The 57,671-nt window shown below is 44.6% G+C and carries 54 protein-coding genes and 7 pseudogenes (1 of these 61 running past the window's edge); 8 read left to right on the top strand and 53 right to left on the bottom strand.

The genetic code is table 11. The features are described 5' to 3' along the window. The 16 genes and pseudogenes from NSB03_RS09160 to NSB03_RS09085 form a co-directional block, all read right to left on the bottom strand. Nucleotides 1-385, bottom strand: partial view of a conjugal transfer protein TraO gene (locus NSB03_RS09160; RefSeq protein ID WP_024986827.1) — the 5' portion only. It extends 200 nt beyond the left edge of the window; 385 of the gene's 585 nt are visible here — the first part of the coding sequence; the start codon lies at nucleotides 383-385; its stop codon lies beyond the left edge, outside the window. A gap of 1 nt (nucleotide 386) precedes the next feature. Further along, nucleotides 387-1,235, bottom strand: a pseudogene (traN, locus tag NSB03_RS09155) (conjugative transposon protein TraN); the annotation flags it as partial. A gap of 211 nt (nucleotides 1,236-1,446) precedes the next feature. Then, nucleotides 1,447-2,775: a conjugative transposon protein TraM gene (gene traM, locus NSB03_RS09150; protein ID WP_024986825.1), complete on the bottom strand. Its 1,329-nt coding sequence runs from the start codon at nucleotides 2,773-2,775 to the stop codon at nucleotides 1,447-1,449. Further along, nucleotides 2,723-3,049, bottom strand: a complete 327-nt coding sequence (locus NSB03_RS09145; RefSeq protein ID WP_024986824.1) for a TraL conjugative transposon family protein — start codon at nucleotides 3,047-3,049, stop codon at nucleotides 2,723-2,725. Before NSB03_RS09145 ends, traM begins: the two co-directional genes overlap by 53 nt. 16 nt (nucleotides 3,050-3,065) lie before the next feature. Next, the gene (gene traK / locus NSB03_RS09140; protein WP_024986823.1) at nucleotides 3,066-3,689 is read right to left on the bottom strand and encodes a conjugative transposon protein TraK; all 624 of its coding nucleotides are present in this window, start codon (nucleotides 3,687-3,689) and stop codon (nucleotides 3,066-3,068) included. Nucleotides 3,690-3,712: 23 nt separating this feature from the next. Then, nucleotides 3,713-4,720 carry a conjugative transposon protein TraJ gene (traJ, locus tag NSB03_RS09135; RefSeq protein ID WP_024986822.1) on the bottom strand — a complete coding sequence of 336 codons (1,008 nt, stop codon included), beginning with the start codon at nucleotides 4,718-4,720 and terminating at the stop codon, nucleotides 3,713-3,715. Between the two features lies 1 nt (nucleotide 4,721). Then, on the bottom strand, nucleotides 4,722-5,351 hold the full coding sequence (locus NSB03_RS09130) for a DUF4141 domain-containing protein (RefSeq protein ID WP_024986821.1): 630 nt from the start codon (nucleotides 5,349-5,351) through the stop codon (nucleotides 4,722-4,724). A gap of 80 nt (nucleotides 5,352-5,431) precedes the next feature. After that, on the bottom strand, nucleotides 5,432-5,704 hold the full coding sequence (locus NSB03_RS09125) for a DUF3876 domain-containing protein (RefSeq protein ID WP_024986820.1): 273 nt from the start codon (nucleotides 5,702-5,704) through the stop codon (nucleotides 5,432-5,434). Continuing rightward, nucleotides 5,694-6,200: pseudogene (locus tag NSB03_RS09120) on the bottom strand (TraG family conjugative transposon ATPase); the annotation flags it as partial. The pseudogene NSB03_RS09120 and the gene NSB03_RS09125, both read right to left, overlap by 11 nt. A gap of 113 nt (nucleotides 6,201-6,313) precedes the next feature. Continuing rightward, nucleotides 6,314-7,969, bottom strand: a complete 1,656-nt coding sequence (ltrA, locus tag NSB03_RS09115) for a group II intron reverse transcriptase/maturase (protein ID WP_257466344.1) — start codon at nucleotides 7,967-7,969, stop codon at nucleotides 6,314-6,316. Nucleotides 7,970-8,598: 629 nt separating this feature from the next. Then, a pseudogene (locus NSB03_RS09110) lies at nucleotides 8,599-10,620 on the bottom strand (TraG family conjugative transposon ATPase); the annotation flags it as partial. Continuing rightward, the gene (locus NSB03_RS09105; RefSeq protein WP_024986818.1) at nucleotides 10,605-10,940 is read right to left on the bottom strand and encodes a DUF4133 domain-containing protein; all 336 of its coding nucleotides are present in this window, start codon (nucleotides 10,938-10,940) and stop codon (nucleotides 10,605-10,607) included. The pseudogene NSB03_RS09110 and the gene NSB03_RS09105, both read right to left, overlap by 16 nt. A 31-nt stretch (nucleotides 10,941-10,971) precedes the next feature. Then, nucleotides 10,972-11,271: a DUF4134 domain-containing protein gene (locus NSB03_RS09100; protein ID WP_024986817.1), complete on the bottom strand. Its 300-nt coding sequence runs from the start codon at nucleotides 11,269-11,271 to the stop codon at nucleotides 10,972-10,974. Nucleotides 11,272-11,419: 148 nt separating this feature from the next. Then, nucleotides 11,420-12,142 carry a conjugal transfer protein gene (locus NSB03_RS09095; protein WP_257466343.1) on the bottom strand — a complete coding sequence of 241 codons (723 nt, stop codon included), beginning with the start codon at nucleotides 12,140-12,142 and terminating at the stop codon, nucleotides 11,420-11,422. A gap of 12 nt (nucleotides 12,143-12,154) precedes the next feature. After that, nucleotides 12,155-12,517 (bottom strand): DUF3408 domain-containing protein, encoded by a 363-nt coding sequence (locus tag NSB03_RS09090; protein WP_024986816.1) that lies wholly within the window; start codon nucleotides 12,515-12,517, stop codon nucleotides 12,155-12,157. 3 nt (nucleotides 12,518-12,520) lie between these two features. Continuing rightward, nucleotides 12,521-13,279 carry a ParA family protein gene (locus NSB03_RS09085; protein WP_024986815.1) on the bottom strand — a complete coding sequence of 253 codons (759 nt, stop codon included), beginning with the start codon at nucleotides 13,277-13,279 and terminating at the stop codon, nucleotides 12,521-12,523. Nucleotides 13,280-13,361: 82 nt separating this feature from the next. Between NSB03_RS09085 and NSB03_RS09080 the strand changes: the two genes are divergently transcribed. The 4 genes from NSB03_RS09080 (at nucleotide 13,362) to mobC (ending at nucleotide 17,749) form a co-directional block, all read left to right on the top strand. Continuing rightward, nucleotides 13,362-13,535 (top strand): hypothetical protein, encoded by a 174-nt coding sequence (locus NSB03_RS09080; protein WP_154398040.1) that lies wholly within the window; start codon nucleotides 13,362-13,364, stop codon nucleotides 13,533-13,535. A 507-nt stretch (nucleotides 13,536-14,042) separates the two neighbouring features. Continuing rightward, on the top strand, nucleotides 14,043-14,489 hold the full coding sequence (gene mobA / locus NSB03_RS09075) for a conjugal transfer protein MobA (protein ID WP_024986813.1): 447 nt from the start codon (nucleotides 14,043-14,045) through the stop codon (nucleotides 14,487-14,489). Next, nucleotides 14,464-15,690 carry a conjugal transfer protein MobB gene (gene mobB, locus NSB03_RS09070; RefSeq protein ID WP_024986812.1) on the top strand — a complete coding sequence of 409 codons (1,227 nt, stop codon included), beginning with the start codon at nucleotides 14,464-14,466 and terminating at the stop codon, nucleotides 15,688-15,690. The genes mobA and mobB overlap by 26 nt, the downstream gene beginning before the upstream one ends. 46 nt (nucleotides 15,691-15,736) lie before the next feature. Continuing rightward, nucleotides 15,737-17,749, top strand: coding sequence for a conjugal transfer protein MobC (mobC, locus tag NSB03_RS09065; protein ID WP_168166623.1), 2,013 nt, complete (start codon nucleotides 15,737-15,739; stop codon nucleotides 17,747-17,749). Between the two features lie 58 nt (nucleotides 17,750-17,807). Here the strand turns inward: mobC and NSB03_RS09060 are convergent, their stop codons facing one another. From NSB03_RS09060 to NSB03_RS08880, 37 genes and pseudogenes are all read right to left on the bottom strand, one after another. After that, the gene (locus NSB03_RS09060; RefSeq protein WP_036617874.1) at nucleotides 17,808-18,422 is read right to left on the bottom strand and encodes an RteC domain-containing protein; all 615 of its coding nucleotides are present in this window, start codon (nucleotides 18,420-18,422) and stop codon (nucleotides 17,808-17,810) included. A 106-nt stretch (nucleotides 18,423-18,528) separates the two neighbouring features. After that, complete coding sequence (locus NSB03_RS09055) at nucleotides 18,529-19,368, bottom strand: helix-turn-helix transcriptional regulator (protein WP_036651041.1); 840 nt, start codon at nucleotides 19,366-19,368, stop codon at nucleotides 18,529-18,531. A gap of 207 nt (nucleotides 19,369-19,575) precedes the next feature. Beyond that, a pseudogene (locus NSB03_RS09050) lies at nucleotides 19,576-21,536 on the bottom strand (rhomboid family intramembrane serine protease). Between the two features lie 377 nt (nucleotides 21,537-21,913). Beyond that, nucleotides 21,914-23,032 carry an Imm5 family immunity protein gene (locus NSB03_RS09045; protein WP_024986810.1) on the bottom strand — a complete coding sequence of 373 codons (1,119 nt, stop codon included), beginning with the start codon at nucleotides 23,030-23,032 and terminating at the stop codon, nucleotides 21,914-21,916. A gap of 21 nt (nucleotides 23,033-23,053) precedes the next feature. Beyond that, nucleotides 23,054-23,572, bottom strand: a complete 519-nt coding sequence (locus NSB03_RS09040; RefSeq protein WP_024986809.1) for a hypothetical protein — start codon at nucleotides 23,570-23,572, stop codon at nucleotides 23,054-23,056. 43 nt (nucleotides 23,573-23,615) lie between these two features. After that, nucleotides 23,616-24,074, bottom strand: coding sequence for a hypothetical protein (locus NSB03_RS09035; protein ID WP_024986808.1), 459 nt, complete (start codon nucleotides 24,072-24,074; stop codon nucleotides 23,616-23,618). A 289-nt stretch (nucleotides 24,075-24,363) separates the two neighbouring features. Beyond that, nucleotides 24,364-24,738: a hypothetical protein gene (locus NSB03_RS09030; RefSeq protein ID WP_024986806.1), complete on the bottom strand. Its 375-nt coding sequence runs from the start codon at nucleotides 24,736-24,738 to the stop codon at nucleotides 24,364-24,366. A gap of 24 nt (nucleotides 24,739-24,762) precedes the next feature. After that, on the bottom strand, nucleotides 24,763-25,224 hold the full coding sequence (locus tag NSB03_RS09025) for a hypothetical protein (RefSeq protein ID WP_024986805.1): 462 nt from the start codon (nucleotides 25,222-25,224) through the stop codon (nucleotides 24,763-24,765). Between the two features lie 489 nt (nucleotides 25,225-25,713). After that, complete coding sequence (locus tag NSB03_RS09020; RefSeq protein ID WP_036617867.1) at nucleotides 25,714-26,451, bottom strand: hypothetical protein; 738 nt, start codon at nucleotides 26,449-26,451, stop codon at nucleotides 25,714-25,716. Between the two features lie 24 nt (nucleotides 26,452-26,475). Then, nucleotides 26,476-26,922 carry a hypothetical protein gene (locus tag NSB03_RS09015; RefSeq protein WP_036617859.1) on the bottom strand — a complete coding sequence of 149 codons (447 nt, stop codon included), beginning with the start codon at nucleotides 26,920-26,922 and terminating at the stop codon, nucleotides 26,476-26,478. A 95-nt stretch (nucleotides 26,923-27,017) separates the two neighbouring features. Next, the gene (locus NSB03_RS09010; RefSeq protein WP_051635715.1) at nucleotides 27,018-27,602 is read right to left on the bottom strand and encodes a hypothetical protein; all 585 of its coding nucleotides are present in this window, start codon (nucleotides 27,600-27,602) and stop codon (nucleotides 27,018-27,020) included. Between the two features lie 75 nt (nucleotides 27,603-27,677). Further along, a complete protein-coding gene (locus NSB03_RS09005; protein WP_024986802.1) occupies nucleotides 27,678-28,403 on the bottom strand; it encodes a hypothetical protein in 726 nt (241 codons plus the stop codon). 36 nt (nucleotides 28,404-28,439) lie between these two features. Further along, entirely contained in the window at nucleotides 28,440-28,907 is a 468-nt protein-coding gene (locus NSB03_RS09000; protein WP_024986801.1) for a hypothetical protein, read from the bottom strand. Nucleotides 28,908-28,936: 29 nt separating this feature from the next. Then, nucleotides 28,937-29,734, bottom strand: a complete 798-nt coding sequence (locus tag NSB03_RS08995) for a hypothetical protein (RefSeq protein WP_024986800.1) — start codon at nucleotides 29,732-29,734, stop codon at nucleotides 28,937-28,939. Between the two features lie 68 nt (nucleotides 29,735-29,802). Then, complete coding sequence (locus NSB03_RS08990; RefSeq protein ID WP_024986799.1) at nucleotides 29,803-30,255, bottom strand: hypothetical protein; 453 nt, start codon at nucleotides 30,253-30,255, stop codon at nucleotides 29,803-29,805. A 72-nt stretch (nucleotides 30,256-30,327) separates the two neighbouring features. Next, on the bottom strand, nucleotides 30,328-30,975 hold the full coding sequence (locus NSB03_RS08985) for a hypothetical protein (protein ID WP_128824277.1): 648 nt from the start codon (nucleotides 30,973-30,975) through the stop codon (nucleotides 30,328-30,330). 32 nt (nucleotides 30,976-31,007) lie between these two features. Then, nucleotides 31,008-31,763: a PoNe immunity protein domain-containing protein gene (locus NSB03_RS08980; protein ID WP_024986797.1), complete on the bottom strand. Its 756-nt coding sequence runs from the start codon at nucleotides 31,761-31,763 to the stop codon at nucleotides 31,008-31,010. Between the two features lie 314 nt (nucleotides 31,764-32,077). Continuing rightward, on the bottom strand, nucleotides 32,078-32,551 hold the full coding sequence (locus tag NSB03_RS08975) for a hypothetical protein (RefSeq protein WP_257466342.1): 474 nt from the start codon (nucleotides 32,549-32,551) through the stop codon (nucleotides 32,078-32,080). An 18-nt stretch (nucleotides 32,552-32,569) separates the two neighbouring features. Further along, on the bottom strand, nucleotides 32,570-33,187 hold the full coding sequence (locus tag NSB03_RS08970; protein ID WP_024986796.1) for an ankyrin repeat domain-containing protein: 618 nt from the start codon (nucleotides 33,185-33,187) through the stop codon (nucleotides 32,570-32,572). Nucleotides 33,188-33,292: 105 nt separating this feature from the next. Continuing rightward, entirely contained in the window at nucleotides 33,293-33,880 is a 588-nt protein-coding gene (locus tag NSB03_RS08965) for a hypothetical protein (RefSeq protein WP_128824276.1), read from the bottom strand. A 26-nt stretch (nucleotides 33,881-33,906) separates the two neighbouring features. After that, on the bottom strand, nucleotides 33,907-34,947 hold the full coding sequence (locus tag NSB03_RS08960) for a DUF1266 domain-containing protein (protein ID WP_257466341.1): 1,041 nt from the start codon (nucleotides 34,945-34,947) through the stop codon (nucleotides 33,907-33,909). Nucleotides 34,948-34,985: 38 nt separating this feature from the next. Beyond that, a complete protein-coding gene (locus NSB03_RS08955; RefSeq protein ID WP_024986794.1) occupies nucleotides 34,986-35,960 on the bottom strand; it encodes an ankyrin repeat domain-containing protein in 975 nt (324 codons plus the stop codon). 7 nt (nucleotides 35,961-35,967) lie between these two features. Then, on the bottom strand, nucleotides 35,968-37,545 hold the full coding sequence (locus NSB03_RS08950) for an ankyrin repeat domain-containing protein (RefSeq protein WP_024986793.1): 1,578 nt from the start codon (nucleotides 37,543-37,545) through the stop codon (nucleotides 35,968-35,970). Next, complete coding sequence (locus tag NSB03_RS08945) at nucleotides 37,535-38,020, bottom strand: hypothetical protein (RefSeq protein WP_024986792.1); 486 nt, start codon at nucleotides 38,018-38,020, stop codon at nucleotides 37,535-37,537. The genes NSB03_RS08950 and NSB03_RS08945 overlap by 11 nt, the downstream gene beginning before the upstream one ends. A 12-nt stretch (nucleotides 38,021-38,032) precedes the next feature. Continuing rightward, a complete protein-coding gene (locus NSB03_RS08940; protein ID WP_036617838.1) occupies nucleotides 38,033-38,722 on the bottom strand; it encodes a hypothetical protein in 690 nt (229 codons plus the stop codon). 35 nt (nucleotides 38,723-38,757) lie between these two features. After that, nucleotides 38,758-39,033, bottom strand: a complete 276-nt coding sequence (locus tag NSB03_RS08935; protein ID WP_230319812.1) for a hypothetical protein — start codon at nucleotides 39,031-39,033, stop codon at nucleotides 38,758-38,760. A gap of 6 nt (nucleotides 39,034-39,039) precedes the next feature. Further along, on the bottom strand, nucleotides 39,040-43,170 hold the full coding sequence (locus NSB03_RS08930) for an Imm5 family immunity protein (RefSeq protein ID WP_257466340.1): 4,131 nt from the start codon (nucleotides 43,168-43,170) through the stop codon (nucleotides 39,040-39,042). 56 nt (nucleotides 43,171-43,226) lie between these two features. Next, a complete protein-coding gene (locus NSB03_RS08925) occupies nucleotides 43,227-43,649 on the bottom strand; it encodes a hypothetical protein (RefSeq protein ID WP_024986789.1) in 423 nt (140 codons plus the stop codon). Nucleotides 43,650-43,722: 73 nt separating this feature from the next. Next, the gene (locus tag NSB03_RS08920; RefSeq protein ID WP_024986788.1) at nucleotides 43,723-44,154 is read right to left on the bottom strand and encodes a hypothetical protein; all 432 of its coding nucleotides are present in this window, start codon (nucleotides 44,152-44,154) and stop codon (nucleotides 43,723-43,725) included. An 11-nt stretch (nucleotides 44,155-44,165) separates the two neighbouring features. After that, on the bottom strand, nucleotides 44,166-44,792 hold the full coding sequence (locus NSB03_RS08915; protein ID WP_024986787.1) for a hypothetical protein: 627 nt from the start codon (nucleotides 44,790-44,792) through the stop codon (nucleotides 44,166-44,168). Nucleotides 44,793-45,374: 582 nt separating this feature from the next. Beyond that, nucleotides 45,375-45,964, bottom strand: a pseudogene (locus tag NSB03_RS08910) (hypothetical protein). A gap of 87 nt (nucleotides 45,965-46,051) precedes the next feature. Further along, entirely contained in the window at nucleotides 46,052-46,444 is a 393-nt protein-coding gene (locus tag NSB03_RS08905) for a DUF4377 domain-containing protein (protein WP_024986785.1), read from the bottom strand. A 54-nt stretch (nucleotides 46,445-46,498) separates the two neighbouring features. Beyond that, complete coding sequence (locus NSB03_RS08900) at nucleotides 46,499-46,861, bottom strand: hypothetical protein (RefSeq protein ID WP_024986784.1); 363 nt, start codon at nucleotides 46,859-46,861, stop codon at nucleotides 46,499-46,501. A 72-nt stretch (nucleotides 46,862-46,933) separates the two neighbouring features. Beyond that, entirely contained in the window at nucleotides 46,934-47,236 is a 303-nt protein-coding gene (locus NSB03_RS08895; RefSeq protein ID WP_024986783.1) for a hypothetical protein, read from the bottom strand. 90 nt (nucleotides 47,237-47,326) lie between these two features. Beyond that, on the bottom strand, nucleotides 47,327-48,637 hold the full coding sequence (locus NSB03_RS08890; protein ID WP_228767254.1) for a BatD family protein: 1,311 nt from the start codon (nucleotides 48,635-48,637) through the stop codon (nucleotides 47,327-47,329). A gap of 48 nt (nucleotides 48,638-48,685) precedes the next feature. Further along, nucleotides 48,686-49,099 (bottom strand): annotated as a pseudogene (locus tag NSB03_RS08885) (recombinase); the annotation flags it as partial. A gap of 109 nt (nucleotides 49,100-49,208) precedes the next feature. Continuing rightward, on the bottom strand, nucleotides 49,209-49,820 hold the full coding sequence (locus NSB03_RS08880) for a TetR/AcrR family transcriptional regulator (protein WP_024986781.1): 612 nt from the start codon (nucleotides 49,818-49,820) through the stop codon (nucleotides 49,209-49,211). 218 nt (nucleotides 49,821-50,038) lie between these two features. Between NSB03_RS08880 and NSB03_RS08875 the strand changes: the two genes are divergently transcribed. From NSB03_RS08875 to NSB03_RS08860, 4 genes and pseudogenes are all read left to right on the top strand, one after another. Beyond that, nucleotides 50,039-51,403 (top strand): DUF3945 domain-containing protein, encoded by a 1,365-nt coding sequence (locus tag NSB03_RS08875; protein ID WP_024986780.1) that lies wholly within the window; start codon nucleotides 50,039-50,041, stop codon nucleotides 51,401-51,403. 30 nt (nucleotides 51,404-51,433) lie between these two features. Further along, on the top strand, nucleotides 51,434-53,533 hold the full coding sequence (locus tag NSB03_RS08870) for a type IA DNA topoisomerase (protein WP_036651035.1): 2,100 nt from the start codon (nucleotides 51,434-51,436) through the stop codon (nucleotides 53,531-53,533). A gap of 34 nt (nucleotides 53,534-53,567) precedes the next feature. Then, the gene (locus tag NSB03_RS08865) at nucleotides 53,568-54,035 is read left to right on the top strand and encodes a DUF1896 domain-containing protein (protein ID WP_024986779.1); all 468 of its coding nucleotides are present in this window, start codon (nucleotides 53,568-53,570) and stop codon (nucleotides 54,033-54,035) included. Then, a pseudogene (locus NSB03_RS08860) lies at nucleotides 54,025-57,462 on the top strand (helicase-like domain-containing protein); the annotation flags it as partial. The gene NSB03_RS08865 and the pseudogene NSB03_RS08860, both read left to right, overlap by 11 nt. Between the last annotated feature and the right edge of the window lie 209 nt (nucleotides 57,463-57,671).

Genomic DNA, 57,671 nt, shown 5'->3' with positions numbered 1-57,671 from the left:
TACCCCAATTCACGGTTTCATATCCCGCCAACGCCGAAGCACCGGCATAGCAGAGGAACACCTTGTTGGCATCCGAGAGGAAATTATAATAATAACCGCCTTCCGCAGTGAATTGGGAAATCGGGACACGTATGTCCTTGTATGGGTAATACTTTTGGAGATACTCACCCCCGAATACCCACTTATGGCAACCGTTCACATACCTGTCCATCCCCAGCCCGAAATGGTAACCCAGCTCGTTACGCTTGTCCACCGTATGAAAACCGTCCGTCATGCCGGCAGTAATACGCAACCCTCTTATTCCGGGCAGACAACGTTGGGCATGTGCCTTGTCCGTCAGGACAAAGCACAAAAACATACATATAATAATAGATAGCCTTTTCATCTTATTTCACCTTTAGCTCGTTAATAACTTTAGCACGGATCAACTCGGCATTGGTCAGGATAAACTGCTGATGTCTTCCCCCGTTCTGCTCGTTCATCTCGACAATCAACTGTTTGTCATCCGGCAAGGTAAATTTAGGTAAGGTAAATACTGTCCGTTCATTGCTTTTTCCATGAACTGTCGTCACATAGTTGAAAGCACGAAGCGGCACAATAACCTGCTCCTGAATGGCAGTACGTTTTGCCACCTTTTTATCCACCACCTTAAAGGTGATGAAGTCAATGGAGAATGGCACGTTGGAAGCGTTCTTCAGTTCCGTATGGAAATAAAGCAGACCGTTGTGTGTATAAATTCCCTTCAAAATATATTGGATACCGAAACGTTTACAGCCGATATACTTCACCAGACGCTTGTTATTGTCATAAACGGACTTCATGATCAGCCGTACCAATAGCGGTGACTCGTTGCCGAGTTCTGTAAGATAGATTTCCTGCGAGTTGTTCGGTCGGTTCACTGCCTCGCCATCGTGGATGAAGTCTTTCATCTCGATATTCAATTTGGTCGGTTCGTCCGCATACTTCACGTTGAACGTATAATAGCTGCCATCGTCCGTGATCACCGCCAGATTGGTTTCACGTGAGAAGTCCCTCAATGCCGCTTTCACCCGAAGCACGTTCTCCGAACCATCCGCTTTACCAGCAAGAATATCCGCTGATCCTAAATCCACATACTTGATAGCCGCCGGGAAGATAAGATGTACTGTTTTATTAAATGTTACCTCCAAAGCGTATGGAGGGATCATCCGATCAAATGTCACCGGTCGTGTCAACCCGTCAAACAAATCACCGGTGGACGGACTGCGTCTTGCATTCTCCTTATCCGATAGTGGCATGGTTTCCGTTTCTTCGGAATCCGCTATTTTTTCCGTGTTATTTTCTGTCTTTTCCACTTTCACGTTTTTTTGTGCATAAGCACCGGTCATACCAATGGCAAAAGCCATCATTAAAATTACTCTTTTCATGCTTGTTATTTTTGTTGATAATAAATTGGATTTGAATAGTTTATTGTCTTGACACGAGCAACAGCTCATAGTCCGCCTTCAAAGTCGCTTTGGCAGTTCTGAATTTTGTGGAAAGATATTGCGACGCACCCTGTATCACTCCTTTGCCTAAGTCCGCAGCGAACTGCGCACCGGCATTGGTGGAAATATTAATGCTGCTTCCCATTGTCGAACCCATGTTAGCCGCCATCTCCTTGACAGCGGTAAGCTCTTGCGATCCCCTGACCTCAATGCCCTTCATGCCTCTCGTGTCATAAGCGTCCAGCTCCACCGGCAGGATTGTTCCTTGAAAAGCAACCGAAGAAACAGTGATCTCCATACGCTCACCGCTGATTTTCGCCGTGCCGGTCAGTATCGTGTTAGCGGGTATATACAACTCTCCGGCCTGTACTGGCTCTAACAAGCGGAGTCCCACCTCCTGACCATCGTTGCCCGCAACCGTTACCGTCTTGTACACGCAGGCACGGATACCATTCTTCTCCGTGCGGTTTAGGGTTGTCCCTACCGTGTAGAACCCCATGTTTCTGGGCTTGCTGTATTGTTGGGTGAACTCTTCATCGGACAGGGGTGTGGCCAATAGGCTGACCACCTGTTCCGCTACCTGTGTAACTGGACAGACCGGAGTTTTACCCGTAGAGGAAGACACGGTGACTTGTTTGGCTTCGCCACCACCGCCCGGCATGTACCTTGCAGCCATCTCATAGGATTTCTCCATCAGCCGAAGTTGTTCCTCGCCGTTTTCCCTCGCCTTGCGCTCTTCCTCCGCTTGACGCTCCAGTTCCTGAATACGCCATTCCAGTTCCAGCGTTTTCTGATCATCTCCCTCAGGTCGTGTTTCATAGAAACTACCCAACTGCCGGTTGATGTCTTGATAGGCATTGGCGGAGGAACGGATAGACGAACCGTCATTGTTCGTGTTTTCTTTCGTAAGGAATACTTCATCCGTCATCGGCTCTTCCCGTTCCAATGACACCGCCAGATCCTGAAGCGTGTTCATTTTTTCCCTTTGCCTCTTTTCAAAGTCACTTTGTTCGTAGGCGGTCTTTTTATCCGACAACAACCCTTTGTCCTCCGGCATCGGAACGTCCACGTTAAATCCTTCCCTTAATGGCTCGTCACGGTCTGAAGGAGCGAATATCAGCCACATCGCTCCCAGAAACACGAGAAAGAACAGTGGATACACGAGCATCTTCTTCCGTCTGCGTATCTCTTCCGGAGTCAGAGGCTTGACTTCTTTTTTATCCTTTTCCGCTTTTTGCCCCTTCTTTTCCGCCTTTTCAGGCTTTGTAGCGTTCGTCGGTTGCCGGTCCTGATTTCTTAGGTTCTCCATAATCTACCTGATTTTTAATGTTTATACTATCCTTATTTATTCCCCTATGCAGTTCCATCTGCCTGAGATGCTCTATTTGCAATTGTTCTCCCTCACGCTTGCCGATATGGTATATTGAAGATACCGTCATGTATATCGACAAACAGCCGAAGCCGATGAGCATAACCACTACGCAGATGAGCCGTACATCGGGCGACATCCGTCCGCACAGATAGCGGAGTCCGTCGTCTATCCTGTCAGGCACGTACCTGATCCATTTCTTCAATCGGTTCATTCTTCGTTTTTTTTAGTTATCGTTCAATGGTTCTCAAATCCCTGTTCTCCAAAATATTGAATTGTTCCATCGTAAAGCCATGCGGATTATTGTCCGACCTGACCGAGTTCAACAGCCGGCAACGGGTGACAAGGCTTCGTTCCGTGATGTTACTTGACCTGACGAGCGACTGCCGTGCGTAAGTCGTCACCACGTATGGATAATGATTGAAGTCGCACGCCACACTGTCCACCCGGATGCTTTGGTTAATATTTGCGGAAATGATCCGGTTATAATACCCCTTTTCCTCCCAGTCCTTATAGTAACGGAACGCACTCTCATCGCACAGGAATAACGCGCGGCGGATATTCGATTCGATAGCCGCCTTGTCGGGTGACAAAGTGAAAAACAGTTCATGAAAACGCCGGATATGTTCTTTCGCCTCCACCGGCCGGTTCTGTGAAAGGTCTTGGGAAAGAGCCAATATCAAGGACTTCCCATTGTCCAGCACATAGATCTTCTCCCTTTGCCGTTCGGCAAACCGATAGGAACTCCAAAGCGCATAGCCGGTAACCAGCGCACAGAGCGAAACGAACACGATACCCATCGTACGGATTTGCCGGAAGCTCGTTTCTATATTTTTCAAACTTTTAAATTCCATATATTCCAAGATTTTGCTTTGATTTATTTTCCTCTTAGCTTACCGGCCACATGACCGACAGAAGCACCCGTGACCGCAGCTGCCGCACGTCCGCCCTTCATCGACCAAGAGTTCACCTGCTTGCCATAGTTTCCGGCGCCCGATGCCTGAATCACCCATGTCGATACAGTCGGAATAGTGAAATATCCCACAATGGCTATCAGCATGAAGATGATATAAGCGGAATTACTTACGTCGGGTACATAGGTAGGATCACTCAGTGCAGCGATGTCTTTCTCGATCATCAATACCTGAATCCTTGCCAACACGGAACTGAACAAGTCGGATATAGGCAACCATAGATAAATGCTGACATACTGGCAAATCCATTGGATCATCGTATTGTGGAAACCATCGTACACAGATATGGCGAACGACAGGGGTCCCAAAATACTCAACACAATCAGGAAGAAGGTTCTTAGCGTGTCCAGTATCAGCGATACTGACTGGAACAGCAGTTCCAGAAAACTTCGGAAGAAATTACTCATGCTCTGCTTGGCCTGATATTTGATGCGTTCCATCGCCATGCCCGCCATTGCTTTCAAATCCGAAGGCGACCATCCCAGATCCTCGATCTGACGTTCATATTCCTCATTATCGACCAGATACGCTGTTTCCGGATTCCTTTTCATCGCCTCGTATTCCAGCTTCTGCCGCTTCTCGGAATACTCCCGTATGCTCAGCGTCTGACCTTCCATGATACCGTGACATCCGGTAACCACCGGACTCATGATCCCGTTGATAGTCCCCAGAACGAATGCAGGAAAGAACATGATGCACGCTCCCAAACAAAAAGGTCTGAAAAGCGGGTAAATGTCAATCGGCTCGGCTCTCGAAAGAGCCTGCCACACCCGTGAGGCCACGTAAAACAACGCACCCAGCGCAGCCACTCCGGTTGCCACTCCCGTGATGTCCGAACAGAGTGGCATCATCTCGTCATAAAGGTTACGCAACACTTCGTGAAGGTTGCTGAAAGTTTCTTCGCCTGCCATGTCACCAGTATCTTTGATTGTCCGTTCCGTACAAGTCCAGCACCCTTTGGGTATCGTTCTTCTTTTTTGCACGCAGGTAAGAGATACCGATGTTCCGGTTTGTGTAATACCTGACCAGATTACGTTGGTTCCTCACGTCACGATACACACGGTCGATCACGTCCATGCGTTCTTTATCCGTCATGGAAAGACCGGTGGCAGTCACAACGGTCTTCATCTCGTTCAGCATACCGCTACTCTCTTCCAGCATCTTCGCATACCCGGAAGCGATTGCCGAAAGCTCGTCCGGCGTATAGTTCTCGTCCGTCAGCATTTTCTGGAAAGAATTTACATAGATGTCCGATATTTCACCGACCAGAAGAACGGTCTGCTGTACCTTGCGGGCATCCTTCACCAGATTGTTAACCGCTTTCAAAGCGTCATAATAACGCTTTCCCTGTTCGTAGATCTTGACAGTTTCCTGAAAATTCTTCACCATATTTTCTGCCGTCGTCGTGGTTTGCAACACGTTACGGGTTGTATTCACGATGCTTTGTGCAAGGTTCGAGGGATCGAATGTTACCCATTGTGCTTTTACCGTCATAGTCGAACAAAGCAGCCCGACCAGACAAACAGCCATTATTCGTTTCATGTCTTTTAAAATTTTAATGTTAAATAAATCAGATAGTTGTTGCTGCCATTTTACAGGAGAACCGAAGTTCTCCCTTTTCCTTATGAATCATCCGCGCGTATATATATCCCTTCGGTAGCCAGCACCAGACGGTCTTCCTCCCGGTCATAAGCGAGCTGTACCCTTCCCAGCAGGTCTGCCCAGATGATGCCGCCACTTCGGTGGATTGTACCGACCACCACCGCATCAAGGTGGTAGATCAGGGCAATCCTGTATGCGCCACCATCACGGAATACTGTGACGGGCGGTGATTTGCGGTTGCTCTTCCACTCCCCACATATCCAGTAGAGCGGAAACAAGTTCTCATACTCCATAGGCATTAGGTATTTCAGAGCTTTGGGCTCGTTTCTTTTCCGCAAGCCTCTTGATAGCCAGCTCGATGTTGCCGTCCAACTGTTCCGCCAGTTGTTCCACTTCCACCTTCTCGCTCTCTTCAGTCGTGTAGCACATATATTCCTCAAGCGATACCTCTGTAGCGTACACCGTTGACTGTACGCCTCCCAATCCGAACCATACCTCCTTGTATTTGCGTTGCGGATCATTGGACATGTTCACCGACAGGATTTGTGCCTTCTCCTTGTCCGTCAGACCGAGCAGGGACTGTATCTGCGAGAACTTGTTAAGATACTTCCTTTGGTCAAGCAAAATCTTGCAATCGCTATTGTTCACAATGGACTCCTTCACGATAGGCGAGGAAATGATGTCATCGACTTCTTGCGTCACGACAACCGCTTCTCCATAAAATTTGCGGACAGTCTTAAATAGATAGCGGATATAATCCGCCATCCCCTCCTTGGCGATAGCCTTGCCGGGTAGGTCAGGGGCATTACTGCCCCTTTCCCCCCTCAGAACCGTACGTGAAAGTTTCCAATCATACGGCTCAAGCAGTGTTAAATTTCTATTTAATAGAAACCAGCTCATAGTTACATCTTATTAGTTTGAATGACTTTTCTTCTACAACTGTCATGTAGCAGATTATTTACTTTCTTGCCGTTGACTATTTGTTGGGAAGTTCCCCAAGGATGTTCCTTGTCTATGGGTTTACCACATACGGGACATAAATGGTCCTGTCTTTCCCACATGTACAGCAATGATTTTCTGCCGTTGAGCGACTGTAGCATCTTGTAAGTCTTGCGCTTTTCAAAATACTCTGTCCATTCGGGGGCAAAGGGATTTGCTTCACCTTTTACCTTGACATATCGGGTAATCTTTGTGTCATACAGCCTTTTCAGAGCAATCCTGTCATCAGTCTTGCCTTTCTTGAAGTTTGCCACGAAGCACCAGTTACGGTTCTTTACCCGTGTAAAGTATCGGTCGGCAATCCAATATTTGCCTTTCTTGGGGTGTCGTCTCTTAGCCCATTGCCATAACTTTTCAAATATCAGGTAGTCAGCTTTTCTGAATGTGTCAGAAGCCACACAATTCTTGTAGTAGTTTACCCAGCCTGTTATCACAGGATTCAAGAGCCTTATAAGTGATTCCTGTTTGCTTCCTTTATTGGAATCGATGACTCCCCGGATTTTCTGCATGAATTTCTTCAGGCTCTTTTTGGACGGTTTGATAAGAAGCACTCCTTTGTATTTCCGGATATTGTACCCGAGAAAATCAAATCCGTCATCAATGTGTGTAATCTTTGTTTTCTCTTCCGACAGGGTTAATCCCCTTTCTTGGAGAAAGTCCACTACTAACGGTTTGATTTCTTCCAAAGCTTCCTTACTTCTACCCGTGATGATAAAATCATCCGCATAACGTACAAGATGTACTTTGGGATAGTAGGTCGTTTTCCTGTTTACAAATTTCTTGTGATACTTCTCTGCAAGCATAGTTTGCAGTCCGTCCAGTGTCATATTCGCAAGAGTTGGTGAAATGATACCGCCCTGTGGAGTACCCTCTTCCGTGGGGAATAGCTCCTTGTTGAAGACGAAACCGCATTTGAGCCATTTCCGTAGCATCACTTTATCCATAGGGATATTGTTCAGCAGCCATTCGTGGCTGATGTGGTCGAAACAACCTTGGATGTCACCCTCCATAATCCATTCGGGAGAAGCTTTCTTTGCAAGGACACAAAAACATTGTTCCCTTGCATCTCCGGTACTTCTCTCTTTACGGAAACCGTAGGAATTACTGTCCGCAGTTGTTTCCGATACAGGTTCCAACGCAAGCAGGTATAATGCCTGCATAGCCCTATCTTTCATTGTCGGGATACCTAAAGGACGTAGTTTCCCGTTACTCTTTTTGATATTGACCCTTTTTAACGGCTGGGGCTTGTAGCCTCTTCTTTTCAGTTCACCGATAGCCTTGAATCTGGCATTGGGAGTTGACCATTTCACCTTGTCAACGCCTGCGGTGTCACTGCCACTGTTTGATGTAACACGCTTTACGGCTAAAGCCTTAGCGTAAAACGAATGCGTCAGCACCCACTGCAAGGATTTCACCCTGCCGTGTTTGCCCGCCTTTTGAGCTTTTACAATACGTGCTTGTAGCTTATTAACCGCTATCTCACACTTGTTCCAGTCTATGATTTCCCAAGTGCTCCATTTACGGTCAGTAGATGCACACGATGTTTTAATTTCGTTCATTTGCTTTTCTCCTTTAATAAGTTCTATAAGTTTCTTGTAAAACATCCACCATGCGGAAGTCTGCCCACTTTCGTGTGAGGTGATGTTTCAACCTCTATCCGTCCCATTACAGAACGGCATTCGCTTTCTCCGCATTCCTCTGCCCGCACTCCATTCGGCTTCACTTACGGTCTGCTTACCTGCTGTTACACAGGAGAAGTACGGGTTTACCATGTTTCTTGTATATGACAAACGAATGGGTTAGAATCCGTCTATCCGCCGGCAGTCGTTATGTCCGTGTAACCTTAGCATGGAGAAGGTTAACCGACTGCATCCCTTTTGGGTTAGAGCCCAGTATCATTAGCGGCTCATTCGAAGTTACGACGTTTATCAACGGTTCACATTACATTATTCATACCATTCAGCCTAGCTCCCCTGTCGTTCGATACTAACGGCAGTTGTCATCCCCTCACGGTTCAGACTTCTCCTTTCGGAAGGGCTTCATTGTTGGTTCTGTTACCGCACGGGTTCATTGCTTAATACCGCACGTTCCCATAGGCTACTGTTGACGGAACAACAGGTTCAATCGTTCGATTTCCAACTCGTGGAATGAAAGTTGAACAATCATATACAAGACTTACATGTCACAGCCACGCTTCCTCTATGATGATCATCTTGCGCACTCCCTTCAAACGGCGCATCTTGTTGATAAACAACTCCATGATAATGATAGTCGTCACCGGGAAAAGAATGGGGTGATCTTTAATTTGATCGATTTCGAATACAATAAACCGCTTGCCGAGCAAGTCAAGCTGCTTATCGGAGTTAAGCAGAAAATCATATTCTCCGCCACGGTAATAAGGCTCCAATACATTCAGGAAACCCGCAAGGTCGAAATCCTTTTCCCGTACCTGCTTCTCTTCCAGAATCTTTCGGTAGTCCGTTTTTACGAACTCGTAAAAGGTGTTGAACGAGGGAATAATACTTTCATCCTCCTTGATACGCCTGATATACAGAGCCACCGCATTGGATAATGCCACTTCTTCCGAACGTGTCGCCGGTTCATTGTCCTTTTTCCAGAGTGTGAGGATCAATGTCTTGATACTCTCACGTTTCTCTATATCGAAAACTTTATCATCCGTGAAAAAAGGATTGAACGCTATCGGGTTTTCGTCCGTATAAGTAAAGTAGATACCATCCTTGCCCCCAGTCTTTTGGTGTATCAGCGAGCAAAGCCCTTGGTAACTGTTTCCCGTGTCGATCAATACCACGTGTGTGCCCTGTTCATAATACTGCCTTGCCAAATGATTCATAAAGAATGATTTGCCGCTTCCCGAACCACCTAATACGAATTTGTTTCGGTTGGTAGTTACGCCACGTTTCATCGGCAGGTCGGAAATGTCCACGTGCAGCGGTTTCCCGCTGATGCGGTCTGACATCTTCAGCCCGAAAGGTGAAACTGAGCTGCGGTAGTTCGTTTCTTCCACCCAGAAACAGAGAGCCTGTTCGATGAACGTGTAGAAACTCTCCTCCGCCGGGAAGTCCGCACCGTTTCCCGGCATCGCCGCCCAATACAGTGTGGCGGCGTCCACCGTGTTATGGCGTGGCTTGCATTCCATCATGGCGATCTGACTACCCACGTCATTGCGCATGTTCTTCACCTCCATCGGGTTATCCGTCCATGCGATAATGTTGCAGTGGGCACGTACCGAGGTAAGCCCGAACGAATGTGCGTCATTCAGGTACAGGTCAATCCACTCTTTATTAATCTGGTTGCTCCGTGAGTACTTCGAGAGCGACTGCATGTTGCGTGCGCTCTTCTCAAAACGTTGCAGGTTCTCGCCGCTGTCATCCAGAAAAACATACTGGTTGTATAGATGATTGCACGAGAGCAGCAGACCTACCGGACTGGCGAATGACAGCTTGCAGTCGCTTTTGTCCGTTGATAATCGCTCATACCGGCAGTCCGTACCCACTTTGTTGGGTAACGCATCCAGTTCCGAGAGCGTATGCACCGAAACGTGCTTGTCACCGACACGCAGGCCGTCATCTCCGAGTTCAATGTCTTCCAGCGTAGTGGTATCTGCCATTGACAGACAGAAATATTTCTCCACCAGTCCGGCCTTATCCTCCGTACCGGTAATCTCATCACCGCCAAGCCGTCTTAGACGCACCAGTCCCGTATCGTTTACGATCCGGGCGAATTGCCCCACCGTATCCAGAAAATAGGCGGTAGTATCTTTGTCCACCTCTTTGGGGATGATGAATCCTCTGCACAGCGAAGAGAAATTGCTCTGCATCCTCATGCGCTCTTTCGTTGTCTTGGTCAGGTACAGATAGCATTTATGGTTCAGGAAAGGTCGCTCATTGAAGTGCAGCTCGTAACTTCGGGAAAGGAAACTTAAATTCTCCTTGTCTGTCTGGCTGCGGTAATCCTCCCGGATAAACCAATCCTGCTTATGTACCACTGTATAATTGGGCAGTACCTTGATGGCCTTTGCCCATGCCGCATGGATAGCCTCATACTCTGCCGCCGTCACCGTGAAGAGTTCGGGTAGTTCCACCTCAAAGACGGCGGTGATGTCCGCATCTTTGGAAATGATACAGTCCGCTTCGACAGCGAGAAGCGGAAACTTGCTTTCCAATGTGGCAGCTTTTAGTGTGTTCCGCATACATTCTTCTTTTTAATCGTGAATAACTTTCGGGGACTGATTCGGTTGATCAGGTAGCGGGGGTGCTGTTTCTTGGCCAACAGCTTCATCAGCCCATGTTCTCCGAACTTGCCGTTCAAGTAAAATGTCAGCCAGACCAATACGGAAGCGGACGTTACACCGAAAGCTATGCAGAGCCATTGACCGATTCCGGCCATATAGAGAATGACAAACAGCACGAACAGGGCCAGCAGCCCGCCGGCAAAAATGAAAAGGTATTGCGCCTTGAGTCCCTTGAACTCCGCACTCTCGCCGATCCCCTTGTTCAGTTCATAATCCATATACATTATTATATATAGGTGAATCTATCCCTTAGAGGAAGAACGAACGCAGGATAGTGGCGGCGACAATCAAAAAGATGCACGCACCGAACCAAGAGGATGCCACCTTGCTCACATCCGGATCGCCGGAGCTAAACTTATTGTACACTTTAATCCCTCCGACCAAGCCAATCACGGCTCCGATGGCATAACACAATTTCGTACCCGGATCGAAATAGCTCGTGACCATCTTGGTCGCTTCTGTGATACCGGCTGAACCATTCCCTTGCGCATAGAGCGAGCCTGTAGCGATCAGTATAACCGCCACGAATACAAGTCTTTTCGTATTCATAAAATAATTGGATTTGAATGTGGAGCACGACGGTAAAAGAACCCGCCGTGTCCTGTTGTTAATTAAATTTGTTTGGGGGTTTCTCGTGGGAAATAAATAGGTGGGCTATCCGTAATCTCTTTCCTTCATGTACATTTTACTTTATTCGTTAGACAATATCACTGAGGGAAAAAGTATCCGGTATGGTTTCTGTCGCCGATTCGCTGTCCGGGCAGCTCCGTCTGCGGTATGCCGTAAGGTGTAACTCTATCAGCGAGCCGATCCGTTCCTCACGTTCTGCATCACCGGAGATCAGTTGGTCGAACATCGGGGTGTTACGAAGCTCTGCCAGCGTCTTTCCGGCCTGAAGCCTTTCCTCTTCACTGGCTGCTTCACCACTGACCGCTACACGCACCGCCAGTCCCATGTCCTCGAAGCGGATGCCCGTAGCTTGCGGTGTGCATCCCGGCAGGCGTTTGTCCTGCTCGTCATCGTCTATCGGAGGATCATCATCAGTCGGTTCTTCCCGGAACTCCAAAGGGACATCCATATCTTCCATCAATTCCAGTTCTTCCGGCATCGAATCCCCTTCGACAAACAATTTGTCCAGTTCCTCGGCGGAAACTATTTTCGGGTACTTTTCCTTCTCCGATGCAAAAGTATCGGCTTCATTTACAGGTTTTTCATTTTCATTTTTTCCGGGTATTTGTGGCGTGGAGTGGCTAAGAGAAAATGTACTTTTGCCTAAAATATCACTTACGTCCACCGCCATTCGGGTAAGAATCTGCTCGGCTTTTTCCGCTCTCTTCTTTCGGTTGTTCCGCTCGTAACAGAGGTAGGCGACTATCCACAGCAGATAGCCGCCGATAAGTAAGAATAAGGTTGCTGACATGGTTTCTGGGGGTTAAAACAGTTCGGTACTTCGTTTTTTATATTCCTTCGTGATCTCGTCTTGGTAGGTGGCAAAGTGCTGTTCCAGCACATTGTCCACATAGCTGAATATGGACATCTCGTTGTTCCCGATTGTCTGGACAATCTTCTGAATCCGTTCGTGGAACTCTTTACGCAAGTAGATGGTCTTGCCAAGCCGTGCGCAGACCGGTGACTCATGGATGAACAGACGGACATATCCGTTCTCTTCATCGGCCTGTCTTTTATTTCCGGCCACTTGCACCTGTCTGTCTGCCGGTCGTTCTTCTTTGAACGAGGCGACTATGGAGTTCTCGTCAATGTCCGTCAGGTTTATTTTTTTCCGTTCGTTTCCCATAGCCTACTTTTTGATAATGGACAACAATTCTTCCGTAATCTCTTTCAGGTTACTGCCTTTGACCAGCGTACTGTCCGCAGGGAACAGCGTGGAACGGAACAATGCCTTATGTTCTCCCGTCAACTCACGGCGGAACCGTTTGCTGTCCGGCAAGAAGGTATTCAGCACTTTCAATCCCAGCTCGCCGATCACTTCTTCATACACCGTGTACAGTTCCGATTTCTCCCGACCGTCCACCATGTTCCACAGCAGGTACAACCCTTTGATATTCGTCTTGCCCGTAGCGATCAGCGTATCATTCAGCCGGCTCGCAAAGCGGAGTGTACTTTCCATCACCACCCTGTCGGCAGCAATGGGGGAAAAGATATAGTCCATGTTCGCCAGCGTGTTCAGCACGCCCGTGCTGTTTACCGTACCCGGCAGGTCGAAGAACACGATGTCCGTTTCCGGCATCTTTTCCAACAGTTCGTCCGCTTTCGTGATAGCGTCCTCGGCCGTACTCTCCGCTATCGGATAGGCTTTCTTCCGTATCCGTTGCAGTTGCTTGTACGCCATCAGTTTATAATGTTCGTCCTCTATGACCGTTTTCAGGTCACGTTTTCTCATCTCGGCAATACTGTGTTGCGGGTAGTCGCAATCCACTACCGCCACATTCATTCCTTTCACATAGTGCAAGTAACTTGCCACCAGCACGGTCAGCGTTGTTTTTCCTGCTCCGCCCTTTTGAGTGGAAAAGGCGATAAAGAGTGTTTCTTTTTTCATGATGCAGTTTGTTTACAAGTGATACTTTTGAATCTACGCCGCAAATAAAGAAGGAAAAAGAGGGAAAATTCATAGTTGGGAAATGGCGAGGTTCGAGTGGCCGGCTCCTGACATAGAATGGCTGGATGAACAGCTAACCGACCGAAGGATTATCCGTCTGATTAGCCAATCGGATACTTGTCCGACCACACATGATATTACTGGATTGTATTGCCTATCGGATAACCAGCCAAGAAAACAGCCGAACAATAAATAAACTGTCCGAACAAAAGGTTATCCGCTTGGTTGGCTGGTCAGCCACACCAACGTTGCAATAGCTAACCGTCTGATTGGTTACCTGACCGATTGGTCGTTCAGTTAGTCAATCGGTCATCTCGCCATCATTGACTGCCCGTTTCCCCTTTGTTCCACCCCATGTGTACAAGTGGCTATCATTTGGCGCAATTTGGCTAATATCGCTGATATACAACAAATTATACAACCATATAACTTTGCGCCATCCAACCGGGGAATGGGTCGTTTGCTTCCCGCCGGTCGTTAATCCCCGCTTTCCCCGAAAGCGTTCTTTCCTCTCCGAAGAGGAAAGATTTATGTTCACCAGAACATAGCAAGCTGTGTTTTTTGCAGCACCACTCCGTTTTGCAGCAAAAAACGCTTGCCCTTGCAGGGGGCTGCAATTTGCTCCGAAGTCGCAAATTGTGGGAGGGAAGCTAACGGCGGCAATTCCATCCGGGTGGAATTGTACCACATAAAAAATGTATATATGAACAACGAGAAAAAGCATCCCCACACACGGGGGAAAGGGGGCAGATTACCCAAGTCGAACCCGGCCGTCCACCGTGAAACCGTCAATCTGGACGAAGCCGGTCATGCACGGTTTCTCACCATGTTTGAGCAGTCCGGCCTGTTGTCCAAATCCAAGTTCATCGCCGCACGGATCTTTAACGAAGAGTTCAGGGTGATCCGAACAGACCGTGCCACAATGGAGTATGTAGCCAAGCTCACGGAACTGTTCCAGCAGTTCCGTGCCATAGGAGTAAATTACAACCAAGCCGTCAAGGAGTTACACATCCATTTCACCGAAAAGAAAGCGTTGGCACTGCTCTACAGACTTGAAAAGCTCACCCTTGAACTCGTGGAGTTGAACCGCCGGATTGTCGAACTTTCCCAAAAACTCGCCTCACATGGTAGCCAAGATCAGTGTGGGTAAGAATCTATACGGCGCATTGGCCTACAACCAGAACAAGGTCGATGAAGGCGGAGCGAAAATCCTCTCCACGCATCTCCTTCGCTATCCCGAAGACGGGTGTTTTCGCCCGGATGAATCCATGCGGCAGCTTCTCGAATGGATGCCGAGCCATTACCGTACCGAGAAGCCGGTCATACATATCTCCCTCAATCCGCATCCCGACGATATACTGACTGACGAGCAACTGGCGGAAATCGGTAGGGAATACATGCAACGGCTCGGTTATGGTAACCAGCCCTATCTTGTTTTCAAGCACGAGGACATCGACCGGCACCATATCCACATCGTTTCCCTGCGTGTCGATAGTGAAGGCAGGAAAGTTTCTGACAAGTTCGAGCATCGCCGTAGCAAAGAGATTACCGAATTTCTGGAACAGAAATACGGCCTTCATCCGGCGGAAGGTCAAAAGAAAGGTGAAGAGTGGCAGCTGAAGCCGGTAGATGCGGCCAAAGGGGACATCAAAAGACAGATAGCCCGCACGGTCAAACCCCTGCTCAAACTTTACAGCTTCCACACAATGGGCGAGTTCCGTGCCTTGCTTTCCCTGTATAATATAGGTATGGAAGAAGTGAAGGGAGAAATGGGCGGACGTACCTATCATGGGATACTCTATACCGCTCTGGACAACAACGGCGAAACGGTAGCCACTCCCATCAAGTCCTCCCGACTGGGCAAAATGACAGGAGCGGAGCAACTGGACAAGAAGATGCGGGAAGCCACCGCAAAAGCCAAGTCCGATCCGTGCCGTGAACGGATTCGACCGTTAGTGGCTGACGCTCTGCGTCGGTCCGTAGACGAACGGGATTTTCGTGACCGCTTGGCAAAAGAACAGATAGACTTGGTTCTCCGCCGCAACGAAACCGGCAGGATTTACGGTGTTACCTTTATAGATCATCGCAGCCGAACCGTGCTCAACGGCTCACGTCTGGGTAAGGAGTTTTCAGCAAATATGCTCAACGAACGCTTTCAGGAACAGCCACAAAATCTCATGCCGCCACTTCAGCCACCCGTTCCTCCTGTTGTGGATCTCGAAAACGGGGAGAAAATTCTGGGAGGGTTGCTTTCCGGCATGGAGCCGGAACTGAATTATGTACCCCGGCATCCCAAGCTCCTGAAACCCGACAAGAAGAAACGCCGGCATCGTTACGGTCGTCAGGACTGACCCCGTATTACAGAATCATTTATTCGATAACTTTTAAAAATTCAGCATTATGTCACAAGAAGATGATCTTCGGGGACTGGCAAAAGTCATGGACTTTATGCGTGCCCTCAGCGTATTATTCGTAGTGGTCAATATCTATTGGTTCTGCTATCCCTCCATCCGGGAGTGGAACGTCAATATCGGAGTGGTGGACAGGATTCTGCTGAACTTCCAGCGCACGACCGGATTGTTCGGCTCCATCCTTTGGACAAAACTCTTCTCCGTTACCTTCCTTGCTCTCTCGTGTCTGGGGACGAAAGGCGTAAAGGAGGAAAAAATCAAATGGGAGCATGTCTGGACAGCCCTTTTCGCAGGTTTCGTCCTCTTCTTTTTCAACTGGTGGTTGCTCGGACTGCCCATACCGTTAATGGCACGCACCGCCTTTTATATATTCACTCTTACTGTCGGTTACCTCTGCCTGCTCGCTGCCGGTGTATGGATCTCCCGTCTGCTCAAACAGAATCTCATGGACGATGTATTCAATAACGAGAACGAAAGTTTCATGCAAGAAACCCGTTTGATTGAAAATGAATACTCTGTAAATCTGCCGACACGGTTCTATTATAACAAGAAATGGAATGACGGCTGGATCAATGTCGTGAACCCCTTCCGTGCCTCCATCGTATTGGGAACGCCCGGTTCGGGAAAGTCTTTTGCAGTGGTAAATTCCTATATCAAGCAGCAGATAGAGAAAGGCTATGCCGCCTATATCTACGACTTCAAGTTTCCCGACCTCTCTACCATTGCTTACAATCACCTGATCAGCCATTTGGAGGGGTACAAAGTGCCGCCGAAGTTCTATGTCATCAACTTCGACGATCCCTCACGCAGCCACCGCTGCAACCCACTCAACCCGAAGTTCATGACCGACATCTCCGATGCTTACGAGAGTTCGTACAGCATCATGCTCAACCTCAACCGGTCGTGGGCGGCGAAACAGGGTGATTTCTTTGTCGAGTCACCCACCATTCTCTTTGCCGCCATCATCTGGTTCTTGCGGGTGTACAAGGACGGCAGGTATTGCACCTTCCCCCATGCCGTCGAGTTCCTCAACAAGCCTTACGAGCAGATTTTCCCCATCATGTCCTCTTATCCCGAATTGGAGAACTACCTCAGTCCCTTTCTCGATGCGTGGTTGGCGGGAGCTGCTGACCAGCTCATGGGTCAGATCGCCAGTGCAAAGATACCCTTGTCCCGCATGATCTCACCGACACTCTATTGGGTGATGTCCGCCGACGAGTTCTCTTTGGACATCAACAACCCCGACGAGCCGAAAATCCTCTGCATAGGCAACAATCCCGACCGGCAGGCAATCTACGGTGCTGCGCTCGGTCTGTACAACAGTCGTATAGTGAAGATTGTCAATAAGAAAGGTAAGCTGAAAAGCTCCATTATCATTGATGAACTACCCACCATTTTCATCAAGGGGCTGGACAACCTGATAGCCACCGCACGCAGTAACAAGGTCGCCGTACTACTCGGCTTTCAGGATTTCAGCCAGCTTATCCGTGACTATACCGACAAGGAGGCGAAGGTGATTATCAACACGGTGGGTAACCTCTTTTCGGGGCAGGTCGTGGGGGAAACAGCCAAAACCCTCAGCGAAAGGTTCGGCAAGATACTCCAGAAACGCCACTCTATCTCTATCAACCGGCAGGACGTTTCCACCTCCATATCCACCCAGATGGATAGTCTTATTCCACCCAGCAAGATCAGCGGGCTGACGCAGGGAATGTTCGTCGGCTCCGTTGCCGACAACTTCGGAGAGAGGATTGAGCAGAAAATCTTCCATTGTGAGATTGTTGTCGATGCCAAGAAAATTGCCGAAGAAGAAAAGACATACCAAAAGATACCCGTTATCACCAACTTCGTGGATGATGACGGAATGGATCACATGAAGGAAATGGTACAGGAGAACTACAATCGGATCAAGGAGGATGTCAAACGGATCGTGACCGATGAATTGGAGCGCATCGCCAACGATCCCGCTCTAAAGCATCTCTTGGAACTGAATAAATGACAAAATCCCCTGTAAACACTATGGTTTACAGGGGATTTTGTCTGTTTCGGAAATCAACTTACCTGCTACGGTAATGTTTCTCGTCATCTTCTTCCATCCGTTTGAGCAGCACTTCACGCAGGCGGTCAATGAAGTAGGTTCGTTCGTCCGCCTTTCGCCTGCGTATCCGTGCGTAGTAGCTCGAGGCGTTCTTCACGTCTATGCCCAGCAGCCCGCACACGTGTTCCACTACACGTTTCAGCGTGACATCGCCGTCGTTGAACAGCTTCAGTTCATGGCAGGCGTACAGCAACTCTATCAGGTTGATAACGTCCGAAGTCCAGATAACCGGCGGGGCACCCGTCGGTGCGGCTGTTTTCACCGAACCGGCCGGGTGTATCTCATAGGCGAACTTGCAGTAGGCTTGCATCCCTTCCAGATAGGTCAGCGTGCCGATAATATAGGAGTAGCAGATCAAATGTTCCTTCTGTGTCGTGCGGTAATGCTCACGCAGGATGACCAGCCTGCAACTCAGGTATTGCAGCTGGAAAAGGACAATACTGATGTCGCTCTCCGCACGTTGCAGCTCGTACACTTCCTTTACAAACTCTGTATTAGCTTTCGAGAGTGTTTCCTCGTTGCTGTTCTCTTGTCCCAGCAATAGGAGATAAGGGGTAACATTGAATAATCTCATAATGTTTTTCGTTTAAGTATGAAAATGGCTTCAATGTAGGGGCTTTACCTGACATGCTTGTTCCGCTTTTCGCCGAAAATACCGATGGCTATTCGCCCAGATAGAACTAACGGCGTTCCTTGCACAATTCATCGTACAAGTCTTTATGCAGCTCGCTCGGACTTTGCTTCATCTGCTCCATGCAGAACTCCCAGAAACGGTTGGCAGATACGAACCCGTTCTTCTCGGCTATCTCTATCAGCGGACGGTCGTAATAATACTTCAAGTCCCTCCGTATCTGTTCAATGCGTTGCTCTTTGAGCCACTTGTTGGCGGAGCGATGATAAATCTTGCGGAACCTCTCACGGAAAGTCGAAACACTCATGCAGAACATTCCGGCAAGTTCCTCTACGCTGTGCGTTCGGTAACTGTAGCGGTTCACCTTCATTCGGAAGACGGCGGTAAACAATGGCTTCAACCGTTTCTCGGCAAACTGGAAGTCCAGCTCGGTGAGGGGCGTGTACTGTCGGCTGATCTGTTTGCGCCGTTCCACAAAGAAATAGTCACACACCTCGTTGCACATATTGTACAGGGGTTGCGGCGTACCGGTACGATACAGCACCTCACATAGATAAAGCATCTCCGGCGTGCGGTACGCTTTCCGGTAAGGCTCGACGAAATGGTGCAGCAGGTCGTTCTGTATCTCCACCTCTTTGGAGAGGGAGAGCAGCATCAATAGTGGCTGATACTCCCTGCATGATACCGAAGGCAGTTCGGGCAGTTGTTCCATCTGCCGCAGGATATGGCGGCACAGCTCCGTGTTATGGGAGTAAGGTTCCAGCACAAGAAATTTTTTTGTACTTTTCGCCTTTAACAGCGCCTCCACATCCACACGGAGCGTATGGGTTATTTCTCTCAGTGATTCCGGTGCGGTTGTCACCAGTTGTTCGATAAATTTTGTTTCCATAATAATGTGTTTATTATAAATCCATGATGTATCCCATCTGAAATTTCACAAAGATAACCGCCATGATATGGTAACGACTTCCGCTTTTCGCCGGAAATATTTCCGTGTCTGGAAATAGAATTAAATTTTTACCTTATCCTTTATAAAGGAATAATATACCAGATAGTATGTGTTTTGAAGTATCTATTCATGGACGGCTACGGCTGTCTAATTTATTTTTATAGACTCTACAATTTTCAAAATTTCAGATTCAGAACTATCATCAGACGTTGTAGTAGCAATGATAAAACTTTCCAATGTTTTCTTATTCATATGAATAACAATATTCTGATTTATATAGATGTTTCCACCACCTGCTACTGCACATTCCATCTTCCCCGAAACCTTTTCAAATACTTTTCCATGAATATTTATATTTTCTACTCGAAATTCCTCCATAGACTTGGTCAACAGATCATGCATATGTTCCATCGCTTCTTCTGAAGGTGCTTTAAGGTAGCTGACGGTTAAACTATTGACACCATCTCCTTGAAGTTGAAGTATCTGCTTCGTATCAGACTTTTTTATTGTTTTCCAAGTTGATGGATATTGGCAACTGAAGCCACAACTGCTATTGACATATTCTTTCATTCCGTTGACTAAATCGGTTTCACTCCCGGTAAAAGTAGAAACATCCGTTGTATTTTGTGGAATCTGGAAGGAAGCATTGGGCTCTGCCTCAATGGCATCTCTTTCGAAAAAAGCGTTTTGCGCATATTGTTCGAGTGTACCATTATCCCACATCTTTCTGATTTCCACAAAATCTGCTGGCAGGTTGGATGTCTGTCCCACAAAAAGAAAAGCGAAGATTAACACAAAAGAAATTTCTGTGAGTGAGGTACAAAGGGTTGAAGCCTTTTTCACCGCATATCGGTCGGTCAGCAGATATAGGATACCTAATACGACTCCGGATATAAGTCCGCCAATATGGGCGGCATTGTCTATGTTTTCCACCCTTATACCGGATGTAAGGTTATAGAAAACAAAGAAACCGATACTGTACAACAAGGATTTACGTTGTCCTTTTTCTATCTTGTGATGAAATATCAGATAGGAAAGAAATATGCCATAAAGTCCGAATATTGAACCGGAAGCCCCGGCACTTATGATTTCTGGATGTATGGTCAGGCTGGCAAGAGCCGAAAACAATCCTGTCAGAAGATAAGCTGTTCCAGAAATACCCCGATATACAGTAATGCGTACATATTCATAAGTATATGAATCACTCCTATATGGATGAAATTGCAAGTAACGGTTCTCCACCAATCACCGGTAAGTGTAAGAGGACCGAAATCTGCGCCCCATTTTATGATGGATATTCCCGTAGGGGCTATCAGGCTTACTCCACATATTGCCATGATTACAAATAAGGCGACATTGATATAGGTAAGCAGAGGCGTTGCTATATTCCCTTTACGGATTGTCAAAAGCGATCGCAAGGATGCGTTCGCTTTTTCGTCCATACTCATAGAAGCATCCTTATTTTCTTCAAAAGCAGAGAAATCTCTACATGTGTTTTCTCTGTCTGTATCAACAATGTATGATACGTCTTTCATCTTATCCAAAAGAGGCATGATACCATTGACCTGTTTGAATAACACTTCTTCTGTATATACGGGAATCAGTTGATAAATGGCTACCGAATCTCCATTGGGTAGTTGGCAGTTTTCCGCCCCGCTATCCCGTTCTTCAGGAACGGTGAGCAGGAGGGATGTCATGGAGGTATCATCATGTAACGGTGTACCATCGGATAGTGAGTGTCCACACGTGATCCATGTATTTCCCTGCTGAAGCCATGATGCGCATCGCAGAAGCCAATCAGTTGGCCACACATCTTCCGTATTCCATGTTGGAGGCATACACATACAAAACTCACACCTCGAAGGAATTTCCTTATCCGGCACTGGCATAACAGAAGCTCCTACTCCACAGGTGACCAGTGTATAGCAGTCGAATCTGCTTGTTGGTTCGATGATGAGAATTTCCACTCCAGACGGTGAGACAATGCTTTTGGTGATACCTTTAATACCACCATAGAAATGACGGATATGAGAAAGTACGGTATTCTGCTCTTCTAAGGTATATGCACATGCGGTGTTGTCTACGGCCTTGGATACATTTGAAGGCATATTGTGACTGTTTTGCACCTGTTGCATGGCTGCTATGAGTTTGTCAAGGTTCTGCTTGTTCTTCCCCCAGTCAAAGAGCTGCATGGATGTACATACACTTGTAGCGAGAAGCAGTCCGTCTTTCCCGTCTATTACAGAAAGAACTACCTTTTCTTGCCACGATCTCAAACTTGCAGATGTATAAAATTCAGCTTCTTCACTTTTTATATTACCCGCTTGCCAACCGAGATGTTTGGATGCTTCAATAGCAAGAAGCATCAGTTCTTCGGAAGAATATCCGGCTAACTCTATTATTCGTTCACTTTTAGGTCTAAATCCTGTTGCCATATTTACAATATTATTATGTATAAAATATTCTTTTAAAGCTACCAAGTTGGTTAGAAACTTATTCTTTTCCTTTTCAGTATATCCGCCAACCAATCAGGAATGAACTTTTCCGCCCGTGGATATTTACTGAAATCTTCGCTAAAATCACTATCGCTAAATGCCTTTTTCAGTTCTTCATATCTCGTATCGTAACCAAATCTTATATCCATATTATTGCCTTTGTCTATTGTTATTTTACATAGATAGAAAGCCCCCTCTTGCGGGCATAAGGAATACATCAGGTCTTTGAGTTTTTCTATTTTTCCTGAAAGGTGTATTGTAACATTAATACCAAGACGAAACTGAACTGGCTCGTTTCCCCTGTAATAGTAAATGTTAGTATAAGATGTGCTTTCAACGGTATAACAGTAAAAATCACATTTACTCCACTGGGCATAAGCCACCATTTTTGCCAAAACGTCCTTGATGCCGTTTACATAAGCACAGCATTTTTCATCATCTTTCCAAAGATTTAGTTGTGTACGATAAGGAATGTATTTGGCAGACGGTGTTACTTTGCTTGTTGAAGCGGGATATGGCAGCCTGTCATCTGAACAAGCAGTTTTGATACAATCGGTAAGATACCAGCTCCAAAACTCTTTATTACGCTCGTCATCAATAAAATCTAAATCGACAATACCGCCATTATATACTAAACTTGCAAGGAAAGCCGTATCCCATTCATCCGGATCTTCTACTTCTTCATCGGAATCGTAATCACTGATAATACTGTTTGCATCTGAACCGGCATCATAGGCTGCATGAACAGCAACCTTGGCTGCAAACGAGGCTGTCATATCATCTTCGATGTAATCATCAGCAAACATGTCCAAATGGTCGGCATCGTTCAACAAATCCTTTTTACTCGTTTGTCCAAGCAGATATTTCTCCGTTTTTTCTATCAGTCCGATTATTTCCGTATCATTCCTGAAAAAGTCATTCCATATCGGATATACTTTCAATGCGCATAAGATACTTACTCTTCCAATGACAAGTGGTTCATTGATAGCTTGTAATATCGCACGTCTTGTGGGCAAAGATAAATGCCCTTTGTTTGAATGATTGACCTCATCCAAACCTTTGCTTATCAAAGAAGTTATTGTTTCTAATGATGTAATCCGTTGTTCCATATTTGATATATTATTTTTCCATCATGCGTTATTAAGTAACAGATAAAAAGTCGCCACTTGTATAATCGTAGAAACGACATAGATGCCGTAGTAGAGCAGATACCTTTTCTTTTTCTCAAACTCGGTGAAATATTTCCTGTATTTGTCCTTCTTGAATAAGAATATTTCATTGATATAATATCCGAGCCCCCCGGTGACTATAAGAAATGAAATAAAAAGAACCTCATTTCCAAAAATGACAGCCCAAATGTTTACCCTGAAAATCTTGGTGCAGGCAAAGCCGACAAGGCAGAGCATCCAAATACTGATGACACACGGGGTATTAAGTGCCAACATGCTGATATAAACATCAGTACCTTTATCCATTCCGGCTGCTTCTTGTCTCTTATCAAACGAAATCAACCGTTTTATATAGCTGTTTTCCCATTTCGAGAGGCTTAGCCAATAGAGAGGATTTATCATCCTATGATGAATGAAAAACAGCAACTTATAAGTGCAGTAATAATTTATATTGTAATATTTTTCCAATAATTTCCTCATACCTTAATAGTTTAGCAGGGACGGTTTGCCCATTAATAACATATTATTCGTTCCACCTCACGCAATCCGTCCAACCCCATTCGTCGAACAGCCATGTTTCTAAGAAGAAAAGTACAAAGGGTAGTAGGTACAGAAAATATACCTGTACTGCGCTGACATGCTTAGAGCGGCGGTAGTGGTTCAACAATGCCTGTACACGAGCTTTCCTGTATCGTGCAAGAATAAATACACAAATAAGTAAAAACATCGCACCTAAATAGCCAAGACGTAAGGACGACCATTGCGGTACACTGTCAATCAGGATAAAGTTGCTGGGAAGAACCACTATCCACCACCAATACCAACACAGGAGTATGAAGCCTGACATCCGTCCTTTCTTCTTGCCCCAGACTTCTCCTTTGAAATACAGGTAATCAAAGAAATAATACCTGTAATTCGTTCGGTTTGCACGCTGCTTCACTTGCTCAAAATAGTTATCTGTCTTTTTTATTCCTTTCTTCATAATGAATTGTTCCATGTTTATATCAGAATCTTTCCAACTCTCTTTGCTGTGATAAGGCTACTTATATTGTTCTTTAGTTTTCAAGCCGGATAAGCAGAAAGTAACCGCATACTATTATTAATACTCCAATTCCCAAGCCGACAATCCAAAACAGCCAACCTGAATACAGGAATATGATATCACTGTATTTGATCTTTTTCTTTTTAATCAGTCTGCACCAAAGCCAAACTGCAATTTTTCCAAGATTATAAAAGTTACCGGGCGAACTCATTGTTTATTAATTGTATATTTATATTTTTCCTTGTCGATATAATGCTTCTATGAAAAAGACTATCAAGGTGATGGCTATATACATGGCGAGTACCCATATTCCAACTTTACGTTGCATAGGATTCTCATCATCATACTTAGCTATAACCTTTTTATATCTATTCTTGATAAAGAACCGACCGCTCAACCATGCGATTAAACTACCCTCAATAATATAATATTGAACATCAGAAGGATATGCTACGATACTGTATTGAGTTAATATTCCCCACACAATTAACACATTGGTGCTTAGGATAACCGAGAACAGAAGCATAGCCATAAATGCGGCTCCCTCTGCCAAAGAGGAACAAAGCCACAATCTATAAAACCGATAATATAAATAATCTATCATAAGGTGTCTCTATATTGTTGTTAATTAGAAAATTGTTCTCACTATCCATATCCCTGTCAGGAACAGGATTAAAGGAAAAAATAGTATCATCCATACCGGAATTAGCTTGTTCCAGCTGTTGCCCTTGTATTTCAAAAGTATGGCAGCAGTCCTTTTGTGGGTATATCGCAAATAGAATATGACAAAGCACAAGACAGAAACGCCTCCACCGATAACTGCTCCCTGAGAAGGGGTAAAGTTCTTCCTCGTAAAAATCCAATAGTCAGGTAGTACACTGGCAAAGAAGATACTGAAAAAGAACAATACAATTACAGAAACCATGCAAAGTACACCGCAAGCACTGAAACGTGCTGGTTCGTTATATTTTCGATATACCACATACAATCGATAATACAGATAATCAAAGAAATAATACCTATATTTTTTTCCCTCTCTTATCAAATGATTCCGCTCGAAGCGGCTTATTGTTTCTTTTCTATTTCTCATATTTACGAATGTTTCAATCAAGACTAAATTATTGATACTTCATAACTTGCTCACAATCATTGAAACTGACTAAGAAAGAGCATTAAAAGAAGACCGACAGTAAGTACAATATACCTGATACTTAATACCGCCTTGTCTGAATATTTGGCATTATAAATATTGTCTTGAAATTTCTCAAATAATACAAGAGTCCTTTTCTTATTATAATATATGTACACAACAATCCAAGGAAGTATAAAACCGATTATCCATACAATAAGTATTGTTAGTTTGGACATATATGAAAAAAAGAAATCTCCAGTCAAAAAGAATGAGAATATGAAAGATGCGAACATATAAGTTATTGAAATAACTTCCGATAATATACAAGCTGCACCAAAACGTGGGAATTCCTCATTTTTCAAGCAAACTAAATAATATCTATAAAACAAATAGTCAATAATCTTTTTCATGCTTCTATTACTGCTAATGTCACGCTTTGTTAGAAACTCAATTTACTTTGCACGATTGGCTTTTATTTACCCACCATTCCTGTTCTTCTATTTCACGAGCCTTTTGTATCTCGTCCGTTGCCAGAGTCTCATTGTGATAGGCATTATATAGATTTTCCCAACCATTCTTACGATATTTCGGTGATACAACCCATTCGCCTGCATCATTAAACAGGTAGAAGTTTGCAGGAGTATCGGGTATAATCTCATCTACCCAAGAACAGACTTTTGTCAGTCCATTTGCAGATTTCCATTTGCCTCGATATTCAGACAAGTTCCATTTCAGTTCTGCTATTTCATTCCGTCCTTTCTCTATCTGCTGTCCGTTCATCCGATACCCTTGCTTGAAAGCCCCGGAGAATGTACCACTATATCGTTTATCTCCGTATTCCGTAAAGGAGTAATGCCCGTATATGAAACCGTCCACTTTCGTACATTCACTTTTCAGTTGAAAATCAGAAGAAATACTATCTATACAAACCTTTCCCTTAAACGGACAGATTATGGATAATCGGGTACGACTGACACCCTTTATCTCATATTCTCTATTATCCATTTTCCGAACTTTAGTAAAATGAATGTCAATGCGGCTACAATCTTCTCCTAATATGCCAATCATGCTTAAATTGTCAAACAAGCCCGAAAGGTCTTGTCGCAAAATATTCACCTTAGGATTTTGTGAATAAGCTATTCCACAAATCCAAAAGAATAGAAAGATACTAATACTCTGTTTCATATTTTACGAATGAAATATAATTTATTACCATATACTGTCTGTCCATCCCAATTTTCCAAACAGCCACTGTTCCAAAACAAACAAAGCCAAAGGCGTAAATAGGAGCTTTATGATACCGATATGCTTCTTCCCGCCATAGTGTTTCATCAGGGCATCGCATCTCGCTTTGCGGTATCGCAAAAGACAGAAAACGATCGGGAACATTCCCCAGCCATATATGATTGCACGTTTCGCCTCGCTGTTCTCTATATATTCGAACAGAATCGTGAGAAAAGGATATAGGATTAATCCCCAATACCAAATCAGTACACCAAAACCTGATATACGCCAACTACTTTCACCCCATTTGTTTTCATGATAGATTTCCCCCATATAATAGAAATAGTCGAAAAAGTAAAACTTATACTTCTTTATCTGTCGGGGATTGACGAACTCAAAATGATAGCTGCTCTTTTTTATACCTTCACTCATGTCATTATCTATTAAAAAACACTTTCTATATCTTTTGTCATTGTATTCTCTTTTAATTATTGATAATAGTTGACTCGACCTCGTTATAAACTCAATTAAAAGGGTGCATCTTTAACTATTGGACAAACAATAAGTGTATCTTTAGTTACAATTTGCTCATCTTTATTTCGTTTCAAAATCACTTTTCCGGTAAATGTCATTTTATCAATCTTAAATTTTTCAATATCATATTCCAACTGGTTCAGCTCATAGTATATACCAGAGCCGTAACAGTCGAAACACCCTATATATTTCTCTAAAATTCCACTTTTTTTATATATACTTTTCTGCTCATAATAATCACGCAATCCACCTTTATAGAAACGAATAATATACTGCTCATTTTCAGCAATAACATGGTCGAAATTGAACATCATCCACCATAATGGAGGAAATATAACGAATGGTAATATATATACTCCAAAATAAATACGCATACAGACTTTGCTCCATGTAGGCATTTTCTTAGGAACACAGAAAATCAGCACGAAAGGAGTAAGAAAAAACAATAAACGTAGCATATCACCAATACTCCAGCGTATTCGGTCATATATATCTATAAAACTTAATATTATCAATCCTAATATTCCACATAATACATGAATACCAAGAATGATATAAAAGAATTTAGATCTCGTCATATTTCAATCAATACTGTTTATAATGGTTAGCAGGGAACGGCTTGCCGTTATCCTGCGTTGTTAGCTATATTTTAGTCAAAAGCCATGTAGCACAAACAGACTTTTAACAAGATAATTTTCTACTGTCCATACGGCATAATATCCACCTGCACCGTCACTGTTCTGTATGCTGATGAACAGTGAGTTCCCTTTTCCCAATGCCACGACAACATTGTTTTGGTTCGGTTCGTATAGATGTGTTATATATGCTGTTGGGAATTCCAATATTCCGGTAGGATGCTTGATAATGATAGAAGCATATTCTTTATGCGGAATATTACCATCTATGCCTATCAAGTCAGAACAACCGTCAATACTCCGAACAAAACCTGCTTCCAAATCATAAACAATGGCATGTTTTCGTGGATTAAAGTCTTGGAAGTTTATCTTTACAGTTAATGTATCGTTGGCATATACAAGGCATTTATCCGTACTTTGTGGCTGTTTCTTCAACTGTGGCAAATCTGTCAAATAACGGATGCGGCTTTTATGGATTTCTCCTGTATAGGTATTTCCATTCGGGCAAGTCTTGGTTATACCCGTTTCTGCCCCATATTCTACGCTATGCCATTCTTTATGACTCTTTTGTGCATTCCAATCAACAAACACATGATTATCCAATAATTTGCCTATTACTGCTCCACTTGTGCTACGTACATTTACATATCCGTCCGCATCCTGAATGACACCGAAGAAACGCTGTTGTGCTTGTATAGACAAACAAAACAGAAATGCTAATATGTGGAAAATAATCTTTTTCATGCACTCAATTATTATTAATGGTTAGAAAAAACATCATTAGATGCTATCTTTCGTTGTTACTAACTTATTTATAAATCCCCGTCCGGTACATAAACACCCAATCCCGATAAGAGGATAGATTACGCCGCATAAGACTGCAAGTATATTCAATCCCCGTTCATCCCCTGTGAAACCATCTAAACTGACAGCTTGCAATATGAAGTTTGTAATTTGCCAGTCTAATAGACTTTGATCTATATAGATAAAGGCAAACCATAAAAGGATAGAGCAACATTCCAAACCCAACAATAACATTATGGCTTTAGGCTGCATTGCATATAGTTTATAGACCTTGTAAATTACCAGTATATCTATAAGTATAAGCATACTTAAAAGACAATATTCCATAATGCCATATATTCCGAACAGACGACCAAAGCCTAAGTCACCACAAAATAATGTTATGGCTATCAGCAAAACACTGAAAGTTGTCAATGATAGGATAGACCAAACTGTTTTATTCATCTTCATCGTACTATTGTTTATTCTCCTTGTTACCAATTTTTTACTTTTTTATATATATAATCTTGTATATCTGTCTGAATCAAACCTTTTTTACGTACAAGGAACTTATAAACTTTTCCTTCTTCCATAATACATTGCTTATCATCTTCAAAATTAGCCCAGACAAAATGTAATACTTGCCCCGGATAACGTTCTTGTATGGTTGAAGGCATTAGTTCAGGAACAACTTTACAAATTAATGTATCTTGTTTAATCTCCCAATTCCCAGCATGGTAAGTCGTTCCAAAAATATCCCAGCTAACCCATTCATCAATCAGTTCAAATGTCCCATCAGCATTTATTTTCATAGTTGCAGCAGACGTTACCGAATAATCGATGTCTTTTTTCTTCCACTTACATTTATATGTACCTACCATTTCGGACTTTCTGATTGTGTCTTTAATAGACAAGTTTGCTGTTTTATATTTCTGATGATAATACCAATCATTACAAGACTCTGGGTATCTCCAAATATGAATGTTTTGTGGCAGTGTATCATTCGCTATAAATTCCACCATTTGATAAAAGTAAGGATAGCCTGTTTCAATATGTTTTAATACCAACGTATCACCAAGTGCACATTTAATGGAAAATTCCGAATCAAATACGATTGGAACCCGTTGTTTAGGATTATGTTTTATGTATAGTTCATACATGAAAGTAGCTTCACAGGCATCCCCATCATATACAATATTTCCGCAGAACAGGATGGAATCCTTCCCAGTTTGCCCCTTTATCATTAGAAACGGGAATAACATTGACAATATAATATAAAAAAATCGCTTCATTATACACTTTTATTGGTAATGATTCGGAAAGGAACACCTTTTAGGGGTTATCTTTCCTTGTTATAAACTTATTTTTCTAATGTATAGGAATAAAGCCAATAGATAAACCAAGTTATATCTCCTGTGAGCAAACATGCGATTCGTTGCTTGAATTTCAAGTCATACTTTTCTTTTTTCAACTGTTTCAATTTCGAGAAAAATTCGCTTGGAAAATAATACCGGTTCAATAAGTAGAATGGTGCAAATGCGAACATAATTAGCATTTCCCACCATTGATAGCTGATGTTTCTGTTCTTCTCATTACGCTTATTGATTTGTGCTTCTTCTGCACGTGCAGCAGCATCCAGCCTTTTCATAAAGGCTTCCTCTTTTTCTTCCATGATATCAGCTATGACCTCATCGTTAACACCACGGTTATACAGTTCCAGCTTTGCTTGTCTGATCTGTTTGTCCGAGTATTCACCTGTTACATTATTGGCGATCATCAATAGTTCGTCTGTCAAGTATTCTTTTATTCTCATATGTTCTCGGTCGTTTATAATGGTTTGACAAGGAGCTGCGTTCAGTAGCTAACTTGGCTTGTTATTGATATATTAATATGTTACAAAAACATCTTTCTTTTTGAGTATTTTTCCACTATTCCCGTCAATGACAAGCATTTTATCTTGCTTCTTTTTGTCTGTATAGTGATATTCCCAAACTTTCTTGCCTTGCCATTTACCTCTGTCCAAAATCCGTTTTGAATATTCCTTACTTGCCTTTCGCTTACTATATCTGTCACCGATATACATTGCTTGTTCACAACAAATTGAATATCCTTCTTCGTGATTTATGATTTCGGTTATATTTCCTTGTGAATTAAATTTGTACTCTCTGCCGATTGGTACACTGTTATAATCACTATCAGACATAAATTCAAAGTTACAATACAATAAATTCCTGTCATCATCGTAGGCATATACAGATTTAATGTGATGTTCCTTATCTGTAACTGTACGCAGATATTTTACACCCATTCCGTCCTCGAATTGCATCATTTCTTCAAAAGACCTATCAGAACAACAAATAGTATCTCTATTTCCAACTGCGACATTATAAGCTGCGGTAAGATGTAAATCACGTTGGCTTATTGTATCTGTCAAATGGCACGATACCTTTTTTATTCCATTGATTGTAGTGCAACTTGATAGAAGCAAGAACAGGGCAATATAAAATGCTGTATATCTAAGTACTTGTAACATAATATGCAATTATCAATAATGGTTAGTTAACATCATATTTTGTTCTCATTCCAGTGTACCATATCATATGGATAGTATGGTAGTCCTTTAAGGCTACTATCATCCAGTCCCAAGATCTTAACCAATGCACCGCTTTCAAAACTCCAATAGCCGTCATGCCTGATACCATATTTATGGTCGTCATGCCAAGCACAATCAGAATGACCTTGATACCATTCCTTTTTAAGATACTTCTCTAATTTCTGAATAGACAATTCCTTACTTTGATTGTTGCTGGAAATTATAGACAATGCATTTTGATAAGGAACTGGAAACAATACTGTGTTGGAGCATCTTTCCCAATCGGTTAATCTGTATTTTATTAAAAAATCATACAAGGCATCATTAACATTTTCATTGTCAACCATACTTGATAATATCCTTATATTTTGCTCATCTGTATCTAACATTATTCCAATAGACAACATCCATAACATCTGTACATACATACCGGTAATCGTCCAATGATTTGTTAGCGTTTCTAATAAATCATTGTAATCATATTTTAATACTTCCATATCTTCCCCAACTGAATACTTGGTTAGAAATGAATTCAATTTACATCCAAAAAGCGTAACTGTTTTATTGTAAGCAACATTAGAATTTGGAGCAGAGTATAATTGAATATGTTCTTTCTCTGCATTGATAATTTCCATAATACTACTTTCTAACTGTTTACACCTTTTGGAATATCCAGCAAGTTGTTTCCTATACTGTTCTTCTGTAAAAAGTTTATCTCTTGTTTCCATGTATAGTACACTGTTTTTGATAGTTTCGCAGGGAACGGTTTGCCCATTACCCCACTTCATTAGTGATTTTTACCATAATTCTTCTGCGGAGAAATCACCTAAGAAGAAATATGATAACATAATCATACTGAACAAAATATACATACCTACCGAAAAGCATACTATCAGTGTTATTTTCTTTTCGGTGCTGCATTTTTTCTTTCTCAACAAGAATAGCGACAGCAAAATCGCTAAAAGTATAATAGTCATCGCACATACAATCATATATCTATATTTTGAATTTAGAATTATGCTATTATCACTAATGGGTTAGCTCATCCGTTATCCTGCTTCATCAATAACTTTTTTTCTGTCAATAGATGCGAAAAAACAATTGCTAAGAGCAGATAGGCAACCAACAAACCTTGATAAAACCAATACTCATGAAATTTGCCTATGTCTACTAAAAAAATCTTTTCGTTTGAACCTTGATGAACCACAAATCTGTATTCATCACAAAACAAATAATATTCAAAACTCATTAGGTAGGTAAGTGCCAATATAGACAAAGCGATAAGGCGTGATATTTTATGATGTAGCCACAAGTCGCTTCCTACGAACAACACTGAAAAGACAGCCCAATACATAGATGCAAGCGAAAAATGCCACCCTGTTCCGTATAAGGGGCTTATAATACCTGTACCTGCATAAAGGCTACTTGCCAATAGTAAGTAATACAATATTATTTTTATAATTCTCATGTTTCGCACTATTGTTACTAATGGGTCAGCAGAAAACAGCTTATCCATTATCCTGCGTTGTTAGCATTACTTTTGTTGTTTCATCCCTTGTAAAAGTAAATTTTCAATCTCCTTTGCACCTGTTTCCTTTGCCAAAGCAAGAGGGGTGATGCCGTTACTATCCTTTACATTAAGATCTGCATGATACTCTAAGAGCAACCGTACCAGTTCAATGTTATTATTGGCAATGGCTTCCATAATCGGATATACTTTGTAAGTGTCATATGGACTTTGATAACCATTTACATGAATGCCATGCTCCAGCAAGATACGGGCTAACTTTACGTTAGACAATTTGCAAGCGCATGTCAGAAGCGTAAGTCCGTATTCATCACTATATACTCTATCGTTAATATCCTTGTATCGGGTAAGGGCGTATTTTAGCACATCTTTTTTGTTAAAATAGATTGCCGTATAGAGTATATCAAACTCATAACAATCGTTACCCATTGCCATAGGTTCATCTTTTCCTGCAAGTAATCGTTTTATGGTTTCCAGATCATTATTACGGCAAGCAATCCCCAGCGGATAAAGCTGGTAAGCCTCATCCCGTATGGTATCTTGTGACAACGAGGTTGCTTTCATGCTATCCAAATAACCAAACAACGTTGCAAGAAAAAGCAATATCCAATTAACCAGCTGCATAATTTTCATTTGGGAAAACAAGGAAAGCCGCATAAACCGATAACAGGAGATCGCATGTGGCTTTCCTTCCGATTAGGGGATTTTTACGAGAAACGATGCCGGTTGTCAGTCAGCATCATGATCGCACATATGTTGGATAAATACTTTGTTCTTTTCATATTCATCCCCGGTGAGGATAATGGGATCCGCAAGTCCGACAATCTTATATCCCGGAGTGTAAGTAACCAAGATACAATAGAATTCATGTCCTGTTTCATCCTTTTCCACTTGCAGCTGCACAGGCTGATCATTACCGCTGGGCAGATCGCACAGGTACTCAAAATCATGGCGGTTAAAAGCGTCGACAATATCCTCTTTGTCAGTCATGCTACTGATGAACTTTTTGGTCTTGTAACGCTTCACTTCACCACCGCTTTCACGGTTATAGATACTAAGGTCTGCGACCAATGCGGTTAAACCCAAATAGATAGCTCCGACAACACCAACTACCCGTATCAGCCACGAGGGGATAAATGGCAACCATTCGGGAAAAATGACAAGCAATACACATACAGCTGTCAGTACCCAATAAATAATTGGTTTGAACTTGTTCTTACGCTTTTCGAATTTCTCCGGCATGGCATCATAGACCTCTCCGAAATGACTGGGAAAATGTTTTTCCTGATCCATCTTTTCTTCATTTTCTGGTTTCATATTTGTTTCGTTTTTAAGTTTGTTCTTTATTTTGCTCTAAAACTTGACTGCTTCCACGGTGATTCTTCACTCTCCAGCAAGAGTTCTACGATCTCGTATGCCGTTTCACTGTCAACAGGCTCACCATGCCATACACCACGTCCCATGATGAAACTCCGGCCGTATTCCTCCCATGAAGAAAAGTGTTCGAGTGCGATGTCTGCCGCTACCTGCATGATCTGCCACATCTCATCCTCATTCACATAGCCGCAAAGATATGCCCAGCGTCCGAGGTTCACGACCCGCACCAGATCCCATGCAATGACACTGTCCGGCATTTGCCCTTTCGGACACCAGCCGTTTTCAAGCATACTCTCCATTATCAGGCATACATCTCCCATCTTGCTTTCCTCGTCACATCGTTCTTCTTGGGATATATTCTCAATCCTGCGTTTATGGATTTCCGCCAGAGCCTCATCGGCTTCGGCGTGATGTCCCTCTTCCAGTAACCATTTGACAATATCCAATGTGCTCTCCCTGTCTGTGACGTTCCACCAATCTTTAAGTGTGCATTTGATGGTTTCAACATCTTCATCATCGGCCAGCGAGTCTACCTTCTCATCATTGTAAACCAGCATGGGGGCACCGAACGCTAATAGACGTAGCTGTTCTGCATCCAGTTTCCCGGTTTCGGATCTGTTGATAGTCCACCCGTCATCCCCGAAGGCTTCCATCATTTGCGCCATAGCATCGGATGAAGACAACCCTTTACCAAGAGTACCGTCCATTGCTTCCTGCATCATTTGCTGGGCAAATGCCATATTCTGCATACCTGCCTGTGCAACCACTGCCGGATCAACACCGGCAGCTTTAAACATAGCCTCCTGCTGTGCCTGAATTTCAGCCATATCAGGAACTCCGCTTCCCATCTGGGTCATAATTTGTTCCTGCATACCACCGGGCATCTGAAATCCCGGAATGTTTCCAAACATGGCTTGAGCTTGTTCCATTGCTGATTTTACAGCGGCTTCCTGAGCCGTCTTTGCCATTTCCTCAGGACTTTGAGGATTTGATTTTTCTTTTGTCATACTGTCAATTATTTAATTATGTAAATATGTGTGATATATTATCCTTCTGCTCCTGCTGTCAAAAGCATTTCCACTATTTCGTTATAACCTCGCTCGCCGGCATAATACAATGCCGTCCGTTGAAGATTATCCGCAAGGTTCACGTTCGCCCCGTGTTCCACAAGCAGTGCGGCGAACTCGTTGTTTCCTTCTCTGGCTGCAAGGATAAGGGGTGTTTCCCCATTTTCATTCTGTGCATCCACTTGTGCATTGGTCGCTATCAATTTCCGGCCAATAAACTTGTTTTCCGACCAAACAGCAAAATGCAAGGGAGTATTCCCGTTCAAAAGGGCTTTATTCACTTCTGCACCGGCATCGATCAGTAAGTCTGCTATGATAAGGTTGCCTTTCATACAAGCAATAATCAGTGGCGTTTCTCCTGCATCGTTCGGCGCATTCAGCATATTGCCCGAAGTGGGAAGTAGCATACGGACTGTTTCTGATTGTCCGTTGAAAACCGCCTGATGCAGTGGCGTGTTTCCATGTCCGTCGGTTGTCTCTTTCACCGACAGACATGTCACCACTTCACGTAACCCGTGGGCTGTAGCGTAATCTATAGCTTTATGACCTGTATTGTCTGTTATTTCCGTGTCTGCACCTTGTTCTATCAGAAACAGTGCTGCATCGGTGCGCTTGTTGTCAAGGAGACAAATTAAAGGAGTACGTCCTTCCTTGTCTGTAGCATCCAAATCAGCTCCATATTGGATCAGTTTTCCTATTATTTCCTTGTTCCCACTTCTGGCAGTTGCATGTAAAGGAATTTCCGAAGAGTTATTGGCAATGGAAACATCCGCATCGTTGTCCAGTAGAATAGTCACAATGTCCCTAAATCCTTTCAGGCAAGCATAATACAACGGAGTATTACCCTCCGCATCCCGTTTATTTACATTGATGCCTCCTTTTTTAAGGAATATCTGTACAATGCTTTTCTGTCCGTTGCGGCACGCATTCAAAAAAGTCATGTTATTGTCCATACGATTATCAACTATATTTCAATAAAAATTTTACAAGAGTTTCATTGTTCTTTTCCGCTGCAATGTCCAAAGCCATTTTTCCCTCGTTGTTCACGGCGTTCACATCCGGAGTACCGAAGTCTGTCACAAGGGCAGCAGCTTCTTTCGCCCCCCTTATCGAGCTGGCTGCGATATAATGCAACAGGGTATTACCCCATTTGTCCTTGGCGTTTATATCTGCCCCGGCTTCAAGCAGGATTTCAAGTATCTCCGCATCTTCTTCTGTGCAGCTGCGTCCACCATATGGATATGATCGTGGGAAACCTGCGATACGGGGAATATTCCCGTTCCAGAAGCATCCTCCATAGAGGTTCATTGCCGGAGTCTGGCCTTGCATATTGGCGGCATTGACATCAGCCCCGTTCTTCACGAGATAACGGACAGCCCAATTCCCTAATTCACTCCCTGCTCTTCGGCAAGCAACGGATAATGCCGTGTTACCCTCTTTATCGGCTGGGGACTCTGGATTCCACCCGCACTCTGTCAGGCATTGGAGGAAATGCAAGCATTCCTCCTTATTTTCTGTGCAGCATTTTTTTTCATTCATCCATACGGCAAAAGCAGTCCGCTCTTCCGAGTCCTTGAAATTCGGATCAGCACCGCCCCTGAGCAACATTTCCGCTGCTGGGTAGTTATTCCATGACAAAGCGCATCCCAAGGGGGATTTGCCCTGAAAGTCGGATAGATTTTTATCCTCGCAAACGGTCTGAGTCTCTACACCGGAACGTAGCAGGGCATCCCATGCCGCTTCGTCCTTGTACCACAATGCCTGAAAGATGTCCAACCCTCCGGCAAGAGCGGCAAGCTCGTCCGTCTCGGGATCTTGCCCCGACAACAATGCTCCGATTTTTCGGGCACCGTTTTCTGAGGCTATGTCAAAAGGCATCTTTCCGCTGTCGTTCTTTTCCTCTGGGTCTATCTGCCCGTTTTCCAGAATCAGTCTTGCCGTGTGACAACACTGCTTGTCCACCTCCCGCAGGTTTTCCAATTCATCAACTGTCTCCTGTTTGGATTTTTCCGAGTACCACCGTTCAGAAAAGTCTGCTATCCGTCTTTCTGCACGCCTGATGTCGTCCGCGATGAGTCCGGCAGATAGACAGAGGGCGTGCAACACATTGTCACCGCCCGGACCGGTAGAATCGATACGGTTTCCCGATTCCAAGAGAATATCAGCCATCAGGAAGTGGCGGTTGCGTACCGCTTCTATCAAGGCGGTTGTATTCTTGCCTGACCGTGGCACTCTTGCCCCCTTGGAAAGCAGCAGTCCGGCAATATCGGCAAAGACGGCATCGTTCAGACAAGGGTTGCGTCTTGCCAGAACGCACAATGGTGTGTCGCCGTCATCATTTTTTACATTGACATCCATACCTCTGTCCAGCAGTATGCCTACTGCGGTTATGTCTGCAAAATAGCAGGCTGTATGCAGAGAAGTATTGTTTTTGTGGGTTTCGTCCCGGCTATCAAGCGGAACATCCCAATACGCATCGTGTAAATCGGACTCCTTAGCTCTGAATGCGTGCAGATTATATATCTCTTTACAAGTCATTGTTCACAATTTTTAAGATTAGTTCTTCAATATGCCGGTACTTGCCCCCCAGACGCCCGGAAATAGCCTTGACTTCACTATACAAATGCAATTTGAATGCGGTTTCTGCTTTTAAACGCAGCAGTTGCCTGTATGCCAAAGATACCGGAATACCTTGCGGCATGGGATAAAAAGGATGCCCTTCATCATAATCATAATGAAGGAATGCTTCGGGTAACTCTGCCATGCGGATAACATCCCCACCGGACATAAGCCGTTCCGCCTCACAAAGCAACCTGTAACATTCATCATGCCATTTTACCATGAAGCAACATAGTGCCTTGTTGTACAACAGCCTGAAATCCTTGTTCGGAATGCGGTTGAAACACAAATAAGCGGCTGGGAAAGCCTTGCAGGACAGAAGTGACATTCCGGCAGAGAACAGCTCTTCCGCTTCGCTGTCGGTTATCTTTGGTGTATTGACAAACAGTGTCATGGGCAAGCAGGATTATTGTTCTATCTCAACTTCACCGGCTTCATTAGTTTCAAACGGCACGGTGTAATAGTTCGTCCAAACGTGTCTTCCCCTGACCTCCTTTTGTTCGTCCTTTTTGATAAAATTGAGTTCGAACATCTGGCGCAATTGCCGATACTCCTTTTTTTTGTCATCACCCCATTTCTTCCAGTGATCTTCGTAATCTTTGGGGACGGGACGCATATACAGCATATATTTTTCTACCGATTTGAACTCATATTGTTCGCCTTCTTCCTGAAGGATTACCAATTCACCGCCACTGGCAATATTGTGCCGTATTTCCTCGGCATTCATTCCGTCAATCTCAATGGCTGTAGTATATTTATAAGAATTTGATGCGAATTTTCCTTTTCTCGGTTCTTCGGGTACAAATTCACCATCCGTATAATTAATGGTCAAATTATAGTCATTGTCCTTCTTGTCGATGTAATCTACGCTGATTTGGCTCAATACGTTTTCCAATTTGCGTTCTTGCCTATCTTCTTTCCATTCTATGCGGTAAATTTTACATTCGTTTATATCCACATGTTTTTTTACAAGTTCCTTTACTTTAGCTACACCTTCATCGGAAGCCATTGTACAATCATTTGCAGATGAACAGGAAGAGATAAAAATTGCTATGACCAATGTCATAAACAGGTTCTTCAATAATTTTGCATTCATAATTTTTCAAATTGTTTTTATTAATAAATAAGGAATTAATTAGCTGAATAAAGATCGAAATTCTTCGGAATGTCAAAGAATGTCATTATAAGCAGTAATACACCGCCAATAATCAAAATCGTGGAAAAGACTTCTGGAGAGAGGATGACTGCCCGCCTGATACGTAACCCAAAAGGATAAATCAAAGGTACGACGACCATACCTATCCCAAATGCCAAGTTTGACCATTGGTTTGTCAGTGCACTTTGAGGAGTGTAACTGAAAGTTTTATGCACACTCGTGAATTTTTCGGTTGTTTTTGTTGGTTCCATACTGTTTTATATTTTTAAAGTTGATGTAATCAGCGCATCTGTTATCAGGATATTCTCTGAAATACAAGAAATATTTTTTAATGCAGCTTTCGCTTCCGTTATGCTTCCACTTTCCACTTGTGAGGAGATCCATTTCTTAATTTTCGGGAATACGGTATATTCCGTGACTTCCCAATCAGGAACGCAGCTGCGGATCAATGTGTCAAACACGAAATCGCGAATGCCCTTCTTAGCCATTGTTTCGCAAAACCGCTTCATATTCAACTTTTCATAACCGAGAAGCACACAGCCCGAATACACGGAAAGCATGTCTGATGCCTTGACAGAGCCGTACTCACTACATTTTATCGCCGCCTCTGTCAGAGGTAGGAGCAGGCTCGTTTTTAGATAACGCACGCTCCTGCCCATAGAATACCCGGCTTCAAGAGCACGGACTACGTGAGAAAGGAAAATTTCGCAGGTTTCAGCTGACGTAAAGGCTTCCTCTGGCTGTTGGCCAAAGAATTTGTTCACAAGCCGATTCCTTTCCATGAACGCCGCCTGCATATTTTCAACCATCGCATCCCGATAATGTTGCCAAGTGTACTTTCGGTCTCGGCTATTGGCAAATGTGATTTCCATATACCCTTCCGATGCGGACGTCATTATTTCCAGTTCTCCGCTACGGATTGCCATGCCGGATTTTCGGTTCCACCTGATACCCTCCACTACAATTTCGCCGCAGAACACACCGGTCGGGGCAGGAAGGTTTCTAACAGATTCCTTGTTTTCCGTCACCCATAGATAGATGGCAGAAATGTTATAGGCGTTCTCTTCGTTCCGGACGGCAGACACCCCGGCATTGTCCCAGACGAGGAACCCCCGTTTGTCATACTGCACAGTCTTGCCTTTGTCATCCTGCATCGTCCGATGCGTGAATATGATTCTCTCTTTGCCGAAAATGTGTACCATAGCTGTATAGGATAAAGGCAGGGAAACCTGTCGCCCGTTGATCTTCAATAAGCCTTCTGTAATCTCTATACCTTCCGAACCCCGTGTGTCAGTGATTTCTGTCGCTCCGTCCTTGTTATTTCCCGCCGGACGTGTTTTTTTGGCAGGTGAATGGACGGACGAAGACTCGATAAACGGAGGTGCGAGCATCAGGCTGGTATCCTCCGACAAGGGAGGCAACTCATAGTCTGTATCGGGATAAGGATTCGGATAGTTGAGCCAATATCCCATTTTTCTCGGACGGCTTGTCGTGCATAGGAAATTCCAGAAATCTTCCGCTCTACATAGCACGTCATCCACATCGTCAAGGGTATTTACGATGATAGTACCGTCAGGCAACGCATGAAGGGACTTAAATAATTCATCCCCCAATACTCCGGGACGGAGGCGCATGACTTCGTTCGTCTTTCGGTTCCAGAGACTGGCATAGTCGGTACGGTTGCCGTTCAAATCGCTTTCCACCAGCACCCACTCTTTATGAAATTCACGCAGGTTGAACGAACCGTCTCCCGTATGGAGAGGGGCGATCCGGCATCTCTGTGTCGCCATGTCCAGATCGAGCAATCCCGATTCAAGCCATATCCCGCTGTTACCTCTTGCCGTGTATTGCCTCAGTAGTAGAATATGTGTCGTATTCGGCACAGGGATGCTGCCGTCACGGAATGTATCGTAGTCGGACATGGAGAATGGCATCATAGTATAGTTTCCCTTGTCGTCATATCGGATGATTCTTGACCGGCTGTATTCCCCCATGATGATATACAGCGTTCCCTTCCCGTCTGTACCGAAACTTGGGGCATACTTCATGCCTTCCGGCAGCATAATCCTGCTTACATACCTGACTCCCCGTTCCGTCATTGTATGGACAATGGCGCTATGGACATCGCCTAAACAGAGATAACGCCCGCACCATCGGAATTCATACCTTCCTTCAACGGACAAATCACACATGCGTGGCCATTTCTCCGTTTCCAACGGATTCTTTCCGCCAATAGGCATTTCTCCCCAAGAGGTTGAGTATAATGCGGCATAGAAGTCCAGTTCCTCTGAATATATGAAACTGTGAATTCTCTTCATTTTCAATTTTACCGGCTGAAGGGGTGTCATACGCAAATCCACAACGAATGTTCCCTGCCACTCATCCACGTTATCCGGTCTCCATTCCCCATAAGCGAAATAACCTGCAAAACCTCTTGTGATATAGGTAATTCCATCATCCGGCCACTCCATTCTTTCACGAGGCATCTGCTTGCGCAGCTTTATAGTTCTTGCCTTCATTCCGAAATCATAACGGGATTGTTTGAGTTGGCTGCAATACTGCCCGTATTTGCAGCATTTCTCCTCAAAGGCCGACATTTCCGCCTGTGGGAGCAATGCCAGCAAGTAAATCTCATCCCCGTCCAGATCATAGAGCGCATACCCGTATGCGGTCAGTTCCTGTCCCAAGGCTGCGATACCCATCTCGTGAGAAAAACAGGAATACTGTGTCGCAACTTCATCGAAACGCTTGTCTTTCAGTATGGGTATTCCTTCACACCATTTCTCCCTTATCTCATTCAGTGTATCACCTATATCTCCTTCGTTTTTGAGTATGCCGAGAGCTTGGTTACATATCTCTTCCATTTGGTCGTGCTCGTATGCCACCATCTCATTCCTTATCCACTCTTGTATTGCGTTCCTTGAAATCCCCTTCGAAGCATATATTCGGGTCGGGACTTTTGAAAACCGTATATCGAAACCTGACAGCCTGTGCATCAGGATAACAAGTTGTTCCGGCGTATAGTGTTCATCCATCATCAGCCATTCTCTATCGTGCAGGAGATAGCCGTCTTTTTCATTCCATTGTCCATGAATAGTATTGTCCCTGTTACTCACATGAATCCGAAAGCTCGTGAACCGTGTATAGTCGCCATAGACTGTTTGCGGCCCGAACAGCTCGACACTCAGGATGAACCATGCCTTCCTTTCCGCTTCATGCTCTGGCATGAAGAACATTTCTCCATTGGAAGTGAAATAGAATGAGATAGACCATTCAAAAATGTCAGGGTATGGGATGCCTGCCTTTGCCAGCCACTTTGTCGACTCAAGACCCGGAATTATTTTCTGATAGTAGTTGGCAAGCTCTTGGTTCAGTCTGTGCAGATGTTCCTGCTCTGGCAGAAGCAACAGAATACGGTACAGTACATGGAGATCTCCCGGTCCCTGTTCCATGAGGGTATGGGCAAGTTCCGACAGGCAGGCAATAGCACAAGCATCCGAGGACTGGGTGAGCAAGGCTACACAATACCAGAATTTTACAATGTCATAATTGTAAATTCCGGTTATGCGGTAATTCTCCTTTTCCGATGGAGTGGAAGGTATGCAGGAATACTCCTGAATGACATCTGCCACGATACGGACAAGCTCGCTGTCCTCCGTATAAATTTTCATCCGATCTGTTTCTTTCTTGTCCGTGGGGGCATGAATGTATGAAGCAAGGGCAGAATTTAGTCTCTTTATCTTGTCGGACAATACATTGTCGCATTCGGGAGGTACAGGTATATATATCATTTTATTACTACCTGTATGAAAAGGAATGACTTCCTTCATCGGATTTTCGTATATGGAAAGAACCATATCCAGATACCAGTTCCAGTACTCCCTGCGCTTTTCCGTGTCACCTTCATCCCCTTGGGCAAAAGGACTTCCACCGGAATAGGCTGCCGACCCGATGAAATCAGGACTCCAGCTTTCAGGATCGAAGTCACCATCATCTTCCCCACGATAATCTTCTATTTCCAGCATGTAAACCGTGTTATAATATACGGCATATCCGAGCATCACGATGGCCCAGTTCACAAACGTATCTGTCTCTGTAGGATTATTCTCCACATGAAGCCTCAGCTTTTCCGTTTCTTTCAGGATATCTTCAACAGACTCCTTCTTTCGGTACAGATAATCGTTTATCCGGGAAAGCAACTGCACATTGTCCTTATTCTGCCGTCCGATGAAAGAACAGGCTTTCTTACAGCACTCGCACAGGATTTTTTGCACAGAGAGTATATCGCCGATCTGTTTCATCAGATCGACCCGCAGGGATAGAGGTAAATGCCCTGTACTACTTTGATCGAGCTTCTCTTTCAGCCTTTTTATACTTTCTTTCATCATTTCTCTGTTTATTGAATGGGGTTGGTAATGATTGGGAAAGGAACATCGCTTAGGGGTTAACTTTCCTTGTTACCAATGAATTTACTTTTATATATGGTGTACTCTACTGTGTAAGTAGCCAGCTTCACGCCTAAGAACATACCTACAAGCAGTATATATGCTACAAAACAAAAATGATTATACAGGAGATCTGTTAAGAAGACAGGTATCAATAAGGCTATGATGGTAGCGTTCTGAAACCACTTCTGCACTTTCAATAATTGGTTAATGTATAAATGACTCCCTATGTAACTGAACCCCCATTTATAATTATGTCGTTTCAGGTAAGACAATGAAAACCACAGTCCTACAAGTGAAGCCATAAGGGCTACTCGCCACCATGCTCCCATGTATGGGAACATACCCTTTAAGAAGGTCAGCAAAACAATGCCTATTATGCTACATTCATATACTATCCTTACTTTTATTACATTATTCATATATATACGCTATTTGTTGGTAATGATTGGGTGAGAAACAGCGTTTAGCTGTTATCGCTACCTTGTCATAAACTTATCTTATTCCTTTCAATTCTTCTTTCATTCTTCCTTTTAGATGAAAGTAAGCCAGCACGCCCAAAACATTGAATAATGTAGTCTCATCTTCATCGCGCCCTAATGCCTTATAGAATTTTGCAACATTCTGATAAGCCATAATTAAAAAGATTAAATAGACAACAGCCAAAATTCCCCCACTAAATATAAGCGTACAAATGCCTATCAATGAATTTCTCTTGTATGCTTTGTATTGTTTTTCAGCTTCATCATAATCGTGGTTTGTTAAATAGCCAAATTGTTGCAGATCCTCTCTGTTCCAACCTCTCTCTCCTAATAAATTGATAGCATAATCACGAAGTTCATCATCATAGCCATAACGCTTATAATTTTTCACTACGTCTATTAGTTTGTCATTGTCAAACTTATTTAGAATGTCAAAATCTTCCATACAACTTTATTTTATTGGTGATAATGGTTGGAAAGGAGCATCGACCGGATACTGTCTTTCGTTGTAGAGATATTATTATCCTTTCCTGCTTGGGAACATGGAACAAAAGTTGCCTTTATAATTCGATTATTACAGTTAAATGGCACATAAGTTACCTTACTGTCAATACTTAACGTATCGCTTGATTGTTTCAAGTAGGAGTGTTCATTTCGTAATAAGACTTCCGCTCTTGAAAAGTCCACAGAACTGTATATCGGATAGAAACCGAAAAAACAAGTAGGTGTTATGTAAGCAATTTGACTTTTATAGTCAAAGAATAAAAAACGATTTCCGTCTGCCACATTATCATACACGGCAAAGCAATCAAATTTTCTTATTCCATTGATTGTATAGCTTTGCACGAAGTCTATACTACTATCATCTACCGCTTTCAACTCAAAAACAATATTCTTTTTACCTTGCTGATTAAAACATAGTCTATATTGAATTTCAAACTCTGTTTTTTCTGTTTCTATATAAAGGGTATCTTGTTCAGTCAAAGAATAATACTTTGCTGAATTTTGTTCCACATAGCCGTTTTTCGCTATAACATAGCTAAATGGGAAAAAGAATGAACAATACAATACAACTATTCTCATATCTGATATATTTAATAGTTCAGCAGGGAACGGCTTTTCCGTTATCCTGCTTCGTTAATAATTCTTTTCTTTTCAATAGATATGAAATGCCTATTGCCAAGAACAAATAAATAACAAGAATTTGGCTCGCCAACCATACAAAAATGAAATCATCAATATTGGGTGGAAGATATGCGTCATACGGGGAATATTTAAGTCCACTCCAATGTTCTTGCAATTCTTCTATTTTGAAATAGTAGGTATAAGACCATATATTGAAACACAATAGAATGGTTATCAAAATCGCTCTCAAGGCTATTTTATGCAAAACAATATCTAAGATTACAAACAATAACAATGCTACTTTTAACAAGAACGCTTGTAAAAATGGGGTGAAATCCATTGCTCCATTTGTATCTCTTATACAGATAGACCACCTTAAAATACCTACTATTATTCCGAATAGGAGAAAATAGACTGTATGATATATCTTATTTTTTATGTTCATCTTTAAGTTGTTATTAATGGTTAGAAAGGAGAATCGTTAGATGCTATCTTTCGTTGTTAGCAACCTATTTGAAATAATTAATCAATTTATTGTTATTAGGAATATTCCCAGTATGCCACAAATAGATTTGTGACTTTATTACCTTCAATTTTCCCATAAACATATATACAGCCAGCCATGAAAACGGAAATATCTTTCATGCAAATTTCGTTGATTTGAAAAATGAATCTATTTCCATCTTTAACCACTTTACTATCATTATCTAATCCCCATTGAATAGGCATTACGTTACCCCCAAATTTGATTGCACAATTTTTTCAGGCATATCTTTTTCTGTACCCATCTCGTATATTGAATAAATTTCATCTATTTCGGGGTGTTTATATCTATCACTTTTGCTTTGACTACTTAATTCATGTTCAACCAACAACAATTTACAATCGGGATATGTGTTATATTCCAATGCAACATCAAATTCCGGAGTGAAAATAGATATTTGCTTATTGGGACTTAAAGGATTTTGAAATGTTAGATAAAAATAGACATTGTCTTTTTTAGATAAATTCTTATCATCAAAGCAAGCTGGAGCATTTCCACCAACCCAACCAAAGCATTCTTTTTGGTATTCACCAATACCGTAATATATTGCATTTTCTCTTGTTTTAAGTATTCTTTCTATATCCATAATAACGATAATGATTTGATTGTTGTTAATGGGATAGCAGGGAACGGCTTGCCGTTACCCTGCTTCGTTAACATCATATTGTACGCATTATTCAGCTTCGTTTGGGTTACCGACCTGTCTTTTCTCTACGACCCGAACAAGCTGATATTTGTATATGCTACCGTCTGCTGGTGGATTTGCCAAAGTTGTCTTATTGACACGCAAATCGTATTCATAGCCTTTCTCATATTCGAAGCCCTGAATACCGCAGAATGCCAAAGGACGATATTCATCCTCTCCCTGCTCCTTGACGAGCATACATTCTATCGGAAATTCTCCTTCCGAATCAAATAAATCATACATAATTCCAGTTTCAGAAGAAACATACATCGTTACTTCTTTTGTGATGTCCTTTGGCTCATCTTCATTCATGCAAGCTGTCAGCCCGAATATTGTAACAAAGGCTATCAGCAGCGTTACTAAATAAATTTTCGTTCTCATACTTATTAGTGTTATTGATGTTAATGGGATAGCGTGGAACGCTGTAAGGCGTTATCACGCTTCGTTAGCAATATTTTTACTTCTAAATTCTTTTAATTTCTTTTCAATAAAAGCAAAGTCATTGATTGCTTTAATCCCGTCTTTTGCTCTATCGTATTTTTGTCGCCATTTTCTAATGCCATACAGATAAAACTTTAGTCCCTCTTCCGTTAAATCTCCATTTTTTATTTCAGTATTATCTGTAGGCTTTTCTCCTCTTTTTAGTATTTCTTTAGTGGTCAATCCTTTATCTTGTAAAAAACGGATGATATTTTCAAAAAAGATAATTTGCTCTGTTTTGAATTCATCAGTTAAGGGTGGTATAGACTTCATTTGAGTAAACCATCCTAATTTTGATATTATCTCGTCTTTATCCATATTTAAAATTTTATTGCTAATGGCTAAGCGTGGAACGCTGTAAGGCGTTATCACGCTTCGTTAGTAACTTATTTAATCTCCAGTAATTCTTATCTTAGATATATTTTGCTGATTTATACAATTCACTATTCGCTCAATCTCCTTACTATAAGGAGATTTTTTTCTAATTTCTTTTAGTTCCTCAATGAAAGAGGATATTTCTATACCTGAAAGTTGTATGTTCGTTTTATAGTAATCTTGTACACGGAATATAGTCCGAAATCGTCCTTTATCTAAATTTGCAAGATTGAACAACCAATAATGTAAGTCTTCGCTAATTTCAGACTTATTCATACATATTCCGTCATTGTTATAAATCAAAATATCTAAGCCCATACAAGAATTGCTAAATTGTTACTAATGTATTTATAAGAGCCTCGTTAGGTGTGTTCTACTTTGGTAAACAACACCCCATAGGTGCATTTTTTAATCTCTAATAGTTACATCTTGTGTCAATGCTTCTCTTATTCTTCGAATGTTGCGTTTGGCATAACCAAACGAGAATGGAGAAGTACGCTTGTTCAGGTCGTTCACACTATTAATCCATACCTGACTTTTATCGAACACGATGAATATCTGTTCTCCCCATGTCAGATGCCAAATGGCAGGATTGGTATGAGCCACAATACAATCGTCCCCGCAATGGTCAATGTCCCAGTCATAATAATCCGCCAGCTTGCATATCTTATCGTAAATCGCCTGTTTGTCTAATGTGGTTGGCGTGCTCTCGAAGTTCAGCTTGCGCCGCTGGTTCCGATAGGACAGATAAGCAAGTGGCACAAGCAGGATTCCAATCCATAAAAAAATGATAATGAACACCTCGCTTGCATAAAGTTTTACGCAAATAGTGGAAAAACTCAGCACGGAGAACAGCAGCAATGTATGGGATACGCCATAGTGGGTATATGCCCAGCTTGTGTTTAAAGGCAAAGTTCTATTTTCCAACACAAATTCGGCAAGCGCAGCTTCTTGCTCCTGACGATACCGATGTCTGCCGACAAGCCACCATATCAACTCAAACAATGCGAGTACAATCAATATTATAATAAGGAAGTCCGTTTCATCTATTTTGTTCTTCTTTGTCTTGACGGAATAGGGTATCCCGCCAAAAGTCAGTTCCTTGCAGGATACTTCATAGCCTTCACTGGAAAAGTAGTAGTTGTAAACATATTCCTCCTTGTCGTTAGAACCCGAATAGGAATTGCTTGTGGGTCGGGTTACTTTTCCGTTAATGGACAACAGCGGAGGATTCTGATCGGGACGGGCGTTGCAAGTCAGGCTGGCACGGTATTTTGCGTAATCGCCTTTCAATTGTTCCACCTTCAAATTGCACTTCAATTTGCTCACATCCACTTTGGAAGGATGTACGGTCACTTGGCATTCCGATGTGGTATATATCTGATTTCCTACTTTGACGGATGCGACAGGGAGTTGAATCTCACCGCTTTCCCTGAACCGTACAAAATAGTAGAAGCCGGTTTCATGGCTCTTGTGCCCCACGCCGTTTACAAGAGCATAACTCTCGCTTTTATGTGGCTTCGGACCACTTACTACCTCAATGCTATGGTTGAACACTGGAGAAGACACTAAATCAAATTGGGAATTGGCCAGTGCATACGTCAATTTCAGTACCTGCCCGACACGGAGACCTCCCAGCGTGTCCAACTGCACATGGAAATATACGGAGTCTGCTGTATTTGAAGCATATAAATGAACACCCGACAAAAATACATACATCCATATACAGAAGATTCGTATGCTCTTGATTGACATTCTTGTTATATCATTGACATCCGGCACTTTCAGGCGGTCAATGTTCCGTTCCTTGTGGCATTCAATGAAGTCGTTGGAATAGGCACGGTAGGTTTTCACGGTCGAGGAGCCGTAACGCTTTTGTTCCAGCAGTTCGAGGTAGCTTTTCGGCAGTGTGTATTCCCTTTTAGGTTTGGGATGCCGAACATAAACCCGGCTGTAATCAATGTAGGCGTAGGGAGAATAGCGGTCGTAGAAATCCGGCAAACTGAAAGTGACAGTCGCTATATAGGCAGATCCGTCGCCTGCCATTCGTATATCACTCTCTTGGGTAAGCAACAAGGCTATTGCCGGATCACCTGCATACTCTATCCGTATGTAGTGTTCACCGTCCCTTTTTTCCCTGTACAGGACGATGTTAGACCGTTGTTTTTTTACTTTGTCCATATCTATGGCAGTTGTTTCATGCCTCAAAGATAAAGCAAAGTATTTGAAATTTGAACGGTTGTTCAAAAAATATTTTTATCGAACCCTTTTAAAGATTGCTAAAAGGTTATCAGGCTTTCAGGAGCGAGTACAAATAATCGAATTTGTCTTTCAATTCTTCTACATTCAAACCGTTCAGGAATGATTGCTCGTAAGACAGCCCCAAGAATACCTGACGGAACAGCGAAGCACTCTTTTGCACGTCCGTATCTTGCTTTATTTCACCGTTTTCCTTGGCTTTCTGTATGACCTTTTTCCACAATTCATGTTCCTTTTGGAATGTATCCTCCATTTTTTTACGAGCTCCGGGGTAGTACATCCTCACTTGGGAAAGGAAATGAAAGTAGTAGAAGTTGGGGCAGCAGTCACTGTCATCCGCACAGCATTGCACCTGCGTGACAATACGGTTCATGGCTGTCTTCACGCCCTCCACATACTGGCCAATAAATTCCGCAAGGGTTCCTGCCGGTTCTGCAAACTTGTTGGCAGGTGTCTGCATCTGTATGGCGTACTTGTCCGCTACTGCCATGAACAGGTCGAGTTTGTGGGGGAAATAATATACTACCCCTGTCTTTACGACTCCGCAGGCTTTCGCCAGCGTGCTGATACTTGCTTTCTCGTAGTTCATCCTCAAAAACACCTTGAATGCCTTGTCTATTACTTCTTCTCGGTTGGTAATCATATCGGGTTATCCTCTTTTATGTTTCTTTTTGCGAAGATACGCTTTTTATCTTGAATTTTTTGCATCGGAAGGTCATTCTTTCTTGCCGGCAGGCCACTTCACGCCACCCCGTAGCCACTCATTCCCCATTCCTCTCTTTCCCTTTGCGTCATAGTCTCTTACCTCTACTTTCGTGCCGCAATTAACTGGATTGTATCACAACTAAATTCTTTTATTTTATGGACAAAAAACTGAAAGACCTGAAAGACGAGGTATTGGTGGTGACCAACGCCGCCGAAGGCAACACCCCGCATGTAGTGGAGGGTATCGAACCTGAAGGGGGACTCAAGACCAGACCGCTGGCAGGGGTAAAGCCCTCGGATCAGTTCATGCGGATAGACCGTAACGAATCACTCATCGAAGCGTTCTTTTCCAACATGAAACGACAGTTCGAGCGACCGTCCGACTTCCGTTTCTATCACCTTCCGATGGACTTGCTGGTCTCCGCCAAAGAGCTTGTCGGCTTGTTCAAGCAGCCCGAAAGCAATGCTGCCTTATTGGACGAATATCGCCTTGATACGGAACAGTTCACACAGAACCGGCAGCAGAAACAACAGCAGTCCGATGGGAGCGGAACGGAGCAATCCACCCGTTGGAGCATGGAACAGGTGGACTGGCAACAACTGGAGCGCATGGGGGTAACACCCGAAACGTTAGGTGAACTGGGTGTCAGGCGGTTGCTTAATGGCAACGAATCCGCCGTACTTACTCTGAAAACCGTTTTCGAGGGGATTGAGTTTGAAACTCCGGCCTGCATCCGGCTGACGGAGAATCCCGACGGCACGCTTCGGAACAACATCGAGTGTTGCAAGCGTTATCCGGAGCTGGATACACCGTATTTTAATGTAGAATTCACCCCCGAAGTGAAACAGAACCTACAGGAAAAAGGCAATGCGGGGTGCGTGGTGGAACTCGAACTGGCCGAGGGCGTGCGTGAGCCATGTCTGGTATCGCTCAATCCCAAGACTAACCAGCTCCACCATGTACCGGTCAGCGGGATAACCCTTCCGGCAGAGGTAAACGGCACGGCGTTGACCGACGAGCAGAGAAAACGCATCGCAAACGGCGAGTCTGTCCTTGTCGAGAACATGTGGTCGGAGAAAAAGCAACGCCACTACGACGCACGCTTGCAGTTCAATGTCTGCAAGGGTGGATTCGACTATGACTTCAAGGGAATCGCCCGCAGGCAGGGGCAGACCGCTGCCCAAGGACAGGAGCAGAACCGGCAGCAGGAGCGTGAGCTGGTAATCCCCACACGGCTGAAAGGGAAAGATCTTACAGAAGAGCAGCGGGCATCACTGGCGCAAGGCAAGGCGACTTACATCAAGGGCATGACCGACAACGAGGGGAACTTGTTCAGTGCTTTCGTTCGTGTCAACCACGAGCGGGCGAAGTTGGATTTCTTCAAATGGAATCCGGACAAGAGCAAGAAACAGGAACAATCCCAGCAAACAACCGTCCGTCAGGACGGCGCGAAACCGGCAAACACCGTCAGCCGGAACCGCCCTGTACAGAAAGCCGATAAGAAAGGGGTATCTATTTAACCATCACATGAACTATACAATATTATATATATGAAAGTTATCATTGCTGAAAAGCCCAGTGTGGCACAGGGCATAGCGTCCATAGTGGGCGCACGCCAATGGAAAGACGGGTATCTAATGGGGGACGGGTATGCCGTGACATGGGCATTCGGGCATCTGGTCGGGCTTGCCATGCCCGAATGCTACGGCTTCTCCGGCTTCCACCGGGAACATCTGCCCATATTGCCACAGGAGTTCAAACTTATTCCCCGTCAAGTGCGGGAGGGCAAGGTTTATAAGGATGATCCCGGCGTCGTCAGGCAGTTGGGAGTGATCCGGGAGCTGTTCGACAGGTGCGAATCCATCATTGTCGCCACTGACGCAGGTCGTGAGGGTGAATTGATCTTCCGTTACGTGTACAACTATCTCGGTTGTACCAAACCCTTTGCTCGTTTGTGGATCTCTTCGCTTACCGACAAGGCCATCCGTGAGGGGTTGCAGAATCTCAGGGAGGGAAGTCTTTATGACAACCTTTACCTCTCTGCCAAAGCCCGCAGCGAGGCGGACTGGCTCGTGGGCATCAACAGCTCTCAGGCTCTCAGCCTTGCCGCCGGACAGGGGGTGTTTTCGTTAGGACGGGTACAGACACCCACATTGGCGATGATCTGCTCTCGCTACTGGGAGAACAAACAGTTCAAGCCCCGGACCTATTTTCGGATAAAGGTTTCGACAGCTAAAGACGGAATCGACTTTTCCGCATGGTCACAAGACCGCTTCGATGACCTCGGCTCAGCCACCGCCAAGTTCCGTGAGGTGGAGAACGACGGTAAGCTCGTTGTCACTTCTGTGGAGTGCAGGGAGGCTGTTCAGGAACCGCCATTGCTCTATGACCTGACCGCCTTGCAGAAAGAGGCTAACAGCAAGCTGGATTTCTCCGCAGACAAGACGCTCACGCTTGCGCAAAGCCTATATGAAAAGAAGGTACTAAGTTATCCACGTACCGGCAGCCGTTATATATCCGAAGATGTTTTTGAGGAAATCCCCTCACGCATAACGCTCTTGCAACAATATCCACGCTTCGCCGCCATCGCATCCGTTCTACGGGACACACCGCTCAACCGTCGGTCGGTTGATGATGCCAAAGTCACCGACCACCATGCGCTGCTCATCACCGAAAACCTGCCTGAAGGGTTGTCGAAAGACGAGCAGGCTATCTACGAAATGGTGGCCGCACGCCTGCTCGAAGCCTTCTTCCCGCATTGCGTCAAGGAAATGACCGAAGTGACCTTGTCCGCAGGCGGTGGGATATTCACCCTCAAAGGGACGGTCATCAAGTCTGCCGGCTGGCGTGCCGTGCGTGGCGAGCCGGAAGAAGAGGGGGAAGAGACCACGTTGCCGGGGCTGCAAACAGGTGAAACCCTGCCATTGCTCGCTTCTGAAACGGTGGAGAAGCAGACCAAGCCCAAACCGTTGCATACCGAGAGTTCCCTGCTTTCCGCTATGGAGCATTGCGGCAAAGAGATCAGCGATGAACAGTTGCGTGCCGGAATCCGGGAGGTCGGTATCGGCACTCCGGCTACCCGTGCAGCCGTCATCGAGACATTGTTTGCCCGTGGCTATGTACGCCGGGATAAGAAAAATCTGGTGCCTACCGAAAAAGGGCTGGCGGTTTACGATACGGTAAAGGACAAGAAGATTGCCGATGTTGAAATGACAGCGACGTGGGAGAACACCCTCGCCCGGATAGAAACCGGAGAGGTCGCTGCCCTCTCTTTCCACCGGGATATAGAGGTCTACACCGCACAGATCGTGACCGAGCTGCTGGCCACCACCCTCAATGTGACTCCTTCAGGGGAACAATGTACCTGTCCCAAGTGTCGAAAATGCCGCATCCTGTTCTTTGATAAGGTCGCCAAATGTGCCGATGTCGATTGCAACTTCACCCTGTTTCGCAACAAGGGTGGCAAGATACTGACCGATAAGCAGATCGTTGAGCTGGTGACCAAAGGCCGTACCTCTCTTGTCAAAGGCTTCAAGAATCGTGAGGGCAAGAGCTTCGACGCCGCACTGGTGCTTAATCCTGACTTTACCGTAGGCTATTCCTTTCCGGACAGGAAACCGCAGGAAAAGAAAGGTGGCAGGAAGAAATAAACCGAATTGTATCACTTAATAATCCGATAATTATATGAATCAGAATAAATCCAACGTGCCGATGTCCGTAGCGGAAGAGCCGGATGAATTATCTTATTACCGTCTTACCCTGTTGTCTTTCCTGCGTGAATCGCATCCGGATTTGGCGGATGACGAGTCTTTCGTCGCCACCCGTAGTAACCATGCCGCCGAAGCCTTCAGCGCAGCCGTCCATTCCGGCCTGACCTACGACGATGCGGCACAGCAAGCGAACGACCTGCTTTTTCAAGGGTTGCATTTCTCACCTTTGGATACGCTGATCACCGTCCTCTGGAACGAGTTCGCCGCCGAAATCCCCGAAGGTAATGCACGCAACGTGGCCTTGCAGTTGCTGCCCGAATGCCGGAAGGTCTTCTCCGGCTATACGCTCTCGGATGATTTCATGTTCAGCCCAGAGTTCGATCGGCTGTATGACGAACTGACCGACACGGTTGCAATCTGGTTGGAAGAGAATGGCTTATAATAAAAAGGCGCATCTCAGGGACAATATAGAGGCAATCCGGCTGATGTTCCGTTTGGAGAAGGAACAGCGTACCGCCACCCCGGAGGAAGCGGGCATACTCGCCGCCTACTCCGGGTTCGGAGGGATCAAGGCGGTTCTTTCTCCTTTCGGGAAACTCACCGACATACTCCGCTGGACACAGGCCGACCGTGAGCTGTTCCCCCTGATTACGGAACTTCACAACGTCCTGCGTGATGGAGCCGCTGACGAACGTGAGTACAAGCGGTTGGTGGAAAGCGTGAAGGCATCTACCTTCACCGCTTTCTACACGCCGCCGGCCATTATCGACGCCATTGCTTCTTCTTTGGGCGAACACGGGGTATCGCCCGGCCGTTTCCTCGATCCTTCATCGGGAACCGGCAATTTTGTTTCAGCCTTCCAACCGCAATGCTACTCCGCATCCGGCAACTCGCCGGAAATGGTCACCTATGAAAAGGATTTGCTGACCGGCCGCATCCTTTCCCGGCTTCACCCCGAAGCGCAGGTCAACATCAAGGGCTTCGAGGAACTTCCCCCGCACCGCAACGACTATTTCGATGTGGTGAGCAGCAACATCCCTTTCGGTGACATACGTATTTTCGATCCCTCCTTCGACAACGGTACGGCCAGACGTTTTGCGCTGAACACACTGCACAACTATTTCTTTGTCAAAGGGCTGGACGCTGTCCGTGAGGGAGGTATCCTTGCTTTCATCACCTCGCAGGGGGTGATGAACTCCGCTATGGCTCATCCCATAAGGCAATACCTGATGAACCGGTCCCGGCTGCTCTCGGCTGTCCGCCTGCCCAACAACCTCTTTACTGACTATGCCGGTACGGAGGTGGGCAGCGATCTGATCCTTTTACAGAAGGATACGCTTTCCCAAAGGGAGTACACCCCGCTTGAACACGCTTTCGTGGAAGTCGGCACGCAGGATGACGGGACGACACAAAACGAGTATTTCGAGCGTACCGCCGCTATTGTGCATACACGTGGGCATGTCGGTACCGATCCCTACGGTAAGCCGGCACGCATCTACCTGCATGACGGGGGCATGGAGGCCATCGCCGCCGACATGAAGTATTTCCTTGACCGCAATCTCTCGGAACAGCTCGACTTGGACTTGTATCTCCGACATTCACCCATACAGGAATTACGTGATTTGGCGAACCTTCCGGCAGAAACCATGCGGCAACGCGTCGCACAAGTGCGGGAACTCAGTCAATCGGCGAACATGGACGGGCATTCCTCTTCCATGAATCAACAGACGGTACAGGTGGATCTTCGGGCTGTCACGCCGGAGCAACCACCAGCAGGTGCTCGGCAAACCTCCGAAAAGCCCACACCGGAGCCGGTCATGTCCCTATACGACCTTTTCGGCTTCACCCAAGAGGAACATTCACAAGTCAGGAAAAGGAAAACAAGGCGCAAGAAGGAGGACTCCGGGCAGCTGTCCCTTTTCGATATGCCTCCGTTGGAACAAGATTCCACCATACAGACCGCCCCGGCTGAACCGGCTCCCCAAGAAAAAGAACGGCAGGAGCAGGAACGACTGAAACAGGAACGTCGCCGGCAGGAGGAAGAAGCCGCCCGACAGGAACGCATGAAGCCCCGTCCTTATCCGGCCGGTCTGCTGGAGCATCACCGTAACGGCTCCCTTGTGTATGACGACGGACAGATAGGTTACCTTTCCACCGTCGGCGAGGGCGCACCGGTATTCAACCCGTTGGAACTGCCCGAACGCCAACGTCGCCGTGCATCGCTCTACATCGAGATACGTGACACCTACCATCATCTGTACGAGAACGAGGCCGCTACTCATACCGGGAATCCGGCGTTGCGCACCATGCTCAACACCCTTTACGATGATTTCATCCGTCAGTTCGGCAACCTGAACGACAAGAAGAACATCGACCTGTTCCGTATGGATGCGGGTAACCGTGAAATCTTGTCACTGGAGCGTTACATCGACGGCCAAGCGGTCAAGGCGGACATCTTCGACCATCCCGTTTCGTACAACATCAACGAGATCACCCATACCGACGACGTACACGAGGCACTTACCGCCTCACTCAACAAATACGGCAACGTGGACATGGCGTACATGGAGTCCCTGACCGATAAATCGCAATCTGACCTGTTGGAGGAACTGCGTGGACGGATATTTTACAATCCCCTCTCGAAGAACTACGAGATTGCCGACCGTTTTATTTCCGGCAATGTCATGGCCAAGGCTGAACATATCGAGGAATATTTGCAGTCGCATCCCGATAACGGCGAGGCACGTATTTCTCTCGAAGCCCTGCGGCAGTCGCTTCCCACGCCCATACCTTTCGAGGATCTGGACTTCAATTTCGGTGAGCGTTGGATACCGGCGGGAGTGTACAGCCGCTACGCCTCATGGCTGTTCGACACGGATGTGTCCGTCCGCTATACCGCCAGCAGCGACGAATACAGCATCAAGGCCGACATGACCTCCCCACGCATCATGAACCAGTATTCGGTGCGTTCGGAAAGCCGCATCTTCAACGGCATCGCCCTCATGCGCCATGCCATCCACAATACCACGCCCAACATCACCAAGACCGTATTGGACAAGACGGGCAAGGAAATGAAGATACGTGACCCGGAGATTACCTTGCTTGCCAACAGCAAGATTGACGAGATCCGTAACGGCTTCTCCGACTGGCTCATGGAACAGTCGCCGGAGTTCAAGCGGAAAATGGCGGACATGTACAACCGCAAGTTCAACTGTTTCGTCCGTCCCAAGTACGACGGCTCGCACCAGAACTTTCCCGACCTCGACCTCAAGGGGCTGGGCATTCCTGACCTGTATCCCAGCCAGAAGGACTGCATCTGGATGCTCAAACAGAACGGAGGGGGGATCGCTGATCACGAGGTGGGAGGCGGCAAGACGCTCATCATGTGCTGTGCCGCCTACGAGATGAAACGTCTGGGATTGGCGAACAAGCCCCTTATCACCGGCCTGAAAGCGAATATCCACGAGATCGCCCAGACCTTTGCCACCGCCTACCCGAACGCCAAGGTGCTCTATCCCGGCAAGGAGGATTTCACGCCGGAACGCCGTGTCGAGATTTTCCACCGGATGAAGAACAACGACTGGGATGCCATCATCCTCTCGCACGAGCAGTTCGGCATGATACCGCAATCCCCTGAAATCCAGCGTGACATCTTGCAGCAAGAGCTGGACAGCGTGGAGGAGAACCTCGAAGTCCTCTACCAGCAGGGGGAGGAAGTGAGCAACGCACAGATCAAGGGCATGGAGAAGCGCAAGATGAACCTTGAGGTCAAGTTGAAGGAGCTGCTTCACGAGATCGAGACCCGCAAGGATGACGTGGCGGACTTCAAGCGCATGGGCATCGACCACCTCTTTGTCGATGAATCGCATTATCAGAACTTTTATGAGTTTCCTATTAAATCACTCAATTATTTAGTAATCATTTGTTTTGATCTGTAAACAGTTCTGATTATATTCCGTCATAATTGTAGAATAACTTTTAAACAAGATGCGATTATGGAAATATTTAATCTGAATGAAAAAGTCGAGGGGCTTGTTTCTTATTTACAAGAAACCGGTTATTCAGCCATGTACATAGG

The sequence above is a fragment of the Bacteroides acidifaciens genome, assembly GCF_024623065.1.
GTDB classification, from domain to species: Bacteria; Bacteroidota; Bacteroidia; order Bacteroidales; family Bacteroidaceae; genus Bacteroides; species Bacteroides acidifaciens.
The sequence above is the reverse complement of the archived record's forward strand: the minus strand, read 5'-3'. Positions and strand labels throughout refer to the sequence as shown.

Coding starts and splice junctions, on each gene's coding strand:
- traM (WP_024986825.1), bottom strand. CDS start 2,775: ATGGAGAACCTAAGAAATCAGGACCGGCAACCGACGAACGCTACAAAG.
- NSB03_RS09145 (WP_024986824.1), bottom strand. CDS start 3,049: ATGAACCGATTGAAGAAATGGATCAGGTACGTGCCTGACAGGATAGAC.
- traK (WP_024986823.1), bottom strand. CDS start 3,689: ATGGAATTTAAAAGTTTGAAAAATATAGAAACGAGCTTCCGGCAAATC.
- traJ (WP_024986822.1), bottom strand. CDS start 4,720: ATGGCAGGCGAAGAAACTTTCAGCAACCTTCACGAAGTGTTGCGTAAC.
- NSB03_RS09130 (WP_024986821.1), bottom strand. CDS start 5,351: ATGAAACGAATAATGGCTGTTTGTCTGGTCGGGCTGCTTTGTTCGACT.
- NSB03_RS09125 (WP_024986820.1), bottom strand. CDS start 5,704: ATGGAGTATGAGAACTTGTTTCCGCTCTACTGGATATGTGGGGAGTGG.
- ltrA (WP_257466344.1), bottom strand. CDS start 7,969: ATGAACGAAATTAAAACATCGTGTGCATCTACTGACCGTAAATGGAGC.
- NSB03_RS09105 (WP_024986818.1), bottom strand. CDS start 10,940: ATGGATTATGAACTGAACAAGGGGATCGGCGAGAGTGCGGAGTTCAAG.
- NSB03_RS09100 (WP_024986817.1), bottom strand. CDS start 11,271: ATGAATACGAAAAGACTTGTATTCGTGGCGGTTATACTGATCGCTACA.
- NSB03_RS09095 (WP_257466343.1), bottom strand. CDS start 12,142: ATGTCAGCAACCTTATTCTTACTTATCGGCGGCTATCTGCTGTGGATA.
- NSB03_RS09090 (WP_024986816.1), bottom strand. CDS start 12,517: ATGGGAAACGAACGGAAAAAAATAAACCTGACGGACATTGACGAGAAC.
- NSB03_RS09085 (WP_024986815.1), bottom strand. CDS start 13,279: ATGAAAAAAGAAACACTCTTTATCGCCTTTTCCACTCAAAAGGGCGGA.
- NSB03_RS09080 (WP_154398040.1), top strand. CDS start 13,362: ATGGCGAGGTTCGAGTGGCCGGCTCCTGACATAGAATGGCTGGATGAA.
- mobA (WP_024986813.1), top strand. CDS start 14,043: ATGAACAACGAGAAAAAGCATCCCCACACACGGGGGAAAGGGGGCAGA.
- mobB (WP_024986812.1), top strand. CDS start 14,464: ATGGTAGCCAAGATCAGTGTGGGTAAGAATCTATACGGCGCATTGGCC.
- NSB03_RS09060 (WP_036617874.1), bottom strand. CDS start 18,422: ATGAGATTATTCAATGTTACCCCTTATCTCCTATTGCTGGGACAAGAG.
- NSB03_RS09055 (WP_036651041.1), bottom strand. CDS start 19,368: ATGGAAACAAAATTTATCGAACAACTGGTGACAACCGCACCGGAATCA.
- NSB03_RS09045 (WP_024986810.1), bottom strand. CDS start 23,032: ATGGAACAACGGATTACATCATTAGAAACAATAACTTCTTTGATAAGC.
- NSB03_RS09040 (WP_024986809.1), bottom strand. CDS start 23,572: ATGAGGAAATTATTGGAAAAATATTACAATATAAATTATTACTGCACT.
- NSB03_RS09035 (WP_024986808.1), bottom strand. CDS start 24,074: ATGAAGAAAGGAATAAAAAAGACAGATAACTATTTTGAGCAAGTGAAG.
- NSB03_RS09030 (WP_024986806.1), bottom strand. CDS start 24,738: ATGATAGATTATTTATATTATCGGTTTTATAGATTGTGGCTTTGTTCC.
- NSB03_RS09025 (WP_024986805.1), bottom strand. CDS start 25,224: ATGAGAAATAGAAAAGAAACAATAAGCCGCTTCGAGCGGAATCATTTG.
- NSB03_RS09020 (WP_036617867.1), bottom strand. CDS start 26,451: ATGAAACAGAGTATTAGTATCTTTCTATTCTTTTGGATTTGTGGAATA.
- NSB03_RS09015 (WP_036617859.1), bottom strand. CDS start 26,922: ATGAGTGAAGGTATAAAAAAGAGCAGCTATCATTTTGAGTTCGTCAAT.
- NSB03_RS09010 (WP_051635715.1), bottom strand. CDS start 27,602: ATGACGAGATCTAAATTCTTTTATATCATTCTTGGTATTCATGTATTA.
- NSB03_RS09005 (WP_024986802.1), bottom strand. CDS start 28,403: ATGAAAAAGATTATTTTCCACATATTAGCATTTCTGTTTTGTTTGTCT.
- NSB03_RS09000 (WP_024986801.1), bottom strand. CDS start 28,907: ATGAATAAAACAGTTTGGTCTATCCTATCATTGACAACTTTCAGTGTT.
- NSB03_RS08995 (WP_024986800.1), bottom strand. CDS start 29,734: ATGAAGCGATTTTTTTATATTATATTGTCAATGTTATTCCCGTTTCTA.
- NSB03_RS08990 (WP_024986799.1), bottom strand. CDS start 30,255: ATGAGAATAAAAGAATACTTGACAGACGAACTATTGATGATCGCCAAT.
- NSB03_RS08985 (WP_128824277.1), bottom strand. CDS start 30,975: ATGTTACAAGTACTTAGATATACAGCATTTTATATTGCCCTGTTCTTG.
- NSB03_RS08980 (WP_024986797.1), bottom strand. CDS start 31,763: ATGGAAACAAGAGATAAACTTTTTACAGAAGAACAGTATAGGAAACAA.
- NSB03_RS08975 (WP_257466342.1), bottom strand. CDS start 32,551: ATGGATAAGCTGTTTTCTGCTGACCCATTAGTAACAATAGTGCGAAAC.
- NSB03_RS08970 (WP_024986796.1), bottom strand. CDS start 33,187: ATGCAGCTGGTTAATTGGATATTGCTTTTTCTTGCAACGTTGTTTGGT.
- NSB03_RS08965 (WP_128824276.1), bottom strand. CDS start 33,880: ATGAAACCAGAAAATGAAGAAAAGATGGATCAGGAAAAACATTTTCCC.
- NSB03_RS08960 (WP_257466341.1), bottom strand. CDS start 34,947: ATGACAAAAGAAAAATCAAATCCTCAAAGTCCTGAGGAAATGGCAAAG.
- NSB03_RS08955 (WP_024986794.1), bottom strand. CDS start 35,960: ATGGACAATAACATGACTTTTTTGAATGCGTGCCGCAACGGACAGAAA.
- NSB03_RS08950 (WP_024986793.1), bottom strand. CDS start 37,545: ATGACTTGTAAAGAGATATATAATCTGCACGCATTCAGAGCTAAGGAG.
- NSB03_RS08945 (WP_024986792.1), bottom strand. CDS start 38,020: ATGACACTGTTTGTCAATACACCAAAGATAACCGACAGCGAAGCGGAA.
- NSB03_RS08940 (WP_036617838.1), bottom strand. CDS start 38,722: ATGAATGCAAAATTATTGAAGAACCTGTTTATGACATTGGTCATAGCA.
- NSB03_RS08935 (WP_230319812.1), bottom strand. CDS start 39,033: ATGGAACCAACAAAAACAACCGAAAAATTCACGAGTGTGCATAAAACT.
- NSB03_RS08930 (WP_257466340.1), bottom strand. CDS start 43,170: ATGATGAAAGAAAGTATAAAAAGGCTGAAAGAGAAGCTCGATCAAAGT.
- NSB03_RS08925 (WP_024986789.1), bottom strand. CDS start 43,649: ATGAATAATGTAATAAAAGTAAGGATAGTATATGAATGTAGCATAATA.
- NSB03_RS08920 (WP_024986788.1), bottom strand. CDS start 44,154: ATGGAAGATTTTGACATTCTAAATAAGTTTGACAATGACAAACTAATA.
- NSB03_RS08915 (WP_024986787.1), bottom strand. CDS start 44,792: ATGAGAATAGTTGTATTGTATTGTTCATTCTTTTTCCCATTTAGCTAT.
- NSB03_RS08905 (WP_024986785.1), bottom strand. CDS start 46,444: ATGAGAACGAAAATTTATTTAGTAACGCTGCTGATAGCCTTTGTTACA.
- NSB03_RS08900 (WP_024986784.1), bottom strand. CDS start 46,861: ATGGATAAAGACGAGATAATATCAAAATTAGGATGGTTTACTCAAATG.
- NSB03_RS08895 (WP_024986783.1), bottom strand. CDS start 47,236: ATGGGCTTAGATATTTTGATTTATAACAATGACGGAATATGTATGAAT.
- NSB03_RS08890 (WP_228767254.1), bottom strand. CDS start 48,637: ATGTATGTATTTTTGTCGGGTGTTCATTTATATGCTTCAAATACAGCA.
- NSB03_RS08880 (WP_024986781.1), bottom strand. CDS start 49,820: ATGATTACCAACCGAGAAGAAGTAATAGACAAGGCATTCAAGGTGTTT.
- NSB03_RS08875 (WP_024986780.1), top strand. CDS start 50,039: ATGGACAAAAAACTGAAAGACCTGAAAGACGAGGTATTGGTGGTGACC.
- NSB03_RS08870 (WP_036651035.1), top strand. CDS start 51,434: ATGAAAGTTATCATTGCTGAAAAGCCCAGTGTGGCACAGGGCATAGCG.
- NSB03_RS08865 (WP_024986779.1), top strand. CDS start 53,568: ATGAATCAGAATAAATCCAACGTGCCGATGTCCGTAGCGGAAGAGCCG.